Source organism: Streptomyces sp. LHD-70, assembly GCF_031157275.1.
Lineage (GTDB): Bacteria > Actinomycetota > Actinomycetes > Streptomycetales > Streptomycetaceae > Streptomyces.
Window position 1 is genome coordinate 1 of the sequence record NZ_JAVIFW010000001.1, and the last position, 57,671, is coordinate 57,671.

Consider the following 57,671-nt stretch of genomic DNA (forward strand, 5'->3'; position numbering starts at 1 on the left):
AGAGGAGGGGGCGGCGGGCAGGGGGGGCGGAGCGGAGGGGGCGGAGGGCAGGGGGCGAAGAGGAGGGCGCGGAGGGCAGGGGGGCGGGGCTGGTGCCCGCCGCTTTCGCGCGGCTCGGGGGTACCGCCGCTTGCGCGGGACCGGTCCGGCGCGACAGCGGCGGACGCCGCCGTTCAGCTGTGGCTGCCGCGACTGCGGCGGACGCCGTTCAGCTGTGGCCGCCACGACTGCGGCGCCGGCGGATCAGCCACGCGCCACCGAGTCCCGCGGTCAGTGCGAGCGCCGCACCTCCGGCGATCCGCACCGCGGTGTCCTGCGGTGCGCCACCGCCGAGACCGCCTCTGACCTGGCCGGTCGGAGAGGTGGGGCGGGTGGTCGGGCTGCTGGTGGCGGTCGGGGAACTGACGGTGACCCGCTGGGCTCCGGCGGACGCGCCGCCCGTGCAGATCACGGCCACGGTGTAGCTGCCGGGGCTGACGCCCTGCCACGAGGCGCTCTTGGAGGTGCCTCCGCCCGCGAGGTCCACCTGCTCGCCGCCGGTGAAGCTGGCGCTCCCGTTGCCCATCAGCGAGGCCCTGCCGCCGCTGGGGCAGGAAGTGGTGGTGACCTGGACCGTCGTACCGGTCGCGGTGACATTGATCTGGGTGGGTACGACCAGAGGGCCGGACGCCGCGAGGGCGGGACTCGCGACGAGGGCGAGCGGGGCGGCAACGGCGGCGACGAACAGACCGGAACGCGGGAAGCGCGGTGAGCGCGGTGAGCGCGGGGAGCGTCGTGAGCGGGGGGAGCGCGGGGATATTCGACTCGTACGCATACGCATGTCCTCCACCGAAGCCCGGGAGGCGGCACCCCCAAGGTGCCACCGGATCAGGGAGGTCCCGTGCTCCGTGTCACCGAGCCAAAGCGCTCGGCGCCCCTCGCGCACGCGGGGGACGCCGAGCGGTGGCTGTGCGGGTGACGAGCGTCAGCCGGATGGCGGCACGGAGGGACTGGGGGACTGGGGGACTGGGGGCCTAGGCCGGCTCACCCTCCGTGTCGAGGGTGTACGGCGCGGAGATGACCTCCATGCCGTGGCCCGCGGGGTCCATGAAGTAGACGCCGCGGCCGCCGTGGTTGTGGTTGATCTCGCCCGGCTGCTGGCCGTGCGGATCGGCCCAGAACTCGATCCCGGCCTCCTTGATCCGCTCGAAGACACCGTCGAACTCCTCCTCGGTGACGAGGAAGGCGTAGTGCTGGAGCGTGATCGACTCGGCGGGGATGGACGCGAAGTCCAGGGTGACGCCGTTGCTCGTGGCGACGGGGACGAACGGTCCCCACTCCGTCCCGATCCCCAGACCGAGGATGTGGGCCAGGAACTCGGCGGAAGCCCGGTTGTCACGGGCGTGAATGATGGTGTGGTTGAACTCGACCGACATGGTGGGAATGCCTCCAGAGGCACTCTCGGGCACCTCCACGCTCACCCAGCCGGTGACCAACGCGCGATGCCGTGCCGGGGATGCTAGGCCGACGGCCTCCGGCCGTCCACCGGTTTTCGCCGTGCACCGGTCTCCGGCCGTGCACCGGTTTTCGCCGCGCACTGGTCTCCGGCCGTGCACCGGTTTCGCCGTGCACGGTCTTTTCCGCCGCCCACCGGTTCTCGCCGTGCACCGGTCTTTTCCGCCGTTCACCGGTTTTCGGGCGTACGCGCCTCGGTCGCAGTTCGGGGTGCGCGGCCCGGGCGTGCCGCTCACACCCGCGTGTACGTCAGCACCGCTCCGTCCGTGAACTCCCGCACCAGACGGCCGTTCTCCTCCCGCAGGATCGACGAGTCCCCGGTGACGCACGCGCCCGAGGAGGCGGCGCGGTCGACGGCGGGCGGGGCGAGCCGGACGGCCTCGTCGGCGTCCCGGCCGCCGGTGGAGACCAGGTCCATGCCCGCCTCGCAGTGCTCACCGCCGCCTTCGGAGACCAGCCTGGCCGCAGAGCTCCCGACCGCCTCCTGCGTGACGGTCATCCGCTGCGTGCCGCCGTTCGCCAACTGCCGCTGCCAGGTGCCGAGCAGCTCGTCGGGCAGCCGCTCGGGGCCGGTGATCCGGTGCAGTACGGCGGTGCGCCCGGCGGCCTCCCAGCGCAGCGCGTCCTTGCCCTCGACGACCAGGGTGTGCGCGCCGAGCGCCGAGCAGCTGCCCTCCGGCACGCTGCGGACCACCTTCGTGTCGAGCCGCAGCGAACTGCCGCCCGAGGCGCGGCCCGCGAGCTTGCCGTCGCTCTTGCACTCGTAGTTGCGGCCGAGGCTGATGCTGTTCGCCACGACCTCGCCGTACTGGCCCTCGCTGATCTCGAACCGCCGGAACTGGCCGCTCGGCCGCCCGTCCCGCTCCACCTCGCCGGCCCAGGTGCCGACGAAGCCGCGCGGCACGTCGGAGGCCGCGCCCTTGCCGGGCCCGCCGGAAGGCTCACCTCCGCCGAGCGGCGGCCATCCGGCGGGGGACGCGGCGACCACGGCACCGGCCACGACGGCCGCCCCGGCGAGGGCCAGCACCAGCTTCCGGGCAGTGCGCTTCGGGGGCTGCTCCGCCTGCTTCAACTGCGGCGCGGGGCCGCTCTGTTCGGCCCACTCCGGCTGCTGCGGCGCCTTCGGCAACTGCACTGTTCCCGGCTCGACGTGAGCGGGAGTGGGAGCGTGAGCGAGGGTGAGGCCGGGGCCCGGGTCGGAAGAGGGCGTGGGGGCGGGGATGGGAGTGGGGGCGGATGTGGAGGTGGGAGTAGGAGTGGGCGCGTGCATCGGTGCCGAGATCGGGGTCGCCGTCGCGCGCGGCGGAGTGTCCGTGTCCAGCAACCGCACCGCGCGGCGCCCGAGTTCGGCGATGAGCTGGGCGGGCAGCCAGGGCGGCGCCGACGTGCCGGTCGCGACCGGCTGCACCTGATCGATGACGTCCTCGGACCGCGTCCGCGCCGCCGGGTCCTTGGCGAGGCAGCCCGCGATCAGCGACCGCAGCGGCTCCTGGATCCCCGTCAGGTCCGGCTCCTCCTGGGCGATCTTGAACATCACCGCATGCACCCCGCCGGCCCCGCCGCCACCGAACGGCGCACACCCGGTCACCGCGTACGCGAGCAGGGCGCCCATGCAGAACACATCGCTGGCCGGGGTCAGTTGCTCGCCCCTGATCTGCTCCGGCGACATGAAGCTGGGCGAGCCGACCACCATCCCGGCGCTGGTGAGCGTGGTCTCGGGCACGTAGTCCAGGGCACGCGCGATGCCGAAGTCGATCACCCGCGGGCCGTCGATCGTCACGAGCACGTTGGACGGCTTGAGGTCCCGGTGCACGAGCCCGGCGCCGTGGATGTCGAGCAGCGCGCTGGACAGTCCGTACGCCAGGGTCCTCACGGAGTGTTCGGGCAGCGGTCCGTGGCCGCGCGGGGAGACGACGTGCTCCAGGGACGGCCCCGCGATGTATCCCGTCGCGACCCAGGGCGTGTCGGCCTCGGTGTCGGCGTCGAGCACGGGAGCCGTCCACCGGTCACCGACCCGGCGGGCCGCCTCGACCTCCAGGCGGAACCTCTCCCGGAACTCCGGCTCCGCGGCGAGCTCGGCCTTGATCAGCTTCACGGCGACGGTGCGGCCGCCCTCGGAACGCGCCAGGTAGACCCGGCCCATGCCGCCGGTACCGAGCACATCGAGCAGACGGTACGGCCCGATCCTGCCGTCCCCGTCGCCGTCCCCGTGATGCGCGGACGCGGCCCCGCCCGGTACTCCCGCCGCGTGCCCTGCCATGTGCTCTCCCTCGGATCGTCCTGCCACCCCACTCTGTGTCACTAAGGTCACGAGTCGGCCGCCGAGTGGCTTCTGTTTGATGGGCGTCTGGATGCGGCGTTTCGCTCGGACGGCCAGGCGGCTCAGGTCCGACTGCGCAGCGCCGCCCAGGTGTTGGGCCCCACCATGCCGTCGGCATCGAGCCCCTTGGAGCCCTGGAACTTCTTCACGGCGGCTCTCGTGTCCTCCCCGAACTGGCCGTCCACACCGGCGCCTCCGATGCCGTACCCGCGCTTGCTGAGCATGCACTGCACCTGCACGACACGCTGCCCCTTGTCGCCGAAGCGGGTGAGGGCATGGCCCGAGTAGTACGTGCACTGCGTGATCCACGGCGGCGTCGGTCTGGTCGGCTTCGGCGTGGTGGTGGGCGGTCTCGGCTTCTGGCTCTCCTGCCCACCCGGTCTCCCGGAGGCTGTACGGGTGGGGCTCGCGGGGCGCGTGCTCGACGCTCCGGAACTCGGCGCACCGTCCCGGCCGCCCCCGTCCGCGCTGGGCGAGCTGCCGCCCTGAGCGGTGTCGGAGGCGGACGGTGAGGTCAGCCCCGACTCGCCCGACTGCCCGGGGGAGTCGGAGGCGCTCACCGAACCGGCCGACGCGGGCCCGGCCTCGGCCTCCGGCTCGCCCGGCCGGGTCATGAGGAACGCGGTCAGGGCGACGGCGACCACGGCGAGCGAGGCGACCACAGCGAGATACACCCGCCGCTTGCGTCCCCTCCCGGACGGATCCTCGTGCACGCCGGTCTCCCGCGGCAGCGTGCCACCGGGCGCGGGGACGGGCCCGGGCGAGGCGGCGGGAGCGGCGGGAGCGGGCGACGGCGAGAAAGCGGCGGGCGCGGGCGCCTGACCGGGGGCGGCCGCCCCGATCCCCGCTCCCGGCAACCGCAGCTGCACGGTCCCGTCCACCGGCACCTGACTCAGGACGTCGTACGCCTCCCGCCGCGCCGCCACCTGCGCGTGCAGCGGCTCGTGCCACCGCCCCGGCCAGGGACGGGCCGCCGCGGCCTCGCTCAGCTGGCCCGGGGTGGGCCGCAGCCCGGGTTCCTTCGCGAGGCAGGCGGAGAGCAGATCCGCCAGGCCCGGGTCGACGGAGACGAGTTCCCCTATGACGTCCGCGTACGGCTCCTCGAACGCGACGCGGTGCATGACGTCCACCCCGGTGCCGTCGCCGAACGGGGCCCGGCCGGTCGCCGCGAAGACCAGGGTGCAGGCCAGCGAGAACACGTCCGAGACGACATCGGCCCGCCCGTCCCGCAGCCGCTCCGGCGACATGTACGCGGGCGTGCCGACCGCTTTGCCGGTGGTGGTGATCGAACTGGCGTCGGCGGCCTGCGAGATCCCGAAGTCGATGACGTACGCACCGTCCGTGCCCAGGATCACGTTGGACGGCTTGAGGTCCCGGTGCACGACCTGGGCGGCCGTCAACTCGTCGAGCGCCCGGCCCAGTTCACCGACGAGCCGCCATACCCCGCTCGCCGGAAGCGGCCCGAACTCCTGCACGGCCTCGGAAAGGTTCGGACCCGGCAGGTACTCGGTGGCCATCCACAGCAGGTCGGAGTCGAAGCCGGTGTCGAGCAGCCGCGGCGCATGCGGACTGCGCACCCGCGCGAGGACAGCGGCCTCCCGCTCGAACCGCCGCCGGAACTCCACGCTCTCCGCGTACTCGGGCCGGATCACCTTGACCGCGGCCAGCCGCTCCCCGCCGTGCGCCGTGGGCCGCGCGAGATAGACCCGCCCCATGCCGCCACTGCCGAGCAGGCCCAGCGGAACATACGGCCCGATCCGCACCGGATCCCCGCTCCGCAGCCGCCCGGCCCCGGCCATCCCCAGCGCCGCTTCCGCGTCCCGCCCCGCCATGACACCCCCGCGCCCTCGGCTCCTCCCACCGATTCGCGAGGCTATCGCAGCCGACTGACATCGCCCGCCGCCGATCCGAGGCGCTCGCGGCATCGCGTGCGGGCGGGGCTCCCGGGACCAGCAGAAAGCCCCTCCCGAAGGAGAGGCGACGAAAAGCGCCCCCGGCAGGACTCGAACCTGCGGCCAAGCGCTTAGAAGGCGCCTGCTCTATCCACTGAGCTACGGGGGCCGGGTTGCGGCCGTGGCCTGGAGCCCGGATGTGGGGGTGATCCGTGACCTCGCCGGGGACAAGGATAGGGCTCCGGTGTCCTTGTCCCGGTTGCTTCGCCTCCGCGGCGCGATGTGGAGGTTCGGTGAAGCGGTCCCGATAATCGCAGGCAGGTACGAATTCTGCAGCGGTTTTGGCGTCTCGCGCCCCGGGTGTTGTGCACTCGTTATGCCTGTGCCCCCTCTCGTCCCGTCTGTCTCAAGTGTCCGACCGGCGCGCAGGGGCCCATATCCTTCAGAAAAGCTCCAAAATTGGGCATTCTTCGCATGTGGTGACCTTGGACGTACGGCCTCAGCTGCTCGAAGCACTCTCTGCCCTGCGCGACCGTGTCGCCTCCGCACGCTTTCCGCTCCCCTTGACAGGCGCACCACGCGCGCGTGCCAACCGGGACGAACTTCTCGCGCAGCTCGACGACTATCTCGTGCCCCGCCTGCGCCAGCCCGAAGCGCCGCTCCTCGCCGTCATCGGCGGGTCGACGGGGGCCGGCAAGTCGACGCTCGTCAACTCCCTCGTGGGGCGACAGGTCAGCGAAGCGGGGGTCCTTCGGCCGACGACCCGCACGCCGGTACTGGTCTGCAATCCGGAGGATCACCACTGGTTCGCGGGCCTTCGCGTACTGCCCGAGCTCACCCGCGTATGGATGCCGGACCACCCCGAGCGGCGCGAGAAGCCCGCGCGGCCCGGGCAGCGCGGTGGCCGCGACGAGCCGCACCCCGGCGCCGAACCGGGCGAGCGCGTGCTCCGCATCGAGACCGCCGCCACCCTCCCGCGCGGACTCGCCCTCCTCGACGCCCCCGACATCGACTCCCTCATCACCGGCAACCGCCGGCTCGCCGCCGAGCTGATGTGCGCCGCCGACGTCTGGGTCATGGTCACGACCGCCGCCCGCTACGCCGACGCCGTGCCCTGGCACCTGCTGCGCACCGCCAAGGAGTACGACGCGACCCTCCTCTCCGTACTGGACCGCGTACCGCACCAGGTCCTCGCCGACGTCTCACGGCAGTACGGGGCGCTGCTCACCAAGGCCGGGCTCGGCGAGGTGCCGCGGTTCACGATCCCGGAGCTTCCGGAGTCCGCGGGCGGCGGCGGACTGCTGCCCGCCACCGCCGTGGCGCCGCTGCGGGCCTGGCTCACGCACCGCGCCCAGGACCCGGCCGCCCGCGCCCAGGTCATGAGCCGTACCGCCGCCGGACTGCTCTCCTCCCTCGACTCCCGGATGCCGGAACTCGCCGGTGCCGTCTCCGCCCAGTACGCGGCCGCGCTGCGTCTCACGGCCGCCGTCGACGAGGCGTACGACCGCGAGCACGCGCGCGTGCGGGGGCGGCTGCAGGCGGGCGGCGTCCTCGCCGGATCCGCGCTGAGCCGGTGGCGGAGCTACCCCCTGGACTGCAGCGCGGGTGAACTGCTCGACGCGATCGTGGACAGCCTGGCCGCGCTCCTGCTGTGCTCCGTCTCCGCGGCCGGACAGCGCATCGACGAGCAGTGGTCCCGTGAGCCCGCGGCGACCTCGCGCGAGCTTGCCGAGCGCGAGGGGGACCGGGAGGGCGCCGAGCACCGGATCGGCCTGGAAGCGCGCAGATGGCGCCGTGTCCTCGAGGAGTACGTCGAGGAGGAGGCGCGCGGCCAGGAGAACCCGCCCGACCCCGAAGTCGTCACGGCGCTCCTCGCTACTGCGCTGCTCGGCGGCCGCAGGGCCCGTACCGCGGGGGAGACGCTGGCCGAGCGGATCGGCGCGCACGGGGCGCTCAAGCTGCGCGACCGCGGTGGGCGCCTGCTCACGGAATGCGTCGCGAAGGTGCTGCGCGCCGAACGCGACCGCAGGCTCGCCCCGCTCGACGCCCTCGACATCCAACCGGAATCGCAGGCCGAACTGATCGCCGCGCTGTCCGTACTGAAGAAGGAGAGGTGACCGCGGTGACTGCTGTCACTGATCACACCAGCGGCCAGGAACCCGCCGAGCCGAGGGGAACGGGCGCCTCCCGTGAGCGTTCCGTCGCCGACTCGGGCCGGGCCGACTCGGCGCGGCGCGGCGGGAGTTCGAGCTCCGACACCGACACCGACACCGACACCGACACCCGCTCCTGGGCCGCCTCGCCGACACGTAAGGCGACGCACGACGACAGCGCCCCACCAGCCGGCGAGAAGCGCGCCCGCAGGTCACGAGCGGGACGACGCGCCTCGGCCGAAAAAGGCACACAGGGAGGGACGGGCAGCACCACCAGAACCGGCACTACAAAGAAGGCGTCGAACCGCCACCACGCGCGCGGGGAGAACGGGGAGAACTCAGGGAGCGAAGGCGCGGAAGGACGCGCCTGGGACGACGGCCTGATCGCCCGGCGCGCGGGCGACGCACCGGACAGCGCCGAGAGCCGCGACGGAAACGGCGGCCACGCGCGCGTGGAGCCCTTCGACCAGGACGGGCAGGACGCCTACAGGGGCGGCACCCCGCAGACCACCACGTACGAGCCGGAACTGCGGGCCCGCCTCGACGCGCTGCGGGAGCTGGTCGGGCTGTCCCGTACCCGACTCGACGGGCGCACCCTCGCCGAGGCGGGCCGGGTGCTCGACCAGGCCGCCGCGCGGCGCGGGCTCTCCGACCGGCACACCGTCGTCGCCGTCGCGGGCGCCACCGGCAGCGGAAAGTCGACCCTGTTCAACGCCCTTGCTGGAGTGGCCATTTCGGACACCGGGGTGCGACGCCCGACCACCGCCGCGCCCATCGCGTGCAGCTGGACGGACGGCGCCGCCGGCCTGCTCGACCGGCTCGCCATCCCGGGGCGGCTGCGCCGCAGGCCGCTGCAGCACACCTCTCAAGGGGCGGGTCTCGACGGCCTGGTCCTGGTCGACCTGCCGGACCACGACTCGGCCGCCGTCGAGCACCGTGAGCACGTGGACCGGATCCTCACCCTCGTGGACGCGGTGATCTGGGTCGTCGACCCGGAGAAGTACGCGGACGCCGTACTGCACGAGCGCTACCTGCGCCCGATGGCCGGCCACGCCGAAGTCAGCTTCGTCGTCCTCAACCAGACCGACCGGCTGCCCGGCGACGCCGCCGACCAGGTCCTTGACGACCTGCGCCGCCTGCTCGACGACGACGGCATCGCTCTCGGGGAGCACGGCGAACCGGGCGCCACTGTGCTGTCGCTCTCCGCGCTCACCGGTGACGGGGTCTCCGAACTCCGCGAAATCCTGGGCCAGTTCGTGGCCGAGCGGGGCGCGGCGGCCCGCCGTATCTCCGCCGACCTGGACGCCGCCGCGGCCCGGCTGCGGTCGGTCTACGCGGCAGGACGGCGCGTCGGGCTCAGCGAGCGGGCGCGCGAGGAGTTCTCCGACCGGCTCGCGGACGCGGTCGGCGCGGCAGCCGCGGGCCAGGCCGCGGAACGCGCGTGGCGCCGCAACGCGGGCAAGGCCTGCGGCACTCCATGGCTCCGCCTCTGGCGCTGGTACGAGGACCGGCGCTTCCCGCTGCTGCGCGCGAAGCCGGCCCCCGCCCCGCCCGCCGACGAGGAGGCGACCGCCCGCCAGCGCGTCGAGCAGGCGGTGCGCACCGTGGGCGACGAAGCGGCGGCCGGGCTTCCGGCGCCGTGGGCGCAGTCGGTAAAGGAGGCCGCGGCGCGCGGCGCTCACGGGCTGCCGGAGGCCCTCGACGAGCTGGCCCTGACCGCCGCGAGCCCGGCACGCCGACCTCCACGCCCGGGCTGGTGGCCGCTCGCGGTGCTCGCCCAGGCCTTGATGACGCTGCTCCAGATCGTCGGCGGAGTCTGGCTGTTGGGCCAGGTCATCGGCGTCTTCCCGCCCAACCTCGGCTCGCCCGTCCTGCTCATGATCGTCGGCATCGTGGGCGGCCCTGGGGTCGAGTGGGCCTGCCGGATGGCGGCACGCGGCCCGGCCCGGCGGTACGGGATCGAAGCGGAACGGAAGCTTCGAGAGGCCGCCGCGGCGTGCGGGCGCGCGCAGGTGCTCGACCCGGTCGCGGCGGAGCTGCTGCGCTACCGCGAGGTGCGTGAGCAGTACGTACGCGTCACCGGGGCCGTGGGCGCGGGGACGTCGGTGGCGATGGGCTCCCTCGGCGCGGTCGGCTCTGCCCGGCAGGCGGGCTCCGGCGGTTCGGGCGGGTCCGGGAAGCGGACGCTCACGGTCGGGTGACGGAGTTGTCCACAACCGGCCAGTAGTCCACAGGCCGGAGCGGGCTCGTCTCGCAGGTTGCAGTCTGAGGTCGTCGCGGCGGATCGCCGGTCGGTCTCCGCGGCACCTGCGGGACGGGCCCGCAGGCATGTGGCGAGGGGACGGGGCAAGATGAACGAGACGATGGTGACGGTCGTGGGGAACGTCGCGACGAAGCCGGTCTTCCGGGAGACGGCGAACGGCCCGGTGGTGCGCTTCCGCCTCGCCGTGACCTCCCGGTTCTTCGACCGTGCGGCGCAGGGCTGGAAGGACGGGCACACCAACTTCTTCACCGTGTGGGCCTGGCGCTCGCTCGCGGCGAACGTGGCCTCGTCGGTCTCCGTGGGTGAACCTCTCCTGGTGCGCGGCCGGCTGAAGGTGCGCAGCGAGGAGCGCGGCGGGCAGTCGTGGACGTCAGCGGACATCGAGGCGTACGCCGTCGGGCACGACCTGGCCCGCGGGACGTCCGCGTTCCGGCGTACGAGCAGGGCGTCGGCGGAACCGCTGATGGAACGTCAAGGCTCTCCCGAGCGCGGCGAATCGACGGCCCAACTCTCGGCGGACGAGCCGCAGTTCGAACTTCCCGCGCCCGTGGCGGTGCGGGAGCCGGAGCCCGCCACGTAGGGCGATCTGGGGGGTGATTTGTCGATTAGGGCAGGTCACAGTCGTATCCGGCGATAACGATTCCGAGTCGGAACGGTTATCTGATGGCATGACAGGGATATGCGGTGCGCGCGCCTTCATAGGATGCCGGGCGTAACTCACGGGGCAGTTGATGCTGCTGGCGGGACCGAACCCCCCATGTGAACGGGTCCCGCCCGGAGGGGAATTCAGTGTTTTCTTCGTTCTCAGTACGTCGTCGCGGTGCCGCTCGCCGCACCGTCGCGGCACTCGTGTCCGGTCTCGTCGTGGCCGGCGCGACCCTGGGCGCGAGCCCGGCTGTCGCCGACGACGCCCCGCAGCACCAGGGCGGTGCGACCGCGACCCTGGGCGGGCTGAAGACCTACGGCCAGGCCGTCATACGCGACGGCGGCGAGCAGCAGCGCATAGCCGCAGGGCTCTTCGAGATGGCCGTGGACGACGGCGGCATGCTCCAGACGTACTGCATCGACGTCCACAACCCGACGCAGAAGGACGCGAAATACCAGGAGACCCCCTGGAGCGCGACCTCGCTGAACGGCAACCCGCAGGCGGGCAAGATCCGTTGGATCCTGCAGAACTCCTACCCGCAGGTGAACGACCTGGCGGCGCTCGCCAAGAAGGCCGGTGCCCGTGGCCTGACCGAGCAGGCCGCGGCATCCGGCACCCAGGTCGCCATCTGGCGCTACTCCGACGAAGCCGACGTCGAGGCCCTCGACCCGCAGGCCGAGAAGCTCGCCGACTACCTGGAGAAGAACGCCCGGGACCTGCCCGAGCCCAAGGCGTCCCTGAGCCTGGACCCGCCGGCCGTGTCGGGCAGGTCCGGCGAGCGGATCGGTCCCGTCACCGTGCGGACCAACGCGCAGAGCGTCACCGTGGCCCCGCCCGCGGACGCCGCGGCCAGCGGTGTGCGCATCGTGGGCAAGGACGGCGAGCCCCGCACCACCGCCGCCAACGGGCACCAGCTCTACTTCGACGTGCCCGAGGACGCCGAGGCCGGGACGGCCGCGCTGACCCTGCAGGCCTCGACCACCGTGCCCGTCGGCCGGGCCTTCGCGTCCGAGACGAGGAGCCAGACGCAGATCCTCGCCGGGTCCAGCGAGTCCACCGTGTCGGCGACGGCCACGGCGCACTGGGCCGACAAGGGTGCGATACCCGCGCTGTCCGCACAGCGGAACTGCGCCAAGGGCGGCGTGGACATCACCGCGGCGAACAAGGGCGACGAGCCGTTCACGTTCGAGCTGATGGGCGCCAAGCACACCATCGCCGCCGGTGACGTGCAGACGGTCACGATCCCGCTGCAGGAGGACCAGGCCTACGACTTCACGATCACCGGCCCGAACGGCTACGAGAAGCGCTTCAAGGGCGTCCTCGACTGCCGGACCGCAGGCAGCTCCGGCGGCGACAGCGCCTCCCCGGCGCCGCAGCCCAGCCCGGCCTCCGCGGGCGGCACCGGCGCGAACGACGGCCCGGACCTGGCCGAGACCGGCAGCTCCAACGCCACCCCGATGATCGCGGGCATAGCCATCGTGCTGGTCGTCGTCGGCGGCGGAGCGGTCTTCCTGCTCCGCAAGAAGAAGGACGGGGCGGGCGAGAGCGAGTAGTGCCCATGTGACTCTCCGAGCACAGCGGCCCCGACGCACTCGCGTACGGGGCCGCCGTGTTTGGCGTGCACCGGGCTCGTGTACGTGCGACCGGCGGCCGAGACCCCACGGCCGCCCCTTTGCTCCCGGTTCGCCCGGAGGCCGGTCCGATACCGGTTTCCGCCTGGCGGTGGCCGTCAGGCAAGATGGGGTGTATCTGCCCACTTCCAGTTCTGCCGGACGGTTTCTCTTGGCTGAGTACATCTACACGATGCGCAAGACGCGCAAGGCGCACGGCGACAAGGTGATCCTTGACGACGTCACGCTGAGCTTCCTCCCCGGCGCGAAGATCGGTGTGGTCGGTCCGAACGGTGCCGGTAAGTCGACCGTTCTGAAGATCATGGCCGGTCTGGAGCAGCCGTCGAACGGTGACGCGTTCCTCTCGCCCGGTTACAGCGTCGGCATCCTCCTGCAGGAGCCCCCGCTGAACGAGGAGAAGACCGTCCTCGAGAACGTGCAGGAGGGCGTCTCCGAGACCAAGGGCAAGCTCGACCGGTTCAACGAGATCGCCGAGCAGATGGCGACCGAGTACACCGACGAGCTGATGGAGGAGATGGGCAAGCTCCAGGAGGACCTCGACCACGCCAACGCCTGGGACCTCGACGCCCAGCTCGAGCAGGCCATGGACGCCCTCGGCTGCCCGCCCGGCGACTGGCCGGTCACCAACCTCTCCGGTGGTGAGAAGCGCCGCGTCGCCCTGTGCAAGCTGCTGCTCGAAGCCCCCGACCTGCTCCTCCTCGACGAGCCCACCAACCACCTGGACGCCGAGTCCGTGCAGTGGCTGGAGGCGCACCTCGCCAAGTACGCCGGCACCGTCGTCGCCATCACCCACGACCGGTACTTCCTGGACAACGTCGCGGGCTGGATCCTGGAGCTCGACCGCGGCCGCGCCATCGGCTACGAGGGCAACTACTCCACGTACCTCGAGACCAAGCAGACCCGTCTCAAGGTCGAGGGCCAGAAGGACGCCAAGCGCGCCAAGCGGCTCAAGGAAGAGCTCGAGTGGGTGCGGTCCAACGCCAAGGGCCGGCAGGCCAAGTCCAAGGCGCGCCTTGCCCGTTACGAGGAGATGGCCGCCGAGGCGGACAAGATGCGGAAGCTGGACTTCGAGGAGATCCAGATCCCGCCGGGCCCGCGCCTGGGCAGTGTCGTCGTCGAGGTCAACAACCTCACCAAGGGCTTCGGCGACAAGCTCCTCATCGACAACCTGAGCTTCACGCTGCCCCGCAACGGCATCGTGGGCGTCATCGGTCCGAACGGCGCGGGCAAGACCACGCTGTTCAAGATGATCCAGGGGTTCGAGACGCCCGACTCCGGCGAGATCAAGGTCGGCGACACGGTCAAGATCTCCTACGTCGACCAGTCCCGCGGCAACATCGACCCGAAGAAGACGCTGTGGGCCGTCGTCTCGGACGAGCTGGACTACATCAACGTCGGCCAGGTCGAGATGCCGTCGCGTGCGTACGTCTCGGCCTTCGGCTTCAAGGGCCCGGACCAGCAGAAGCCGGCCGGTGTGCTCTCCGGCGGTGAGCGCAACCGCCTGAACCTCGCGCTCACCCTCAAGCAGGGCGGCAACCTGCTGCTCCTCGACGAGCCGACCAACGACCTGGACGTCGAGACCCTGTCCTCCCTGGAGAACGCGCTGCTCGAGTTCCCGGGTGCCGCGGTGGTCGTCTCCCACGACCGCTGGTTCCTGGACCGAGTCGCGACGCACATCCTGGCGTACGAGGGCGACTCCAGGTGGTTCTGGTTCGAGGGCAACTTCGAGTCGTACGAGAAGAACAAGATCGAGCGGCTCGGTCCGGACGCGGCGCGCCCGCACCGTGCCACGTACAAGAAGCTCACCCGGGGCTGAGCGCCAGTGGCTCGGCACATCTACAGCTGCCCCCTTCGCTGGTCGGACATGGACGCCTTCGGGCACGTCAACAACGTCGTCTTCCTGCGGTACTTGGAAGAGGCGCGGATCGACTTCATGTTCCGGCTCGCGCCGGGCGACGGATCGCCCTCGTTCTCCGGGGGCTCCGTCGTCGCGCGGCACGAGATCGACTACGTACGGCCGTTGGTGCACCGCCATGAGCCGGTGACCATCGAGTCGTGGGTGACGAAGATCAGCGCGGCCTCGCTCACGATCGCGTACGAGGTGAAGGACCCGGACCAGGTGTACGTCCGGGCCTCGACGATCGTCGTGCCCTTCGACCTGGAGGCGCAGCGGCCGCGGCGGATCACCGCGGAGGAGAAGTCCTACCTCCTGGAGTACATGGACGACTCGGCTCCGGGGGCGCTTGCCGCATGACGGCTCCGCCGTTGCGTTTCGCCGACGCCGGGGAGGCGGCCGACCTGGCCGCCTTCCTGGCCCGGCTCATCCACTACGACAAGGCCGCGGCCGTGCGGCTGCAGGCCGGCGGTGGGGCGCTCGCCGTGTTCGGGCGGCCGCCGTCCTTCGAGGTGCTCGCCATCCGCGCGGCCCGGCTCGCGGAGCCGACCGAGCTCGATGTGACCGTCTCGGCGGGTGAACTCCTCGAAGGGATCGACGAGTCGGCGGGTACGGCCACCGTGCCCGAGGCCGTCACCGGGCCGCCGTGGGCCGGTGTGCTGCCCCCGCGCGGCGGCTGGCAGCAGCTCCCCGGGCTGCCCGGACTCGACGCCGTGCGTCGGGCCGTGGGCGTCGCGGTCGGTGAATTCCGCGCGCGTACCGAGGAGTTGGACCCGGAGAAGCGCACCCGCGGCGAGCTGGACCGGATCGGCCGGGAGATCTGGTCGCGGCCGGTCGGCGACACCGAACTGCCGGTGCGGGCCGCGCACGCCGCGCAGGCGCTCGGCTTTCTGCGCCCCGGGGCCTTCGCGGCGGGACCGGAGAGCGGGCCCACGCTGCTCGCCTCGGGCGCGTGGCTGCGGCTGCGCACGCCGTACGGCTCGATCGCCGTGCGCAGGGCGGGAGTTGGGGCGTTGAGCGTTACGCCGACCTAGGTCTCACGTTGTCCGTACCGCGCTCTGGTACGGGGCTCGGGTCCTGGGGGCTCTGGTACGGGCTCGGGTCCTGGGGCTGCCGCCCCAGACCCCGCTTCATCGCCCTTCGGGCTCGTCCTCGAACTCCCCAGCCTTCGGCCGGGAGGTGCCCCCGGACGGGCTGAGATGCGCCGGGAGCGTCACCCCGCCGTGTTCACCATCGAGGCGGCTGCGTACGTCAGGTAGTTCCAGAGCGTGCGCTCGTGCTCCTCGGAGAGGTTCAGCGCCTCGACCGCCACTCGCATGTGCTTCAGCCACGCGTCGTGCGCGGCCTGGTTCACGGTGAACGGGGCGTGCCGCATGCGCAGACGGGGGTGGCCGCGGTTGTCGCTGTACGTGCGGGGGCCACCCCAGTACTGCATCAGGAAGAGCGCGAGCCGCTCCTCCGCCGGGCCCAGATCCTCCTCCGGGTACATCGGCCGAAGCAGCGGGTCCTCGGCGACGCCCTGGTAGAAGAGGTGCACCAGGCGCCGGAAGGTCTCCTCGCCGCCGACCTGCTCGTAAAACGTCTCGTCCTGAAGCGTGCCGCGCGGAATCTCCATCACCCGTCCATCGTCTCAGACACGGCGACCGAGGACCCCAGGCCTAGGACTTCCCCCGTCAGGTCCCTGCGTCGGGTCCCTGCGTCGGGTCCCTGCGTCGGGTCTCGCCTCCGGGGGGATATCGCAGGACAGTGGGGACATGGGAGCCGAGCTGCCGCAGGAGACGCCCGCCGTGCACGCCGTCGATGCCGTGCGGGCGGCCGCGGCGCGGGCCGGGCTTGTGCGGGAGATCGAGGCGAGCGGCGCCTTCGCGTCCGACCCGGCCTGGCGGGAGGCGTTCGAGGAGGTGCCGCGGCATCTGTTCGTGCCGTACTACTACGTCGGTACGGCGGAGGGGTACGAGCGGCTGTGGGGCGAGGACGCCGATCCGGGCCGCCGGGAGCGCTGGCTGCGCGGGGCGTACGCGGACGAGCCGCTGGCCACGCGCGTGCGCGACGGGGAGCTGATCTCGTCCAGCAGCCAGCCGTCCCTGATGGCGCAGATGCTCGCGGACCTCGCCGTACGGGACGGGGACGCGGTCCTGGAGATCGGCGCCGGGACCGGTTACAACGCGGCGCTGCTCGCCCATCGCCTCGGCGACGCGCTGGTCACGACGGTCGATCTGGACCCGGAGATCACCGAGTCCGCCCGCCGGCACCTCGCGGCGGCGGGCCGGCGCCCGAGGGTGGTCACCGGGGACGGGGCGCGCGGCTGCCCGGAGCACGCGCCGTACGACCGGATCATCGCGACCTGCACTCTGGAGACGGTGCCGCGGGCGTGGCTCGCGCAGTGCAGGCCGGGGGCGCGGATCCTGGCGCCGATGGCCACGGGCCTGATCCTGCTCGAGGTTGAGGACGGGGAGCACGCGGAGGGGCGGTTCCTGCACACGCCCGCGTACTTCGTGCCGCTGCGCGGCGGGGGCCGGGAGGAGCACCGGATGGGGCTCACCGGCGGGCTGCCGCGGCGGGCGCTGCACAGCGAGCTGTTCCGCTTCCTGCTGACGCTGACCCGGGACGTGCTCGACCCGCACGAGGCGCTCGCGCTCTGGCGGCGCGAGGGCAAACCGTCGCGGGAACGGTTCGGGGTCACGGTGAGCGGCTCCGACGTATGGGCCTGGCTGGATGATCCAACCGGCCCGTACGCCTGGCCGCTTCCGTGACCCCGGACGGTCCTGCTGTGCGCTCCGTCAGCCGCGCCGGACCGTGATCGTCGTCCAGGCGCCGACGTGCACGCGGTCGCCGTCCTGCAGCGGTACGGGGACGAACGGCTGGATCGGGTCCTCGCCGCCGTTGACCGTGGTGCCGTTGGTGGAGTTCTGGTCGACGACCGCCCAGCTGCCGTCCGGCTGCTGCACCAGGACCGCGTGCTGGTGCGAGACGCCCGGGTCCTCCGGCGGCACCGACAGATCGATGTCGGGGGTGTCACCGGTGGAGTGGCGGCGGCGGCCGATCGTGAGCTGGTTGCCGACCAGCTGACGCTGCTGCTCCGGGGAGTACGCGGGCAGGTTGAGGCTGGAGGCCTCGGGGCCGCTGCGGTGCATCATCGCCATGAAGTACTCGCGGTCGGGACCGATCGTGGCCGTCCAGCCCGCGGGCGCCTGGTTCTGCGGCGGGAAGCCGGGGCCCTGGCCGGGACCGGGCTGGCCGTGCAGACCGGGGCCGCCGGACTGACCCTGCGGACCCGGCTGGCCCAGACCCGGCTGGCCCGGACCCGGCTGACCCTGATCGGGGAAGCCCTGGCCCGGGAAGCCCTGGTCTGGGAAGCCCTGCTCTGGGAATCCCTGGCCAGGACCGCCGGGTCCGCCAGGACCCTGGTCCGGGAAGCCGGGCTGCGGCGGGGCCGGGGCGGGAGCCGGAGGTGCCGGCGGCGCCATGGACTCCTGCGGGGACGGCGGGGCCTGGCCTGACGGCGGCGGGATCATCCAGTCGTCGTTGCCACCGAGGTTCGGCGGAGGCGGCGGCGACTGCGGACCCCCCTGCGGGAAGCCGGGCGGCGGGCCCTGCTGCGGACCGGGACCGCCTTGGGGGCCGGGCCCACCCTGAGGGCCACCGTGCGGAGCGTCGGGGAAGCCGGGCGGCAGACCCTGCTGCGGACCGGGACCGCCCTGCGGGCCGGGCCCACCGAGCGCACCGGGACCGCCCTGCGAGGCATCCGGGAAGCCGGGCGGCGGACCCTGCTGAGGACCGCCCTGCGGGCCGGGCCCACCGAGCGAACCCTGAGGACCGGGACCGCCCTGAGACATGTCCGGGAAGCCGGGCGGCGGTGGACCCTGCATGCCCTGCGGAGCCTGGGGTGCCTGAGGTGCCTGCGGAGCCGGGGGCTGCTGCGGGCCGCCCTGCATCGGCGGAGGCGGAGGCGACGGCATCGACGGCATCGACGCGTCCGGCTGCAGCGGCTCCGCCGGGCGGTTCATCTGCGAGGGCCGCGAGCTCGTGTACTCACCGCCGCCGGACGGCGGTCCTGCCTGCGCGAAGCCGGGCGGCAGGTTCAGGCCAGGCGCCGGCGGGGCCGGGGGCGCGGGTGCGAACGACGTCGCGGTGTTGGTGAGGAAGTTCCACCGGCACTCCTCGCAGAACGGGGCGTTCGCCTCGCGCGGGGTGTTGCACTGCGGGCAGCTCTCCTGCGGGCCTCCGGCACCCGGCTGCGGGTAGCCGTACCCACCGCCGGGGGCGGGCGGGCCGGCCTGCTGCTGCGGGTAGCCGTAACCACCGGCCGCCGGGGGCGGCGGGGGCGGCGGAGGCATCGCACCGGCCGGCGCGCCTGCTCCTGCCATGCGTTGGCCGCAGACCTCGCACCAGTCGTCGGAACCCGACTGGTGTCCGTTCGGGCAGGTCGGCATGTCGGCGCTCCCCCTCTCCTTCACTCCTGCAGGTTCTTACTTCTGCACGTTCTTGACGCGAACCGTTTTGGTCGACCTGGTCTCGAGAGTCATCTCGTCGGCCTCTTCGACCTTCGCTTTCAGTCGCACAGTACCCGTCGCCGCGTCGACGACGTCGACCACCTTGGCAAGGAGCTTGGCCGTATCCGCGTTGCCCGAGCCCGCGGCCAGCTGAACGGCGCGGCCCAGCTTGGCCGTTGCGCTGTCCGTATCGCCGGACTTGCGGGCGTCGAGGCCCTGTTGGATGACTTGCGCCAGTTCGGCCTGCCCTGTGTAGTGCGCGACCTGGGGACTGATCGCCGTGGAGGCCACCAGGTCGTCCGTCCAGACCGCCCGTACCAGGCCCTGCGAGAGGCTCTGGGCGTTGCCGTCGCCGCGGTCGATCACCAGGGAGACGCGGGCCGCGAGCATCTCCTGGCCGATTCCGGCGTCCGGGACCTCGACGCATACGTGGTAGTCACGGGACTCGTCGCCCCAGGAGCCGGTGGGGTAGTCGCCCGCGCGGGGGCCGACGGGGGTGCGGCGGTCGGTCACGTCCTCGACGGTGGGCGCGACCTGCTTCACGAACTTGATCTCCGCGCCCATCGGCGTCCACAGCCGCAGCGCGACGTCGGCGATCTCCTTGCCCATCGCCGTCTCCATGAGCTGGGTGAAGTCGGCGGTCAGTCCGGCCGGGTCGGCCACGATGTCGGCCGAGCCGAGCAGTGCCGAGGCGATTCCCGTGACTTCTTTCACTTCCCAGTCCGTGCCGACGCCGCGTGCGTCACATGTGAAGCGGCCGGCGGCGGCGTCCAGGGCGGCCCGCAGGTCCTCGGGCGACTCGTGCTCGTTGCGCCCGTCGGTCAGCAGGATGCCGTGGCGTACGGCGGTGTCCGGGACGTCGTCGGAGTTCAGGAGCAGGTCGGCCAGGCGCAGCCAGGTGCCGATGGCGGTGCCGCCGCCCGCGGAGAGCCGGCGCAGCGCCTGCTTGGCCTGTTCGCGCGTACGGGGATCGGCGACGGCGAGTCCGCCGGAGCCCGGGTAGACCTCCTGGGCGACGTGGGTGCCCGCGATCACCGCGAAGCGGACGCCGTCGCGCAGCGCGTCGATCGCGGCGGCCGTGGCCTCGCGGGCGCCGCGCATCTTCGTCGGCGGGTAGTCCATCGAACCCGAGCAGTCCACCATGATCGCCACGGCGGTGTCCGGGCCCGTGGCGCCCGGTGCGCGGCCGCCGGTCGTGCCGCCGCCGGTCGTGCCGCCCCCCGTCGTGCCGCCGCCGGTCGACGTCACCGTCACGATGGCGTTGACCTCGCGGCCGCCCTCCGGCAGGTACTCGTTCGCATAGACCTCTACGGCGAACTGCGGACCCTTGAGTTTCGCGAAATTGGCCATGGAAAAGTGCCTCCCCCTTGATGCCCCTGATTCCCCCTGATTCCCCCGCCGCTTCCGCGGGACCCGTCAGGCCGAGCCTGCCCCCGGTGACGCGACGGGGAACGGCAGCACCGCCACTGTTACGTTGTCGTGCCCGCCGCCGTCCAGGGCGTGGCCGACGAGGACCTGGGCGCTGTGCAAAGGCCGGCTGCCGGCATCGGCGGGCACGGCGGCCGACATCTCCTCGACGCCCTCCGCGTAGTTCCACAGGCCGTCCGTGCAGACGACGACCACACCGGGCCGGTCGGGCTTGAACGACGCGGTGTGCGGCTCCAGTTCGTACGCGTCCGCGCCGAGCCAGCCCGTGATGGCGTGGGCCCGCTCGTCCGCGTACGCCTCCGCCTCGTTCATCAGGCCCGCGGCGACCATCTGCGCCGCCCAGGAGTCGTCCTCGGTGAGGCGGGCGGCGGGGATGGAACGGTCGGCCGGGATCCAGTACGCGCGGGAGTCGCCGACCCAGCCGACGACGAGCAGGCCGCCCGCGACGACCGAGGCGACGATCGTGCAGGCCGGGGCGTTCTGGTGGTGGTCGTGCTCCGCCGCCGGACCGCCTTGTTCCGCAAGGGAGTTGACCGCCTCGGACGCGGCGATGATCGCGTCGTGCATGGCCTGCTGCGGGTGGACCTCGCGGGGCAGCGCGGCGAGCAGCGACTCGTTGGCGGCCTGGGCGGCGGCGACCGAGGCCTCGTCGGGCCGTGTCGCGGAGGAGACTCCGTCGCAGACCACGGCGACGACCGCGGGGGAGCCGTCGGGCAGGGCGGTGGCGGAGACCGCGAACGCGTCCTCGTTGCGGTGGTGGCGCAGGCCGCGGTCGCTGACGGCGGCCACCGCGTCCAACTCCTGCTCCATGTGGTCGCGTTCGCGCGGCTGGGCGTGCCCGCAGCGCTCGCAGTAGCCGTCCCGGTCGACACGGCCCGCGCGGCAGGCCACGCAGAGCTTTGTGCCCGCCGGGGGAGTGGGTGTGGGCGTGGCCGTACGCGGATCGGGCGTGCCGCGGGACGGCGTGGACGGCTCGTCGAAGTCGCCGAGGCCGTTCGCGGCAGCGGCAGCGGCAGCGGCAGCGGCGGCGGCAGGGTCGGGGGCAGGGTCGGGGCCGGGGGCGGCCGGGGCCTGTGGCGCGGGCGGAACACCCGGCATGGGCGGTACGTCCGGCATGGGTGGCGCATCCGGCAGGGGCGGTACGGAGTGATCCGCGCCCGGCGGGCGTTCCGAGCCCGGGGTGTGTTCCGCGCCGAGTGGGCGTGCGGCGGCCGGGAGTTCGGCGTCGGCCGAGTCCGTGCCCGCGAGGTCGCTGGGCAGGTGCACGGGGGCCGGTACGTCCGCGCTGTCCACCTCCCGGGCCTCGGGCCACTCGACCGGAGCGCCCGGCGGGGCGGGAGAGGCCGGTGAGGCCGGAGAGGCCGGAGCCGGGTCGGCGGCCGGCGACGCCGCGCCGGGGCTGATGGCGACCGTGGGGTGGTCCTCCTGCTGTGCGTGCACGGCCGACAGGTCGTACCCGCACGCTCCGCAGAACAGGTCACCCGACTCCAGCGGTTCGGCACAGCTGGGGCACGTCGGCCAAGGAGACCCGGGGGTCACCTGGTGCATCTGCGACATCAATCACACCCACGTCCGGGGGCGGAAACGGTTGGCCCGCTCCACCAGTTCGATCCTTTCGGCGCCGCCTTTGGCCAGCCTGGCGAGCGTCCGGTACGAGCGTTCGAGCCCGAAGCGCAGGCCACGCTCGTCCAGACTGCTGCCGAGCAGCACGGTCTCCCCGGGGCCCTGCGGCGGCGCAGTAGTGCCCCGGCTCCCGGAGAGCACCCAGTCAAGGGCGGTCCCCAGGACCTCGGCCGACAGTTGTTCGCGGCGGACCGCGTCCAGACCGAAGTGCTGCAGCGCCTCGACCTGCCCGGCGGCGGCGGTCAGATCGTCGAGCAGCGGTTCGTGCACCGCCTGGTCCCGAAGTCGGGCGCGTACGGCGGCGATCCGGGCCGCCGTGAAGTGAATCGACGCCTCCGGAACGGCTTCCAGGGTACGCACCGCCGCCCGCCGGTCGCCCGCGGCCAGCTGGACCCGCGCGAGCCCGAACGCCGCGCTGACGTACCCCGGATCGGCGGTCCACACCAGGCGGTAGTACTCGGCGGCGTTGTCCAACTGCCCGAGCACCTCGGCACAGACGCCGAGGGCCAGCTTCGGCGCGGGCTCGCCGGGGAACGCGTCGTAGACGGCGTCGAAGGAGAGCGCGGCGGTCTCGAAGTCGCCGGTGGTCAGGGCCGTCAGGCCGCGGTACCAGATCACCCGCCAGTCGTCCGGGTGGCCGTGTTCGAGCTCGTCGAGACAGCGCACCGCGGCGTGCAGCTCGCCCGTCTCCAGGCGGGCCCGCAGCTCGCGCAGGCGCAGCTCGACCGAGGGCGCGGCGGCGGCGTCGAGCGCGGCGATCAGCTCGGCCGGCGCGGAGGCCATCAGGCCCGCCAGGAACCCGGCGTTGGGATCGCCCGCGTCGACCAGCGGCACGGGAAGGGCGAGCGCGGTCGCGGCGGTGTCGAGGGGGCGGACGAGCCGCCCAGCAGCGGGGTGGCCCTCGGAACCCGGAGTTCCGGGCACTCCCCGTGCGCCCAACCGCGATACCTCCCCGTCCTGCTCCACGAACAACTCCGTGTCCGTAACCCGCGCTTCGGGCCCGAACAGCGTGGACAGGGCCGGGCGCGGGCGGCCCGACTGGAGGGCGACGACCTCGCGCAGCACGCCCGTCAGCTGCTCGGCCATCTCCTGCGCGGAGGCGAACCGGCGGGCCGGGTCGGGGTCGGTGGCGCGGACCAGGAGGCGGTAGAACGACTCGTACCGCTGGAAGACCTCGATGTTGCCGGGGTCGGGCAGGGAGTCCACGAAGAAGTTCGTGTACCCCTGGAAGTCGAAGGTCAGGACCGCGAGCGTCCGCGCGACCGTGTAGAGGTCGGACGCGACGGACGGGCCGGCCTCCGCGACCTCGGGCGCCTGGTACCCGACCGTGCCGTAGATCGCCGACTCGTGGTCGTCGAGGCGGCGCACGGCACCCATGTCGATCAGCTTCAGCTGGTCCTGCTGCTGAATCGCGTTGTCGACCTTGAAGTCGCAGTACAGGAGGTTGCGGCTGTGCAGGTGGCCGAGCGCCTCCAGGGCCTCGATGCCGTACGCGCAGGCCTGCTCGACCGGGAGCGGGTCGCGTCGGCCCTCCGCCGTGCGGCGCTCGTTGGCGATCTCCTTGAGGGACTTGCCGCCGACGTACTCCATCACTATGTAGCCGTCGAGGGAGCCCGTGCGCTGGTCGAGGTGCTCGACGAAGTTGTAGATGCGGACGATGTTGGCGTGCTCGATCTCGGCGAGGAAGCGGCGCTCGGAGATGGCCGCGGCCATCGCGTCCTGGTCGCCGGTGTCGAGCAGGCCCTTGAGGACCACCCAACGGTCGGACACCGCACGGTCGATGGCGAGATAGACCCAGCCGAGCCCGCCGTGCGCGAGGCAGCCCACCACTTCGTACTGCCCGTGCACGATGTCGCCGGAGCTGAGCTTCGGCACGAACGAGTACGGGTGGCCGCACTTGGTGCAGAACCCTTCCGTCCGCCCCGGGCGGTCGCCGCGCGCGCGGCCCACCGGCGCACCGCAGTCCGAGCGGGAGCAGAACCGCTTCCTCTCGGGGACCTCCGGGTCCGCCTGGACCATCGCGCGCGGGTCGGGACGCGGCACCTGCGGCACCTCGACCAGGCCCACGCCGAGCCGCCCGCGCCCCGAGGCACCGGACGGCGAGCCGGAGCTGCGCACCGAGACGGAACGGGCGGAGGCCGGGCCCGACATGGAGCGGGTCAGCCGGCCGGAGACCGAGCGCCGGGACGTGGACGACCGCGAGGAGCGCGAGGACCGGGAGGAGCGGGCCGAGGTGCTGCCGCGGGCGGGCGCGGTGAGGCCCGTCGGCGCGGACGCGAGCAGGCCGTGCGGTGCCACGACCGGGGCCAGACCGCAGACGTCGCAGTACAGCTCGCCGCCGCCCATGTCCTCGTAACGGCCCTCGCAGTCCGGGCGTTGGCAGTCTCTGCGCTCCTCGGTCACGGGTGCCTTCTCACCTGCCGCCATCGGTCCCCCTGCCGTCGTCGGGCGTGTGCTGCTGCGGTACGCGGCCGGAGAGGAGCTCCGCCGCCGCGTACTGGTAGCGAAGGACGGCGTCCTCGGCGACCCGCAGGTCGCAGGGCGCGCTCCACAGCATGCGGCGGGCCGCGTCGTACCGCTCGATCAGCAGCGGGTCCTCGGCGGCGCCGTGCCGGGCGACCTTCGCCCGGTACGCGTCGAGGCGGCCGCGCAGCTCCGCGCGGACCGCGAGCGGGGCCGTGACGGCGGTCAACGACTCGCGGGCGCGCAGGAGTTCGTCCTCCGCCCGTCGCTCCAGGGACTCCAGGAGCGGGGAGAGCCGGTTCCACTGGCCGTGCCTGCGGTACTCGGCGGCGGCCGCGAGCTGTTCGTGCAGCGCGGTGGGCGGTCCGCTGACCGCGGGCACTTCCGTCGCGGCGATCTTGGCGAGCACCTCCCCGCGGGCCGTACGGGCTTCCGCCAGGGTGCGGTCGGCGCGGGAGAGCACGTCCCGCAGCCGGCCGAGGCGCGCCTCGGCGTCCTGGCGGACGGTGAGCACGGCGTCGATCTCCCGGCGCACGTCTTCGAGCGCGCGCGCCTCGTGGTCGTACCGCTCGGTGTCGGGGCGGCCGCCGCCAGGGGCCGAACTGCCGCTCCTGGCACGCCAGAAGGCCAGCGGGTCGGAGATCACCTGGGCGCGCAGCTCCGTCAACTCCCGGGTGATCCGCTCCAGATCGTCACCCGCGGGGTGCTCACCCGGTCGTACGCCCACGGAGGCGGCGAGCTTGCGGGTGCGGTGCAGCTCGGCGGCGAGGAGGTCGATCCGGGCGGGCAGCGCGGACCAGACGGCGTCGGCGGCCACGACCACGTCGAGGGACGAGGCGTACAACTCGTTCATCCGCTCGACCAGTTCGGGCAGCGTGAACTCCTCGCTGAGCCGGGCGGGGCCGGTCAGGGACTCCGGGGCGCCGGTCGGGGGCGGTCCCGCGGAGACCGTGACGGATCGGCCGCGAAGGAGTTCGGTGAGCTCGACGAGGTCCTCCCGGCTCGACCAGCGTCTGCGCGCGCGCAGTTCACGGGCGCCGGTCAGGGCCGCGGAGTACGCGTCGAAGTACGCCCACAGGCGGGTGACGGCCTGGTCGGCGGCGGCCCAGCGGTCCGCCGTGACGCCGGTCAGCTCGGCGCCCTCCAGGAGTCTGCGGCCCGCGTGGTCCTGCAGGGCCAGCAGGGACGTCTCCACGGCCTCGTGCTCGGCGCCGAGCCGGGCCAGGGCGCGGTCCACCTCGTCCCTGTCCATGACAGGTCCGGGGACGGGTCCGGGTCCTGCGGGTCCCGCGACGCCCATCGATCACCTCTCGCTGTGCCGGTCCGGCGGTTCGTTTTCGGTACTTCTTCGTTGGCCTGGCTCGTCCGGTCCGCCCCGTCCGGTCCGGCTCGCCTTGCCTCAGTCCTCGCGGTACTTCGGCTTCGGTGGTCCGTCGACGTTCTTCAGATCGTCCGCGAGCCAGTCCTCGTACGCCTTGTCCCAGTCGCTCTTGCGGTAGTCGACCAGGACCTGGTTGACCTGGCGGACCAGGTCGGGCGACTCCTTGCTCATCGCCACGCCGTAGTACTCGGTGGTGAAGGGGTCGCCGACCAGCTGCACCGTCGGGTCCTGCGCGGCCTGGCCCGCGGCGAGCGCGCTGTCGGTGACGACCGCGTCCACCTCGCCCAGCTGGAGCCTTACCAGACAGTCGAGTTGGTTGGGCACCGTGGTGGAGACATCGGCGCCGAACGACCTCTGCTTGAGCTCGGACTCAGCCGTCGAACCCGCGGCCGTACACAGCCGCTTGCCCTTCAGCGACGCGTCGTACCCGGTGATCTTCGAGTCCTTGGGGACGAGGAGCTGCTGCCCGGTCTCGAAGTACGCCGTCGAGAACGCGACGTCCTCGACGCGTTTGCAGGTGATCGTCATCGTCCGCACCACCATGTCGACCTGCCCGGACTGGACGGCCTGCACACGCTGGTTGGTGGGCACCGCGCGGTAGACCACCGCGTCCGGGTCGCCGAGCAGGGCGTCGGCTATGGCCCGCACCAGGTCGATGTCGAAGCCCTCCAGATCGCCGGTGGACGGGTTGCGGTACCCCCAGCGGTAGCTGTTCTGGTCTACGCCGACGATCAGTTTGTTCGGCTTGTCCTCGCGCTCCTTGATCTCCTTGACCGTGGGCCCCTCGTCCTTGCTCGGACGCAGGCTGCGCACCGCCGACTCGGGCGTGCAGTCGTCGGCCGCGGCGGGGCGGGTCACGCCGAGTCCCGGGCCGCCCGTGCCGATGGGGCCGTCGGGGCCCGTGCGGGACAGCGGGAGCAGGGTGAACAGGGCCGTCAGGACGCAGGCGAGGGCCATCGCGACCACCCCGCCCCAGCCGCGCAGCCGGCCGGGCAGGACGCGTGCCGGAAAGAAGCCGTCGCCGCGCTGCTTCCGCGTCATCCCGCCCCCTCGCGTCGCTCCCGACGGGTCCGTCGCTCTTGTCGCTCTCATCGGGCTCATCGGTACTCCGAAAGCCTGCGGCCGATGCCGAGCACGGCGCCCGTCGCGCCGAGCACCGCGACCACCGCCGCGCCGACGGGCAGCCCCGTCATCGCGCCGCGGCCGTCCTGGGCGGCTCCCCTGAAGTCCCGCTGTTCATGCGCCACGGCCTGCTCCAAGGCCTGATCGGCCCGGTCGAAGGACTCGCCGGTCGCCTCGTCGTCGCCTATGACGCGGTCGCGGGCCTTCTCGTAATCCCCCTGCATATCGGCGTCGCGGGCGGCCTTGTGGCGTTTCTGCCATTCCTTCACGGCCCCCATCGCCTTCTCGACGGGCACCCGGCCGTCGTCGTCGTCGGCGTGGTGCAGGGCCGCGCCGAGGGTGCCCATGCCGGCCCGGTCCGTGCCGCCGTCGCCGAGCTTCCGCATCAGGGCGCGGTAGTCCACGTCGTACTTGTCCTGCCCGGCGTTCGGGCCGACCGGGACCGTGACCGCGCCGCGCGCGACCAGGGTCAGGTTCTCGTTGCTGCGGGCCTGGAGGGTGCTGATCCGGGCGTCGTTGAGGACGTTGAGCGAGCGCACGCCGTTGTCGTACGAGTCGGACAGGGCGGCGAAGGCGACCGTGTGCCCGGCGAGCAGCCACAGCAGGACGGCGGCGGCCGTGCCGGTCGCGGTGACCAGGCCGAGGTTGAACACCCGGTTCGTCCTGCGGTAGTTGCGGCGCTGGGCCCACGCCAGGGCGGCCAGGGCGAGCAGGCCGAGGGCTATCGCGGCCCACGGGTACGACTTCGCCGCGTCGTAGTCGGCGCCCAGGCGGGCCTTCTCCGCGTCGTAGAGCTCCTTGGCGGCGGGGAGCATCTCCGTCTGCATCAGGTCGTTGGCGTTGCGCAGGTACGCACCGCCGAGGGGGAGGCCCTGGCGGTTGTACGTACGGGCTGTCTCGATGCGTTCCGCGTACTCCGGGAGGAGGGCGTTGAGCTTCGCTATCCCGTCGCTCGCGGTGCCGGAGCCCTTGCTGTTGGCGGCGGCGGTGGTGAGTTTGCGGGCGGCCGTCGCGATGTCGTCCTCGTACCGCTCGCGGACCGCCGCGGGTTCCTGGCCCTCGGCGAGGAAGCCGCTCGCGGCGGCGGTGTTGGCGTCGGCCAGGGAGACGTAGATCGCGGCGGCGTCGGCGGTGAGGGGCTGGCTGCGCTCGATGACATCCTCCGCGGCGGCCGCGCGGCCGGAGGTCTGCCAGGCGGTGACGGCGCCGAACGCGATGACGAGCAGGGCGAGTACGGCGCCGATGATGCGCAGCCTGCCGGGCTCGGTCGTCGCCGCGGCGCGCAGGTGCTCCGCGCCCTCGGCGAAGGCGGTGCGCCGCCGTGGCACGGCGCTGCCGCTGTGCGGGTCTGTCACCTCTCGACCTCCCCCGTGGTCATCCGACGGTCACCGCTCCCCAGGCCGTCCAGTATGACCGCAGGGACTGACAACGGCGCCGCGCTTTCCTGGATCTTGTTCGTAGCGCAACGGGAACTTGGGCGCCAGCCCCTGTCCTTGTACACGTGTTAGGGGGGTGATCGGTTCCCTGGGCGCCAACCTGGGCGCCAACCTGGGCGGTGTGCGGGCGAGTTCAGTTTCCGGCGAGGAGGGGAAAGGATCAGCCCCCGCTCGGCGCGTAGTACGCCCGCAGTCGTGCGTGAGCCGACTCGTCCGCCCCCGTCCGGTCCAGCCCCAGCAGACCCGCGCCCAGGACCGGGCGGGCCGTCACCACCAGAGGGGCCGCCTTCGGGGTGCGGGCCGTGAGGCGGGTGCGGATGGCCGTGTCCAGGTCGGCGTGGCCGGCCGCGAGGATCGAGCCGCCGAGCAGCACCGGAACGTCCGCGTCCGACAGGTCGAGGCGGTCGAGGGCGACCGTGGCCATCGCGACCACCTCGGCCGCGAGCCGCTCGACCAGGGAGCGGGCCACCGGGTCCCCGGCCGCCGCCGTGGCGAACAGCACCGGGGACAGTTCGTGCCGCCGTGCCGCCTCGATGCGGCCCAGGTGCAGGGCCTCGATCAGCGCGGCCATGTCGGCCAGGCCGAAGTGCGCGGGCAGGGCGCGGGCCAGTTCCGTGGGCCCGCCCCGGCCGTCCGCCGCGCGGGCCGCGTGCCACAGGGCCTCCTCCGCCAGGCCCCAGCCCCCGCCCCAGTCCCCGGAGATGCGTCCGACCGCCGGGAAGCGCGCCGTGCGGCCGTCCGGGGTCATGCCCACGCAGTTGATGCCCGCCCCGCACACCACGGCGACCCCGAGCGGCAGCGCACCGGCGGGCAGTCCGGCGCGCAGGATCGCGAAGGTGTCATTGCGTACGTCGACCGTGCGCCCCCACCCCCGGGCCCGCAGCGCCTGGGTCAACTCCCGCTCCTCGACCGGCAGATCGGCATTGGCCAGGCACGCCGACACATGCGCGACCCGGTCGAGCCCGGCCTCGGCGAGCGCCCGTACGACCGTGTCCGCGAGCCCGTCGACGGCCCGCTGCACGCCCACGCGCGGCGGCTGGAACCCCGCGCCGCGCGCCGCCCCGACGACCCGCCCGTCGGGCGTCACCACGGCCACGTCGGTCTTGCTGTTGCCTGCGTCGACGGCGAGCACGGCCCCCCTGGGGTCCGCCGCTGTCACGCCCACGCGAGGTGCTCCCGGTTGTGGGCGATGAGCCGGTCGGTGAGCGTCTCGGCGTACTCGTACTGCCCGATCAGCGGGTGGGCGAGCAGCGCCTTGAAGACCCGGTCGCGGCCGCCGCGCAGGGCTGCTTCCAGGGCGAGTTCCTCGTACGCGGACACGTTGGCGATCAACCCCCTTTGCAGCGGGTCGAGTTCGGGCACCGGCAGCGGGGCGGCGCCCTGTGCGTCGACGCGGGCCTGCACTTCGATCACCGCGTCGTCCGGCAGGAACGGCAGCGTTCCGTCGTTGCGGGCGTTGACCACCTGGTACGGGCTGCCTCCGGTGCCGATGAGGGACGCGGTGAGGTCGACGGCGGCCTCCGAGTAGAAGGCGCCGCCCCGCTTGGCGAGCAGCGCGGGCTTCTCGTCGAGCGCCGGGTCGGCGTACAGCTTCAGCAACTCGCTCTCCATGGCGGCCACTTCGGCGGCCCGGGACGGTTTGGTGGCGAGTTCCCGTACGACCTCGTCGTGCGCGTAGTAGTAGCGCAGGTAGTACGAGGGGATGACGCCGAGGCGGTCCAGGGCGGGGCGGGGCAGGCGGAGGTTGTCGGCGATCTCGTCGCCGGACTCGGCGAGCAGCCGGGGCAGCAGGTCCTCGCCGTCGGGGCCGCCGAGGCGTACGCCGTTCTCCCAGGTCAGATGGTTGAGGCCGACGTGGTTCAGGAAGATCTGCGACGGGTCGACGCCGAGGGTCGCGGCGAAGCGGCGCTGGAAGCCGATCGCGACGTTGCACAGGCCGACCGCCCTGTGCCCGGCCTGGAGCAGCGCGCGGGTGACGATGCCGACGGGGTTGGTGAAGTCGACGATCCACGCGTCGGGGTTGGCGCGGCGGACCCGTTCGGCGATGTCGAGGACCACGGGCACGGTGCGCAGCGCCTTGGCGAGGCCTCCCGCGCCGGTGGTCTCCTGGCCGACGCAGCCGCAGTCCAGGGGCCAGGTCTCGTCCTGTTCGCGGGCGGCCTGGCCGCCGACGCGGAGCTGGAGGAGTACGGCGTCGGCGCCGTCGACGGCCGCGTCGAGGTCGGCGGTGGTGGTGACGCGGCCGTCGTGGTCCTGCCTGGCGAAGATCCGGCGGGCGAGGCCTCCGACCAGGTCGAGGCGGTCGGCGGCCGGGTCGACGAGGACGAGTTCCTCGACGGGCAGGACGTCCCTGAGCCGGGCGAAGCCGTCGACGAGTTCGGGTGTGTAGGTGGATCCGCCGCCGACTACTGCGAGTTTCATGGGAGTTGAACCTTTCTCAGGCGTACGAGGACGGCTCTCAGCCTTTGACGCCGGTCAGGGTGATGCCCTCGACGAATGCCTTCTGGGCGAAGAAGAACAGGACGATGACGGGGGCCATGACGAGGACGGTCGCGGCCATGGTGAGATTCCAGTCGGTGTGGTGGGCGCCCTTGAATGACTCCAGGCCGTAACTCAGTGTCCAGGCCGCGGGGTTCTCGGAGGCGTAGATCTGCGGTCCGAAGTAGTCGTTCCAGCAGTAGAAGAACTGGAACAGGGCCACGGCCGCGACGCCCGGCTTCGCCATCGGCAGGACGACCTTCAGGAGGGTCCGGAATTCGCCGCAGCCGTCCACCCGTGCCGCGTCCAGGTATGCGTCGGGGATGGTCAGCAGGAACTGGCGCAGCAGGAAGATGGAGAACGCGTCACCGAAGGCCATCGGAATGATGAGCGGCCACAGGGTCCCGCCCAGGTCCCACTGCTTCACCCAGAACAGGTACATGGGAATGATGACGACCTGCGGCGGCAGCATCATCATCGAGACGACCAGCATCAGGGAGAGCCGTCGGCCGCGGAAGCGGAACCTGGCGAGGGCGTACGCGACGGGAATCGAGCTGAGCACGGTGAGCAGGGTGCCGAGCCCCGCGTACAGCAGGGAGTTCTTCCACCAGGTGAGGAATCCGGGGGTGTCGAAGACCTTGAGGTAATTGCCGAACTCCCAGGTGTTCGGGGTGAGATCGCGGGTCAGGGCCTGCTGGTCGCTCATCAGCGAGGTGAGCAGCACGAAGACGAACGGCAGCAGGAAGAACAGGGCGGCTGCGACCCCGAGCGCATGCACGCCGACCCAGCGGAGCAGAGCGGTCCGGTTCATCGCTCACCTGCCCCGACGAGTCCGCTCCGGCGCCGCATGAGCAGGGCGGTACAGGCCATGGCGAGGGCGAAGAGGACCAGGGCGACGACGCAGGCGGAGCCGTAGTCGAAGCGCTGGAAGCCGAGGTTGTAGACGACCTGGGGCAGCGTGAGCGTGGATTTCTCCGGATAGCCGGGCTCGAACTGCTGGCCGCTGCCGCCGATGATCCCGGAGGCGACCTTGGAGGCGACGATCGGCTGCGTGTAGTACTGCATCGTCTGGATCACTCCGGTGACGACGGCGAAGAGCACGATCGGCGAGATGTTCGGCAGCGTCACGAAGCGGAACCGCTGCCAGGAATTCGCCCCGTCCAGTTCGGCGGCCTCGTACTGCTCCTTCGGTACGTCAAGGAGTGCGGCCATGAAGATGACCATCAGGTCGCCGACGCCCCACACCGCGAGCATGGTCAGGGCGGGTTTGGACCAGTCCGGATCCGTGAACCAGCCGGGTGCCGTGAGGCCGATTCCCTCCAAGGCGCTGTTGACCGGCCCGGTGCCGGGATTGAGCAGGAAGACGAAGGCCAGGGTCGCGGCCACCGGCGGCGCGAGATACGGCAGATAGAAAAGGGTGCGGAACACCCCGGCCCCGGTCTTGATCTTCGTGATGAGCAGTCCGATGCCGAGCCCGAACGCCACCCGGCACGTCACCATCACCAGAACCAGCCACAGGGTGTTGCGCAGGGCCGGCCAGAACATGGTGTAACTGCCGAAGACATACGACCAGTTGGCGGTCGAGTTCCAGGTGGGCGCGCCGAAACCGTCGTACTTCATGAACGAGAAATAGACGGTCGAAAGCAGCGGATAGGCGAAGAAGACGGCGAAGCCGATCAGCCAGGGGGAGAGGAACGCCGCCGTGCGCAGCGCCGACCTTCTGCGCTTCGCGCGCAGCGTGTACGTGGTCATGTGCCGTGATCCCCGGGCTACTTGGCCTGCGCGATATCGGTGTCGATCTCCCGGGCGGTCTTCTCCAGGCCCGCCTGAATGTCCCGCACGGCGCCCTTCTCGACCTGGTATCCGAAGTTCTGCAGCGACATCTGGTACGTAATGCCGTTGATCGCGCCGTCACTGGTGTTGGAGTCCGGGTGCCGCGCGATGTCGAGGAACGTCTTGAAGCGCGGGTCGAACGTCAGCTTCGGGGACTTGAGGGCGGCCTTGGTGGACGGCACGTTCTTGATGGCGTTGGCGAACTGCACGACCGCTTCGGTGTCCGTGGTCATGTATTTCACGAGTTCCCAGGCGGCGTTCTGCTTCGTGCTCGACGGGGCGATCCCCATGATCGTGCCGGACAGATAACCCTTGCCGTAGCTGTCGATCTGGTCCTTCGGCACGGGGAGCGGGGCCACACCGATCTCGAATCCGGGGTCGGTCGCCTCGGCCATGCCGAGCCGCCACTCGCCGTCCAGCTGCATCGCCACCTGGCCGGTGTGGAAGGGGTGTTCGGCACCCCATTCGTCACCGAAGGTCTTCTGGTACTTTTCCAGTTTCGCGTACCCGCCGAGCCTCTTCACCAGGTTCCGCTGCCAGGTGTACATCTCCTTGAACGACGGGTCCTTGGCGATGTTGGACTTGCCGTCCTTCGTGAAGTACGTGGGGCTCCACTGCGAGATGTAGTGCGAGGGGACGGTCTCGTAGCCGTGGTAGTTCGGCATGAACCCGAGCTGTTCGTAGCTGCCGCCCTTGTGCTTGGTGAGCTTTTCGGCGACCTTGTCGAACTCTTCCCAGGTCTTCGGCGGCGCCTTGACACCGGCCTCTTCGAAGGCGTCCTTGTTGTAGTAGAGCCCGTACGCATCGCTGAGCAGCGGCAGGGCGCAGCGCTTGCCCTCGAACTGGGAGTATTCGAGCAGCGGTTTCGAGAAGGTCTTCTCCAGGTCGAGCCCGGACTTCTCGATGAACGGGCCGAGGTCGGCGAAGGCGCCGGACGAGCAGAATTTCCCGACGTTGGCGGTGGTGAACGAGGACACCACGTCCGGGCCCTTCGAACCGCCCGCGCGCAGCGCCTGGTTGAGCTTCTCGTCGTTGATCCCGCCGACCACCCTCACGGTGATGTTCGGGTGCTTCTTCTCGAACCGCGCGATGTTCTCGTCGATGGCCTTCACCTCGGACGGCGCGGTCCAGCCGTGCCAGAAGGTGATCGTGGCCTTGGCCTTCGGATCGTCGCTCGGACCGGTTTCGGTGGAGCCCACGCAGCCGGTCGCGAGGACCGATATGGCTGCGGTGGGGACGGCGACGCGGAGGAACCTGTTTCTGCGCATGACGGTGTCTCCCTCGGCGGGGCAGGGGCAGGGGCAGGAGCGTGCGGGTGCCGTGCGGGTGCCGTGCGTGTCGTGCGGGTGGAGCAGGTCAGTGGGCGGAGGTGTCGAAGACCTCGGCGCGGGTGACGGCGAGCGCGCTCTCCAACGCGCCGCGCAGCACCGGCTGTTCGGTCACCTCGCCGAGGACGAGCCGGGGCCGGGAGGCGGCCAGCTCGGCGAGTTCGGACTGGATCAGGGAGCGCAGCGGTTCGCCGCCCGCGCAGGTCACGCCGCCGGACAGGACGACGAGCCCGGGGTCGAGCACCGCGACGACGGCGGCGAGACCGGTCGCGATCCGCTGCGCGGTCTGCCGCAGCAGCTCCCGCAGGGCCTCGGCGTCGCCGCCCTCCTCCCCCTCGGCCTCGGCGGCCCGTCTCAGGAGGGCGGCGGCCATCTCGGCGTACGGCTGCTCGGCGGTGTCGATGCCCAGGGACTTGGCGATCCCGGGCACCGCCTGGGCGCCGGCCAGCTCCTGGAAGCCGCCGCTGTTGGCCTTGGCGACCTGCCGTACGAGCGGGGTGCCCGGCACCGGCAGGAAGCCGATCTCGCCCGCGCCGCCGGTCCAGCCCCGGTGCAGCCGGCCGCCGATCACGAGGGCGGCGCCGATGCCCTCCTGGTTCCACAGCAGGACGAAGTCCTGGTCCTCGCGGGCGGCGCCGAGGCGCTGCTCGGCGACGGCGGCGAGGTTCACGTCGTTCTCGTAGTCGACCGGCATCGGCAGGGCGGCGGCCAGCTCGTCGAGGAGCGCGGGGGAGTGCCAGCCCGGCAGGTGGCTGGCGTACCGGAGGCGTCCGGTGTTCGGGTCGAAGGCGCCGGGTGTGCCGATCACCACCCGGTGCAGCTCGGCGCGGGTGAGCCCGGCGTCCTTCGCGGCACCGTCGACCGAGGCGAGCACCTGACGTACGACGTCCTGGCCGCCGCGGCCGGGGGTGCGCAGCTCGAAGCGGCCGGCCTCGGCGCCGGTGATGTCGGCGACGGCGGCGACGATGCGCTCGGGCGTGACGTCGAGGGCGGCGACGTGTGCGGCGGAGGCGTTCACCGCGTACAGCTGGGCGCTGGGGCCCGGGCGGCCCTCGCTCGTGCCGGTCGCCACGACCAGGCCGGCCGCTTCGAGGCGGGCGAGCAGCTGGGACGCGGTGGGCTTGGAGAGGCCGGTCAGCTTGCCGATCCGGGTGCGGGAGAGCGGGCCGTGGGCGAGCAGCAGGTCGAGCGCGGCCCGGTCGTTCATCGCCCGCAGCACCCGCGGTGTACCCGGCGTCCCGGGTGACGTCCCGGGTGTCGTCCTGGGTGTCGTGGGGGGAGTCCCCGCCATGCCGTGCTCCTCCGTACGCCGGACTCGTACTGTCCCCTCCGTACGCAGGACTCGCACTGAGCCGAATCTGTTAGGAAGGTTTCCTATTGGGTGAGGAACGTAGCAGCGGGCTTCCGGGTGCCGTCAAGAGGGCGAACGCGGCGCACCCCCGCCGGTTGTCGACGGGGGTGCGGAGGGAAGAGCGGCTACTTGCTCATGCTGGGCGGCGGGATCGGGGACGCCGCGATCGACTGAGGGGAGGTCGCCGAGGCGTACGCGGACGGGGCCGCGACCGCCGGGGCCGGGTTGCCGTCCTCGTCCTGCTCGGCGGCGAGCATCATGCGGCCCACGATGCGGATGCCCGCGGCGTCGAAGGCCTCCTTGATCCGCCAGCGCAGCTCCCGCTCCACGCCGAGCGCCTTGCCCGGCATCGTCTTGGCGCTGACCCTGATGATCATCTGGTCCAGGTAGACGGCGTCCAGGCCGAGCACCTCGACCGGGCCCCAGAGCCGCTCGTTCCACGGCTCTTCCTTGCTCATCACGGCGCCCACCTCGGTGAGCGTCTCGCGCACCTTCGCCAGGTCCTCGTCCGAGCGCACTGCGACGTCCACGCCGGCGGTGGCCCAGCCCTGGGAGAGGTTGCCGATGCGCTTGACCTCGCCGTTGCGCACGTACCAGATCTCGCCGTTGTCGCCGCGCAGCTTGGTGACGCGCAGGCCCACCTCGATGACCTCGCCGGAGGCGACGCCCGCGTCGATTGCGTCACCGACGCCGTACTGGTCCTCAAGGATCATGAAGACGCCGGAGAGGAAGTCCGTGACGAGGTTGCGGGCGCCGAAGCCCAGCGCCACACCGGCCACACCGGCACTCGCGAGCAGCGGCGCCAGGTTGATCTCGAAGATGCCGAGGATCATCAGCGCGGCCGTGCCCATGATCAGGAACGAGGCCACCGAGCGCAGCACCGAGCCGATCGCCTCGGAACGCTGCCTGCGCCGCTCCGCGTTGACCAGGAGACCGCCGAGCGCCGTGCCGTCGACGGCCTGGGCGCCGCGGTTCATGCGCTCGATGAGCTTGGTGATCGTGCGCCGGATCACCGAGCGCAGCACCGTGGCGATCACGATGATCAGCACCACGCGCAGCCCGATGCCGAGCCAGGCGGACCAGTTCTGCTCGATCCAGCCGGCGGCGTTGGTCGCCTTCTGCTGGGCCTCGTCGAGCTGGTTCGCGGGGTCCTTGGCGGACCCGGCGGCCGACAGCGTCGACACGACGGACAGAAACACGGCGGGCACCTCCGGGCGTAGCGGCTGCCCACAAATGAGGAGAGGAGCGGGCAGACCAACCACACTAACGGGGCATCGTGTGTGGATCGTTGTGATGTTCGAAGGAGAGACCGTGCTCACTTGCGGAGGTGCGGTGGCCACCCGGTGCCTGCCCGGTGCCCGGCTGGTGCCTGCCTGGAGGTCTTCCCGGTACGCGCCGGGGGACGGCCGGAGGGAGCGCCGGGCGCCCCCGGGGCCGTGACGGGTGTGGTCGAAAACACTGCAAGCCCGTTACCGGCGCATGGTGGCGCTTCGACCAGGCATGAGGGGAGACTGAGAGCAGATCGTCCCGGCGCGAGCCACGCGCCGCCGGCGTACAAGGAGGCATCCGTGCCGCATGTCCTGGTCCTCAACGCGTCGTACGAGCCCCTCGGCGTCGTACCGCTCCGCCGCGCGCTCGTTCTGGTCCTCGAGAACAAGGCTCAGTGCCTCGAGGAGTCCGGCGCCTTTATGCACAGCGCGACCTGCACCATCCCCGCACCCAGCGTGGTCCGGCTCAAGCGCTTCGTGCGGGTCCCCTACCGGGGGCCCGTTCCGCTGACCCGGCGAGCCCTCTTCGCCCGCGACGGGGGCCGCTGCATGTACTGCGGTGGCGTCGCAACCAGCGTCGACCACGTCATCCCCAAGAGCCGGGGAGGTCAGCACGCCTGGGAGAACGTGGTGGCGTCATGCCGCCGCTGCAACCACGTGAAGGCCGATCGTCATCTGCTCGAACTGGGCTGGCGGCTGCGTCACAAACCCGCCCCGCCCACCGGACTCGCCTGGCGCATCATCGGCACCGGGCATAGGGATCCGCGCTGGCTGCCCTACCTGCAGCCGTTCGGCGCGGACGACGCGATGGCCCGGATCGACGGCATCTCCGCCTGAGCGATCCGGGTCTCTGTGTGACCGGGCCGGTCGCCCACCAGCTCCGCGGGCGACCGGGCCCGAAGCGGTCTGCCCGGACCCCTGCTCCTCTGCTCCTCAATCGCCGGAGGGGCTGGATTTCACCTCGTACGCCTCCACACCCCACAGCGAGTACCCGAACCGCGTCCCCCGCTTCTCGCCCTCCACGCGGACGAAGCGGACATCGCGCTCGTCCATGCGGACCGTCTCCCGGCCGCCGCGCCCGCCCCGGACCTCGGCCGCCGTGCGCCAGCGCTCGCCGTCCTCCGAGACCCGCACGCGGTACGCGGAGGCGTACGCGTCCTGCCAGTGCAGCGCGACCTTGCCGAGCCGCACCGGGCGGTCGAACTCCGCCTGCCACCACGCGTCGTCCTCGGCCGGTGAGGACCAACGGGTCTCCGGGTCCCCGTCGTTGGCCGCCGCCGCCGGGAAGTCGCGGGTCTCGTCGCCCGACGAGGTGGCCTTCGCGCCGCGCGCCAGATCGGGCCCGCCGGTGCGCGGGTACGCACGGACGGTGAGCGTGCGGGTCTCGCCGCCGTACGAGACGGGCACCGCGTAGCTGCCCGCCGGGGTGCCCTCGGACACCGTGATCTCGACCGGGACCGTGACGTCCGTGCCGCGCGGCACCTTCGCCTCGCCCGGCACCCGCACCTCTACGCCCTTAGGGGCCCGCGCCGTGAGCTTCCCCCGGACGTCGGCGGGCCGCCGGGCGGTGAGCTTCGCCGTGACGCGCTGCGCCGGGCCGCCGATCTCCGCGTCCGCCTCGTCGCGGCTCAGCTCGAACGCGGCGTCGGCGCCGTCGGCGAACCAGGGCACGACGTGCTGCGCGGGCACCGTCGTCCGTACCGCGTCCGCCCTCAGGCCCTTCGCGGCGGTCTCCGTCCAGCCCTTGCCGGTGAGGCGGCCCAGGGTGCGCCAGCCCTCGCCGGGGACGTGGGCCTGCACCACACCGCGCTCGCCGGGCTCCGTCACCGCCGTCACGGCCTCGATGGGCCGCGGGCGCGGCAGCCGCACGGTGTACGAGGCGTCGTCCTCGGCGACCTCGCCGCGCTCCTCGGCCGTGCCGGACCAGCGCTCCGACTCCTTCTCGGCCTTGTCGAGGAACGGCCCGAGCACGCCCTTGCCGACGGTGGCGCGGCCCGACCGCACCTCTTCGCGGGCCGCGTCGAGGTCCTCGCGGTGCCGCCAGGCCCGCGCGCCGTCGCCGCGGCTCTGGGCGAGCAGCATCTCGACGGCGGCCTCACCCGCGGTGCCGTACCGCCCCAACTGCTCGGTCCAGGGCGCCACTTCGGCGCCGAGGTCGGTGTCGCGCAGCCGCTGCGGGGTCTCGCGGAGCACCGTGAACGCGTCCTTCAGGCGCTGCCCGGCGGCCTCGGTGCGCCGCAGGTCGCCGCCCGCGCGCTCCCGCCAGAAGGCGTCCATCAGCGGCCGCAGATACGCGGACTCGTCGGCGCCGAGCACCGAGGACGCCGTGTTGCCCGCGAGGGCCCGTACCGCCGCACGGCGCTTCGCGTCGCCGTCCGCGAGCTCGGCCGCGGTGGCGTCGACGGCGGCGCGCCAGGACTCCTGGGGGCGGTACGCCTTCGGGTTCCAGGCGTAGTCGGCGGCCGTGAACAGCGGGATGCGGGAGGCCACCGGCTGCTCCATGGCGTTGGCGAGCAGCGCGGCCGAGCCGCTGGCGACGGCCGGTTCGCGGCCCATGTAGGGGCCGAGGAAGATGCGGTCCTGCGCGTAGTCGTTGACCGGGTAGTTGTCCATCGTGACCAGCGGATGCCCGAACGCCTCGCGCGCACCGGCCAGTTCACGCCCGGTGATGGTCTTCGGTACGACACCGACGCCGGTCCACGCCACCTGCACCTGGTCGTCCAGCTTCGCGGAGAGCGCCTCGCGGTACTCGGTCGCGCCGTCCTGGAAGTACTCGGTGGGCATCAGGGTCAGCGGCTCCGCGCCCCGGTGCCGCTCCCGCAGATGCGCCGCGAGCGCGCCCGCCACCTTCGCCTGCGCGGTCGCTGCCGCCTTCGGTCCGGAGCCGAACGTCTCGGCGTCCGCGTCGCAGTGCCACTCGCTGTACGACACGTCCTGGAACTGGAGCTGGAACGCCCGCACACCGAGCGCCCACATCGCGTCGACCTTGCGAAGCAGCGCCTTCAGGTCGTCGTCGGACGACAGGCACATGGCCTGGCCGGGCGAGACCGCCCAGGTGAGCGTCACGTGGTTGCGGGCCGCCCGCTCGGCCAGGGAGCGGAACCCGGCGCGCTGCTCGGCGGGGTACGGCTCACGCCAGCGCGCCTGGCGGTACGGGTCGTCGCCGGGGGCGTAGACGTACCGGTTGAGCTTGCTGCGGCCCATGAAGTCCAGCTGTTCCAGGCGCTGTTCACGGGTCCAGGGCGTGCCGTAGAAGCTCTCGGCGAGGCCGCGCACTCCGGTGCCGGGCCAGTCGCGGACGCGGACGCCGGGCACGGAGCCGGAGTCGCCGATCAGCTGGCGCAGCGTCTGCACGCCGTGGAACAGGCCGTCCTCGCCGACGCCTTCGAGGGCGACGGTGGGCCGGCCCGCGACCTCGCCGACCGCGAGGCGGTAGCCGCCCCGCGGCAGGTCGGCGCGGTCGGCGGAGCGCAGGGCGCGCAGTGCGGCGGCCGCGCCGGAGCGTCCGCCCCCGCCCGCCTCGCCCGCGCGCACGACGAGGGCGCCCGCGGGCGGCTTCGCGCTGTCCCCGACCTCGGTGACGCGGCGGGCGCCCGCGTTCCGCAGAAGGGTGCGCAGCGCGTCCACGGCGTACGGGTCGGCGCCCGCGTCCGTCGCGACGTACACCTGCTCGCCGATGCGTACGGTCTGGCCGCCCGCCTTGGCCTGCTGCGGGCGTGGCCACACCTGCGGCAGGGAGTCGTCGCTCGCGCGGTCGGTGCCCGCGGGGGCGTCGGGTTCGGTGACGGCGGGCTGCGGTGGCGCCGCGAGGGCTCCCGGTGCGCCGCCGATGAGGCCCCCGATCACCGCGGCCGCGATGGCTGCCGCCCGCTTCCTGCGCCGCACCTGCACGGCTGCCCCGCCCTTCTTCCGCACTTCCCGCACACAGCGTCGGACGTCAGCTTAGGGCGCCGCTGCGGGGGCCCCGATAGGGCGCGGGGCTGTGACATCGGCGGCTCCGCCCCTGGGCGCGACCAGCCACGACGGCGCGGCAGTCGAAAGGCGGCCGAGAAGCGGGGCCCGGGGGCGCAGCCCCCAGGAGCCGTCCGCCAGGACTTTCGGGAAGAGGCGGGGAGGGGAAGAAAACCGCCCGTCCCGGCGGCGGCACGGCGCACAATCGGCGGCGAAACCCCCGCACTCGGCGTGATGTGCGTCACGTCACGTGCCCGCCCGGCAGCACCCCGCAAGCCCTCCCCGCCCAGACGCCCCAAGGGAAAGCCCCAACTCCCGCCGCCGGAACAAAAGGTGGGCGGGAACGCGTTGGTCGAATGTGATCGGTTCCCCTGGGTAGGGAGCCCATCCGACCATGCCGCCCACCGAAGGAGGCCCTCGTGGCCGCATCGGCTCAGCTTCTGCTCGACGCTCTCTCCAAACGGTCGGAGCTGCGCGACCTGCCGGACATCTCGCTGGTGTCCGACCCCGGCTCCGGGTTGCTCGGCTCCTGTGCCTGCTGCGTCGAAGCGCCCCTGACGAGCGAGCCCCCGCTCGCCGACGCGGCCCCCCTCACCAGCGAACCCCCACTCGCCGCCGCCCCCCTGACGAGCGAGCCCACCGCCACCGGAACCGCCGCCGGAACGGACCCCTCCCTCTACTGACGGCCGAGACTGACGGGCGAGCCCGTACGGGCACCCCGGGCGCGCGCCCCGTCAGGGCACCCGCTAGTTTGGCACCGTGGACAAGAAGAACGCCCTGCGCACCGGCGCCGTAGCAGCCGGTACGACGCTGATGATGCTGCTCATGTCGTCCCCCGCGCTCGCGCTGACCCGCGACGACGGCGACGACCCCGGTCCCGGCCTGAACGTGATGGAGACCCTCGGCCTGTACGTCGTGGCGCCGATCGTTCTCTTCCTGGTCATCACCGGCCTGGTGATGGTCGGGGACAAGTCCCGCAAGGGCCCGAAGCAGGGCTGACGCCCGCAACTCTTCGCGAGGGCGCGCCCCACCACTGAGGTGGGGCGCGCCCTCGTCGTCTGCGCGAAACCCCCGACCTTTCACTTCTGCTGAACGGATCTGTCGAAAGTTTTCGATGGACCTAAGTAAGCGCGGAGTGCGACGGTAGCTCCGCAACGTGATCGAGGAGCCCGCGAGGGCAGAGGGGCAAGGGGTATCGATGGCGGTCCTGGACCGAGTCCACGGCAGCGCGACGGCGGACGCGGCAGATCCGGCCGATCGGGGAGGCGCGGGGAAGGCCCGACGGGCCGCCACTCTCGGCCTGCTGCTCGCCGCACTCGCCACCGTGGTCTGGTCGGGCAGCTTCGTCACCTCGCGGGCGCTCGCCGACTCCGTACCGCCCGTCCAGCACGCGTTCTGGCGCTGGATCGTCGCGCTCGTCGCCGTCGCGCCGTTCGCCGCCCGCGCCGCCTGGCGGCAGCGGGCCCTGCTGCGGGAGCACATCCGCTTTCTGCTGCTCGCGTCCCTGCTCGGCGTGACCGTCTACAACACCCTCGTCAACCAGGCCGGGATCTCCACCACCGCCGGGAACATGGGCATGATCATGGCCGCCTCGCCGGTCGTCATGGCGCTCTACGAACGCCTCGGCGGCACCCGGCTCGGCGCCCGCAGGGTCGTCGGGCTGCTCATCGCCTGCGCCGGGGTGCTGCTGCTCGTCAGCAAGGGCTCGCTCGCCATGGACTTCGCCGTCGGCGACCTGTGGATGCTCGCGGCGGCGCTCTCCTTCGCCTCGTACAGCGCGCTCCTGCGCCGCAAGCCCGCCGCGATCGAGGGGCTGTCGTTCCTGTTCACCACGTTCCTGCTCGGTGCGCTGATGCTGGCACCGGTGTTCGTCGCGAGCCTCGTGATCCAGGGCGGCTTCGAGCCGACGCCCGCGACCGTCTCGCCGCTGCTCTACGTCGGTGTGATCTCCTCGGCCCTCGCCTTCTTCGCCTGGAACAAGGCGATCTCGCTGATCGGCGCCGCCCGCGCCGGAGTCGTCTACTACCTGCAGCCCGTGTGCGTGGCGCTGCTCTCCTTCGTGGTCCTCGGCGAGCCGACCGGGCCCATGCAGGTCCTCTGCATGGGGCTGATCCTCGGCGGGGTGATCCTCGGGGCGGCGCGCGGCGGCGCCAAGTGAGCGCGGCGCGGGGCGGGTCGGCCGGCCCGGATAGATTGCCGGGTATGACCGAGTGGGACATCAAGAAGCTGCAGATCCTGCGCACCCTGAGCGAGCGCGGCACCGTCACGGCCACCGCCGCCGCGCTGCTCATGACCCCCTCGGCGGTCTCCCAGCAACTCTCCAACCTCGCCAAGCAGTTGGGCGTACCGCTCCTGGAGGCGCAGGGCCGCCGGGTGCGGCTCACCGACGCGGCCCACCTCGTACTGCGGCACGCGGAGGCCGTCTTCGCGCAACTGGAGCGCGCCGACGCCGAGTTGGCCGGGTACGTGCGCGGCGAGGCCGGCGAGGTGCGGGTCGGCGCGTTCTCCACGGCGGTGCCCGCGCTCGTCGTCCCGGCCGTACGGCACCTGCGCGCGGCGGCGCCCGGGATCGAGGTGCGGGTGCGGGAGGCGGAGGCGGCGGAGGCGTACGAGCTGCTCGCCGGGGGAGACGTGGACCTCGCCCTGTCCCTCGCCGCGCACGCGCCGACGCCGCGCGACCCCAAGTTCACGCGCGTGCCGCTGCTCGCCGACCCGCTGGACGTCGCCCTGCCCGTCGGGCACCCGCTGGCCGGGCGGGCGCGGCTGCGGCTCGCCGAACTCTCCGCGGAGGCCTGGATCTTCGGCGGCAGCGGGCCCTGGTCGGAGATCACCCTCGCGGCCTGCGAGGCGGCGGGCTTCGTCCCGGAGCAGGCGCACAGCGCGGCCGGCTGGACCGCGATCATGGCGATGGTCGAGGCGGGCATGGGGGTCGCCCTGGTTCCGCGGATGACCGCCGTACGCCGGGCGGGCGTCGCGATGTGCACCCTCGGCCCCGACCAGCCGCGCCGCCACGTGGTGGCCGCGATGCGCCGGGGAGCGGAGGACGGCCCGGCCCTGGCCCGGGTCGTGGAGGCGCTGCGGGAGGCGGCGAACGCGCTGGGGCGCGACTCAAACCCGGGCTGAGGAGATGTCAGTCACGCTTGGTACGGGCTTACTTGGGGTAGCCCGCGAGCCGCGCAACCCACTCAGCCAATTCTTCACAACTTGATCATATTCCGCTTTCGATCAGTGGCTACGATGCGAGGCGCCTTGATCAACATGGGGTGTGGGTCATGCCCCGCGACGAGAGTGAGTGCTCAGTGGGGACCGACCTGGCTGTTCCGCCCATCTATTCGCCGTTCCGCGAAGCGATACATCCGCTGTACCAGGACATAGATCAACAGACCGCGCTCTGGGCGGAGAAGTTCCGCATCGGCTCCGACGAGCTGCGCGGCCGACTGGTCCGGCACGACATCGGCGGCTTCTCGGCCCGCATCCTGCCCGAGGGCCGCGAGGAAGTCGTCTCGCTGCTCTCCGACTTCGTCCTGTGGCTGTTCGGCGTCGACGACGGGCACTGCGAGGAGGGCGAACTCGGCCGCAAACCGGGTGAGTTGTCCGGCTACCTCTCCCGGCTGCTGCGCGTCGCGCAGAACCCCGAGGCGCCGATGCTCCTCGACGACCCGCTCGCCGACGGCCTGCGCGACCTGCGCCGCCGCGTCGACCGCTACGGCACCGCCGGCCAGGCCGCGCGCTGGGTGGACGCCCTGCGCGAGTACTTCTTCTCCGTCGTCTGGGAGGCCTCGCACCGCACCGCGGGCACCGTCCCCGACCTCGACGACTACACCCTGATGCGGCTGTACGACGGCGCCACCTCCGTCGTCCTGCCCCTCCTGGAGATGGGCCACGGCTACGAACTGCAGCCCCACGAGCGGGACAACACCCGCGTACGGGCCGCCGCCGAGCTGGCGTCGTTCATCATCACCTGGGACAACGACATCTTCTCGTACCACAAGGAAGCGGGCGGGAAGGACGAGTTCTGGCTCAACGCGCTGCGCGTGCTCGAACGTGAGCGGGGCATCACGCCCGAGGCCGCGCTCGACCTCGCGATCTCCCAGCGGGACCGGGCCACGAACCTGTTCCTGCTCCTGGGCGAGCGGCTGCGCGCCGATGCGAGCCCGCAGCTGCGGCAGTACCTGGACTCGCTCGCCTGCTTCATCCGCGGTGCCCAGGACTGGGGGATCACCTCGGTGCGCTACACCACGCCGCACGATCCTGCCCGGTTCCCGGACGCGTTCCGGCGGACGCCGGTCGACGCGAGTCTGGAGCCGTTGGGGATCGCGGCGGTGGACTGGTGGTTCGGGTTGGTGTCGTAGGGGGGCGTGCCTCTGCGGGTGGGCGCGGGTTGACCGGGCGCGGGTTCTGCGCCGTTCCCCGCGCCCCTATCCTGCGCAGTTCCCCGCGCCCCTTAAAAGCATTGCGCCGTTCCCCGCGCCCCTATCGGGCGCGGCGGGGCCTTCCCATGAAGCCCCGGCGTTCTTGCGGGACTTGAGGTGTCGTGGGCGTCGCGACCGTCGGCTCCGGCATCGGGCCCGGCATGGTCGCCGGGCGGGACGGAGTGGCGGTGACCGCGGCCGTCGGGCGGACCGGGGTGAAGCGGACCGGGAGCGACTCCAGGCGGCGCGAGATCCAGGCCGAGACCACCCGCAGCTCGGCCTCGGAGACCGCGAGCCGGATGTCGATCAGGCGGCCCAGCAGCGTCTCCACGCCCGTGTCCGCGATCGCGCGCCCGATGTCCTGGCCCGGGCAGCCGTGCGGGCCCGCGCTGAACGCGAGGTGCGAGCGGTTGCCGTGCATCGACGCCGTCAGGTCGGGGCGGATCGCCGGGTCCACGTTGCCCGCCTCCAGGCCGAGCAGCAGCATGTCACCGGCCCCGATCGCACGACCGCCGAGCTCCGTGTCGCCGATCGCCCAGCGGGTGGGGAGCAGCGCGATCGGCGGATGGTCCCAGAGCACCTGCTCCAGGGCGTCCGGCAGGGTCATCTGACCGCCGGACAGGCTGCCGCGGAAGCGGGAGTCGGTGAGCACCATCCGCAGGGTGTTGGCGATCAGGTTCACCGTCGGCTCGTACCCGGCGACCAGCGTGAGCCGCAGGTGCTCGCGGATCTCGTCGTCGCTCAGGCCCGACTCGTGGGCGATCAGCCAGCTGGTGAAGTCGCTGCCCGGCTGCACCCGCTTGCGGGCCACGAGCTCGCTCATCGCGTCCACCACGAACCGGTTGCTCGCCACCGACGTGGCGCTGCCCCGGGTCATGTCGCGGACCGCCTCGACCAGCTTCGGGCCGTACTCCTCCGTCATGCCGAAGTGGTGGGTGAGCACCATCATCGGCAGCTGCTCCGCGAACTCCTCGACCAGGTCGGCGCGGCCCCGCCCGGCCAGCTGGTCGACGAGCTGGTTCGCGTACCGCGTCACATAGCGGCGCAGGCTCTGCCGGTTGAACAGGTCCAGGCTGTCGGTGACCGCGAGGCGGAGGCGTGCGTGCTCCTCGCCGTCCGCGAAGGCGAGCAGCGGCTGCCAGGCGGTGAGCGGCAACAGCGGTGAATCGGCGGCCAGTTGACGGTTCCATACGCGGGAGTCGCAGGTGAACCGGGACGGCGTGCGCATCACGTCCAGGTTCTCCCGGTGCCCGAGCACCAGCCAGGCCGGGATGTCGCCGTGCACCAGGACCGGGGCGACCGGGCCGTGCTCCGCGCGCAACTGCTCGTACAGGTGCTGTCGGCCGCTCTCCGCCTCGGGGCCGTAGATCCGCCGCGGCGCGCCCGCGCCACCGGCGTGCGCGGGGCAGCCGGGCGGCGGCTGCGGCGAGGTGGAGCCGGCGGATTCCGGGGCGGTGGTCATGGGGACGGCCTCCAAGGCAAGGGCGTACGGGAGCGGCGGCGGGAAGCGCCCAGAGGTGTGCGGGTCAGCGGGGCTGCACGGTCATCGGGATGCGGTCGGCGTGCGGGACGGCCGAGACGACCTCCTTGGGGACGTGCCCCGAGGACGGCACCAGGCGCCAGCGCGGCAGCAGCGTCGCCAGGGCGATCGTCGCCTCCGTCCAGGCGAACTGGTCGCCGATGCACTTCCGGTTGCCCGCGCCGAACGGGATGTACGACTCCCGGCGCATCCCCGCCTCGGCCTGCCGCTCGGGCAGCCAGCGGTCCGGGTCGAAGGCGTCCGGGTCCGGGAAGAAGCGCGGGTCGCGGTGGAGGGCGTACAGGCTGAAGCCGACCTCCGCGCCCACCGGCAGCCGGTGGCCGCCCAGTTCGACCTCCGTCGTGGTGCGGCGCATCAGCATCGTCACGCCGTGCAGCCGGATGACCTCGTCCAGGACGCGGCGCAGCGCCACCAGCTTCGGCACGTCCTCGACGGTCACCGGGCGGTCGCCGACGACCTCGCGGATCTCCGCCACCACCTGTGCGTCGAACTCCGGGTGCAGCGCGAGGTGGTGGAACGTCCAGGCGAGCGTGGCCGCCGTGGTCTCCGCGCCGGCGAACAGGATGGTGCTCAGCTCGTCCCGCACCTCCACGTCGGACAGGTCGCGCTCGGCGAGCAGCAGCGAGAGCAGATCGCCCGCGTCGGTGTGGCCGGTCCTGCGCCCGGTGGCGATCACCTCGTCGATGACCTGGCGCAGGTTGGCCGCGGCCAGGTCGAATTCCCGGTTCGGGCGGATCGGCACCCGGTCGAGGAACTTCGGCGAAGCCGCCCGTACGAGGAGATTGCGCAGGGCGATCGGCAGGTTGGTGCGGATCGCCTCCACCGCGGGCAGGCCGATGTCGGTGGAGAACAGCGTGGAGGCGAGCGTCTCGATGGCGAACTGCGCCATCTCGTGCTCCAGCTCGATCTCCTGGCCCGCCGACCAGGAGTCCGCGAGGGTCTGGGCGTTGCGGCTCATCACCGTCGTGTACTGCGCGATGCGGTCCTTGGAGAACATCGGCTGGATCAGCCGGCGGTGCGCCCGGTGCACCTCGCCGTTGGCGTTGGCCAGGCCGTTGCCCGCGAGCGGTCGCAGCCGGTCGAAGAAGCGGCCCTTCTCGAAGCTGCGGGCCTGCCCGACCGTGACCTCGTGCACGAGCTCGGCCGTCGTCGCCACGTACAGCGGCATCCGGCCCAGGTCGATCCGGACCAGATCGCCGTGCCCGGCAAGGGACTTGAGGAAGCCGAAGGGGTCGCGAAGCAGCTTCAGGGCGTGCCCGGCGAGGGGTATCGCGCCCGGCACCCGGGGAACGGCCGATGCGCCGGCGGTCTCGGTCAGGGTCACGATGCCTCCGTAGCGACAGCAAGGGTCTGCAGATACCGCATCAACGCCATCAGCACGTCACGGCTCGACGTGCGCAGCCGGGCGTCGCACTCCACGATCGGGACCGACGCGGGCAGGTCGAGCGCGCCGCGCAGCTCCTCGACCGGGTAAGCCGGCGCGTCCGGGAAGGAGTTGACCGCGACCACGAACGGTACGGAGCGCTCCTCCAGGCGGCCGATCACGTCGAAGCTGACCTCCAGGCGGCGGGTGTCGACCAGGACGACCGCGCCGAGCGCGCCCTCGAACAGGCCGCGCCACAGGAACCAGAACCGCTCCTGGCCGGGGGTGCCGAACAGGTACAGGACCAGCTCGTCGTTGATGCTGATGCGGCCGAAGTCCATGGCGACCGTCGTCGTGGACTTGCGTTCCACGCCCGCCGTGTCGTCGACGCCGACCCCGGCCTGCGTCATCGTCTCCTCGGTGGTCAGCGGCCTGATCTCGCTGACCGAGCCCACCAGGGTGGTCTTGCCGACGCCGAAGCCGCCGACGATGACGACCTTGACCGCGGCCGCGGCGGTCTCGGGCAGTACGTCCTCGCTCCGTGGCCCGGCGGCCTCGACCGAGCCGGGGCTCTCAGAGCTTCTGAAGTCCATCGATCACTGCCTCAATCAACGCGATGTCGGGGAGTTTTGCGGGCGGTACGGGCGGTCGGGAGAACACCCGGTTGTCGGCGATGAGGTCGCTGAGCAGCACCGTGACGACGCTGACCGGCAGGCTCAGATGCGCGGAGATCTCCGCGACGGACAGCGGCCGCTGGCAGATCCGGACGATCGCCGCCTGCTCGGGCTGCATCCCCGGCCGCGGCGCCGACCTGGCCACGATCAGAGTGACCAGGTCGAGCGTCGTCTTCGCGGACGAACCACTGCGGCCACCGGTGATCACATAGAGCCGTTCGGGGCCGCCCCCGTCCCAGTGCGGTTCGGCCGAGTTCACCTCGCGGCCACGTCCTGCCGCGGCGGGGTGCTCAGGTGCTCGCCGATGCGCAGGACCAGGTCCCGCATGCGCTGGCCCATCAGGCCCGCGTCCACCCCCTCGTCGGCGAGCACGGCGAGGAACGCGCCCTGCCCGGCCGCCATCAGGTAGAAGAAGCCGCCGTCCATCTCGATCACGACGAGCCGCATCCGGCCCTCGCTGTACGGGAGTTCGGAGGCGACCGCACCGGCCAGGCTCTGCAGTCCCGCGCAGGCGGCGGCGAGCCGGTCGGCGGAGTCGGTGTCGGCGCCGTACTGCGCCATGCGCAGGCCGTCGGCGGAGAGGACCACGACCTGGCGGGTCTGCGGGACGCCTTCGGCGAGGTCCTTGAGCATCCAGTCCATGTTGGCGGCCTGGCCCGAGTGTCCCTGCTGCTGAATCACTGCTCGTTCCCCTTGCTAGCCGACGCCGAAGGGGCGTCGAGTTCCTGTGCGGCCCGGGGGCCGTTGCCGGTCGCCGCGGGGGCGGCGCCGCTGGTGTCGCCGGACAGGCCGCTCTGGAAGGCGGCCAGCCACATGCCCGGCTGGACCCCGTCCGAGGCTTCCTCGGCGGCGGGGCGGGGCTCGGGGGCCGGGTCGGCGGGGGCCCGGCGGCGCCGCTGCGGCAGGCCGTTCGCGGTGCGTTCGGTGACCACGGGTGCGTCGTCCTCCGCCGGGTTCACGGGTCCAGTCACCGGGCGCTCCGTTCGGGGTGCGGTAGGAGCCTGTGCGGACGCGGCGGCCGGTTCGGCGGCCCGCTGCTCGGCGGGGGGCGTGGGCATCGGGTGCTGCCCGGTACGGGACGCGGCGGGCTGCGGGGCCGCCGCGTGGGCCGGGGCCTGGGCCGCGGGAGCCTGCGAGGCCGAGGCCGAGGCCGAAGCCGAAGCCGAAACGGGAACCTGCTGGGCCGGAGCCTGCTGGGCCGGGGCCTGCTGGGCCGGAGCCTGCCGGACCGGTTCGTGTGCCCGCGCGTGGCTTTCGCCGCTCCGCTGCGCCGGCACGGCCCCGGTCGTACGAGGACCCGAAGCGGCGCCGATGCCGTGGGCGAGCCCGGTCGCCTGCGCCACCGTGGTGATCAGGTCCTGCGGCACGATCAGGACGGCACGGACACCGCCGTACGCGGACGGCCGCAGCGACACCTGGAAGCCGTACGCCTGCGAGAGCCGGCCGACCACGGCGAGGCCGAGGCGGGGGCTCTCGCCCAGGTCGTAGACGTCGATGCCCTGCTGCGCCTGCTTCAGCATCCGTTCGGCGCGGCCGCGGGCCTCCTCGCTCATCGAGACGCCGCCGTCCTCGATCTCCACGGCGATGCCCGACTGCACGTCGACGGCCGTGAGATGGACCTTGGTCTGCGGCGGCGAGTAGCGCGTGGCGTTGTCGAGCAGCTCGGCGAGCGCGTGGATCAGCGGTTCGACGGCGGTGCCGACGACGGCGATGTCGGACACCGAGTGCAGCTCGACGCGCTGGTAGTCGATGATCCGCGACATCGCGCCACGCATCACCGAGTACAGCGGCACGGCCCGCGACCACTGCCGGCCGGGCCGGGCGCCACCGAGCACCGCGATGGAGTCGGCGAGGCGGCCGATCAGGGCGGTGCCGTGGTCGATCCGCAGCAGGTCGCCGAAGACGTCGGGGGACTGGCCGTGCCGGTCCTCCATCTCCCGCAGTTCCTGGGCCTGTTGGTGCACGATCGCCTGCACGCGGCGGGCGATGTTCACGAACGCGCGCTGCGCCGAGTCGCGCAGGTCCTCCTCGGCGGTCACCGCGTCGATGACCGAACGCAGCACCTCCAGGTGGGCCTCCGGCACCTGCAGCGAGGCGAGCACGTCCTCGGGGAAGTCGCCGCGCCGCAGCCGGGCCACGACGTCCGGAAGCAGCGAGTCCGCGAGGTGCAGCGTCTCCGCCTCCTGCCGCCCCAACTGGGCCTGCCAGGCGGCGGATTCGGCGCTCAGGGCGGCGATCCGGCGTCCGCGCCGGGCGGCCTCACCGCAGGCGATCCCCACGACGACCGTGGCGACGGCACCGGCGATGACGACCGGAAGCAGAGCGGCCGAGGGGACCTGGAACGCGGCGACGGTGGTGCCGACGGCGAGGGCCAGCGGGGCCGACAGCCACACGGGGACGGGAGACTTGGAACTTCCTGGGGATGCCCCCGCGCGAACCCTCTGCACTGCGTTACTCCCGTACGTACGCGAAGATCATCAGACGGGTCGGTAGCGTAACGCCTTCGGGTGAACCCCTCATGACCAGGGGGCAAGTCCTTGGCCGGATCTGCGTGTCGGGGGACAAAGGGTGTGACGCAGGGTGTACGGAGGGCCCGGTTCCGGGGTGGTCGCGGTCACGACTCCCCGGAACCGGGCCCTCTGATCGGACGTCAGAAGACGTCCGGTGCAGCGGTGGTTCAGGCCGCCGCAGCGTCCGCGGCCTGCGCCTTCAGTGCCCGCTCGACGCCCGAGCGGGACTCCGAGACGAGCCTGCGCAGCGCGGCGCCCGGGTCCTCGATCGCGAGCCAGGCGTCCGTCGTGTCGAGCGTGGCCTGGGAGATCTGCAGCGACGGATAGAGGCCGACAGCGATCTGCTGCGCCATCTCGTGCGAACGAGATGCCCACACATCCTTCACCGCAGCGAAGAACTTCTCCGTGTACGGAGCCAGGAGTTCACGCTGGTCGACCTGAACGAAGCCCGCGATCACCGCCTCCTGCACGGCGTTCGGCAACTTGTCCGACTCCACGACCGAGGCCCACGCCTCCGCCTTCGCCTCGGCGGTGGGCCGCGCCGCACGCGCGGTGGCCGCGTGCCGCTCACCGGCCGCCGTCTTGTCCCGCTCGTACTCGGCGGCGATCTCCTCCTCGTCCGCGCGGCCGGTCGCCGCGAGCCGCTCCACGAACGCCCAGCGCAGCTCGGTGTCGACGGCCAGGCCCTCGATGGTCTGGGTGCCGTCGAGGAGCGCGTCGAGCAGGTCGAGCTGTTCCGGCGTGCGGGCGGCGGCGGCGAAGGCGCGGGCCCAGGCCAGCTGGTGGTCGCTGCCCGCCTCCGCGGCCCTGAGGTGCGCGAGCGCCGCGTCGGTCCACCGGGTCAGTCCGGCGTCCCGCCAGTCCGGGGCCGCGTACAGCTCCAGGGCCAGCTTGACCTGGCGGTGCAGGGACTGCACGACGCCGATGTCCGACTCCTTGCCGATGCCGGACAGCACGAGCGACAGGTAGTCGCGCGTGGCCAGCTCGCCGTCGCGGGTCATGTCCCAGGCCGAGGCCCAGGACAGGGCGCGCGGCAGCGACTCGGTGAAGTCGCCGAGGTGCTCGGTGACGGCCTTCAGGGACTCCTCGTCGAGCCGGACCTTCGCGTACGACAGGTCGTCGTCGTTGAGCAGGATCACCGCGGGCCGCTGCTTGCCCACGAGGGCCGGTACGTCGGTGACTTCACCGTCGATGTCCAGCTCGACCCGGTCGGTGCGGACGAGCTTGCCGTCCTGCAGCTCGTACAGGCCGATCGCGATGCGGTGCGGCCGCAATGTGGGCTCGCCCTTGGCGCCGGCGGGCAGCGCGGGCGCCTCCTGCCGGACGGCGAACGAGCTGATGACACCGGAGGCATCCGTCTGGATCTCCGGCCGCAGCACATTGATCCCCGCCGTCTCCAGCCACAGCTTCGACCAGGTCTTCAGGTCGCGCCCGCTGGTCTCCTCCAGGGCGCCGAGCAGGTCGGTGAGGCGGGTGTTCCCGTACGCGTGCCGCTTGAAGTAGGCCTGCACGCCGCGGAAGAACTCGTCCATGCCGACGTACGCCACGAGCTGCTTCAGGACGCTCGCGCCCTTGGCGTACGTGATCCCGTCGAAGTTCACGAGCACGTCATCGAGGTCGTTGATCTCGGCCATGATCGGGTGCGTGGACGGCAGTTGGTCCTGCCGGTACGCCCAGGTCTTCATGGAGTTGGCGAACGTGGTCCACGAGTGCGGCCACTTCGACCCCGGCGCGTAGGCCTGGCAGGCGGCCTCGGCGTAGGTGGCGAACGACTCGTTCAGCCAGAGGTCGTTCCACCACTCCATGGTGACGAGGTCGCCGAACCACATGTGCGCCAGCTCGTGCAGGATCGTCGCCGCCCGCACCTCGTACGCGGCGTCGGTCACCTTGGACCGGAACACGTACTGGTCCCGGATGGTGACGGCGCCCGCGTTCTCCATCGCGCCCGCGTTGAACTCCGGCACGAACAGCTGGTCGTACTTGGCGAAGGGGTACGCGTAGTCGAACTTCTCCTGGAACCACTCGAAGCCCTGCCGGGTCACGTCGAAGATCGCGTCGGCGTCCAGGTACTCGGCGAGCGAGGGCCGGCAGTAGATGCCGAGCGGCACGCTCTGCCCGTCCTTCTCGTACGTCGAGTGCACCGAGTGGTACGGGCCGACGATCAGCGCGGTGATGTACGTGGAGATCCGCGGCGTCGGCTCGAAGACCCAGAGGTCGTCCTTCGGCTCGGGCGTCGCGGAGTTGGAGATCACGGTCCAGCCGCTCGGCGCCTTCACGGTGAACTGGAAGGTCGCCTTCAGGTCCGGCTGCTCGAAGCTGGCGAAGACCCGACGGGCGTCCGGCACCTCGAACTGCGTGTAGAGATAAGCCTGATCGTCGACCGGGTCCACGAACCGGTGCAGACCCTCACCGGTGTTCGTGTACGCGCAGTCGGCGACGACCTTCAGCTCGTTGCGCCCGGAGAGCAGACCCGGCAGCGCGATCCGGGAGTCGGCGAAGGCGGTGGCGGGGTCCAGGGAGGCGCCGTTCAGGGTGATCTCGTGCACGGCCGGCGCGACCAGGTCGATGAAGGTCTCGGCGCCCGCCTCGGCACTGTCGAAGCGCACCGTGGTCACGGAGCGGTACGTGCCGCCCTCCTGCGCGCCGCTGAGATCGAGGTCGATCTCGTACGCGTCCACGGTGAGCAGGCGCGCCCGCTCCTGTGCCTCTACGCGGGTCAGATTTGTGCCAGGCACGCGGTCATCTCCTCGGGGTTCCTCGGATGGGACTTTTCGGCAATCCTTGCACGTCCTTCGGGCATGCTGGGGTGGATAGCGGACGCTGCGCCGTGGGGGCGGGAACAGGTGCTGGAGATCAAGGGCTTGGGGCACACGTACGCCGACGGACACCGCGCCATCGACTCCGTCGACCTGTCGGTGGCGCGCGGCGAGCTGGTCTCGCTCGTCGGCCCGTCCGGCTGCGGCAAGTCGACGCTGCTGCGGTGCGTCGCGGGTCTGGTCCGGCCGACCGAGGGCGCGGTGGTGGTGAACGGCGAGCCGGTCTCGGACATCCCCTCCGACCTGCGGTGGTCTTCCAGGACTACACGCGCTCCCTCTTCCCCTGGCTGACAGTCCGGGACAACGTGGCCCTCCCGCTGCGCCGCCGTGGCCTGGGTCGGGCGGAGCGGCGGGAGGCGGCGAGCGCTGCCCTCGACGAGGTGGGGCTCGGCTCCGCGGCCCGCAAGCACCCGTGGCAGCTCAGCGGCGGAATGCAGCAACGGGCGGCGATCGCGCGGGCGTTGGCGTACGGCCCGTCGTTCCTGCTCATGGACGAACCGTTCGGCTCGGTGGACGCCCAGACCAGAGAGGACCTGGAGGACCTGGCCCTACGGGTCCGCGCGGGCACGGGCATGACGATCCTGCTCGTCACGCACGACATCGACGAGAGCGTGTACGTCGGGGACCGGGTGGTCGTCCTCATGGGCACCCCGGGTCGGGTGCACTCCGACCTGCGGGTGAACCTGCCCGCGCCCCGGGACCAGATCGCTACGCGGGAGTCGGCGGAGTTCGTGTCCCTTCGGGCTGCGGTGGGGCGTGCGGTTCGGCGAGAATGACCGTAATTGTCTTACGGAGTCGGGGAGTTGAGGCAGTGGGTACTACGTACGGGGACTGGGTCAGGGAGCGACGAGAGACTGCCGGCATGACCCAGAAAGAGCTGGCCGACGCTGCGGTGATGACTCGGTCGCACATTGCGCATATCGAGGCGGGGAGGAGGATTCCGTCCCGGGAGGATGCGCAGAGGCTGGACCGGGCGTTGGGGACGGGCGATGTGCTGCAGAGGTTTCGGCCTGGGGATGACGAGCGTCCCGTAAAGGAGTATTTCGAGTCAGCCCGTCAGTTGGAGCAACAGGCTGTGGTGCTCAGGGAGTTCGGGCTGTCCTACATTCCCGGAATTCTCCAGACGGAGGCCTATGTTCATGCGTTGCTCCGCCATACCTTCCCGCCGCTGAGCGAGGCAGAGCGGGAAAAGTCCGTCGCCACCCGGCTGAAGCGGGGCCAGATCCTCAAGGATCCGGTCAAGCCTGTGGTGTGGACGCTTCTCGATGAGGCGGTGATCCGGCGCCCCATCGGCGGGCCGCGCGTAATGGCGGAACAACTCACGCACGTTGCCGACCTGGCGGACAGCGGGCGCATCCGTCTCCACGTGCTGCCGCTGTCCGTGGAAGGTCATGTCCTCATGGCGAGCATGCTGAAGCTCATGTGGTTCGAGGACCAGCCACCGGCGGCGTACACGGAAGCGACGTTCAGCGGCGTGCTCCACGATGAGCCTGCCCAGGTCGAACGCCTGCAGAGCGCCTATCAGCAGGCGCTGGGTGATGCGCTGCCCATGAAGGAGTCGGTAGCCGCCTTGAGGGCTACTGCGAAAGACTATGCGAACCATGACAGTTGACGATCAGAACTGGCGTAAGTCCAGCTACAGCAATGGTGACGAGGGCGACTGCCTCGAAGTCCTCGACACGCACCCGACCACCATCCCCGTCCGCGACTCCAAGAACCCCCACGGCCCCGCACTCCTCATCCCCAGGGACAGCTGGGCCTCATTCCTCACGGCGCTCAACGAAGACCGCGTCTGAATCCCGCCAGCCCGGTCGGCCCGGCAAAGGCAATGTGGCCGTATGACGACATACGCACCCCGCCCCATCGCCCCCGCGGCCCTCAAGGAGCTGCGCGAGACCGACGATGCGGGCCGGGCCTGCGTCCCCTTCACCGAGCCGTCGGGCGGTGATCCGCTGCGTTGCTGTCTGCGGCCCGTCGAGAAGGGCGAGCGCGTCGCCCTCGTCTCGTATGCGCCGCTGCGCCGCTGGGCGGCCGAGACGGGAGCGGAGCCCGGGGCGTACGACGAACAGGGCCCGGTGTTCATCCACGCCGAGGAGTGCGCGGGCCCGGTCGCGCAGGACGGCTACCCCTTCACCCGGCCCGGCGCCCTGAGGACCGTACGGCGTTACGACTCGCAGGGCCGGATCGTGGGCGGCCGACTCGTCGAGCTGACGAACGCCCCGGACGCGGGCTTGGACACCGCGTTCACGGACGCCTTCGCGGACCCAGAGGTGGCCCTGGTCCACGTACGGGCCGTCGAGTTCGGGTGCCTGCACTTCGCGGTGCGCCGGGGTTGACCGGGCTGTCGGCGGACCACGGGCCGCAGGGGCGATTCTGCCGGCTGTTAGGGTTTGCCGATTGCTCAATGCGACTCGGGGGGAGGCGTGGATGGCCGGGGAATTGAAGGTCAGTCCATCAGAACTGCGGGCATCCGCACACGCGCAAGACGGTATCGCCGACCGGGTCAGTGGCCCGAGTGACAAGGCGATCAAAGACACCGGAACCGCTGCCGAGGCGATGGACGGCTGGTCCGTCAGCATCGGTCTCAAAGGCATCGCGGAGAGCTGGGAGGCGGCCCTGAGAGGTGTGCACTCCAGGCTCGCGGTCGGCTCGCGCAATCTCTCCGAGACGGCCAAGACCCACCAGTGGAACGAGAAAGCGGTAGCTAAGGACTTCGAGGGATTCGACGGCAGTTACGTCGACGGCGAGATCATGTCGGCTCCCGCTTCCTCTACTCCAGGTGTCTCCGCGATCTCCGCACCGGTCGACTCGGGCAACGCTGCTGGACGAGGGCGGTGGGCTCCCGGTCTCGATGACTTCCAGGACTCGCGGCCGGTGATGCCGACGTACACCCCGCCGGTAGAAAACGTGACGCGGGACCCAAGGGCGTCCTACAGCGTGGACGACATGCGGAACGCCAAACCGGCCCCTGGCTCTACCTATGATCCGGACGAGATCCGGGGTGCCCCCGCCCCCTATGAAGGCCCGCGCATCGACCGCCCCACGGACTTTGGATAGACGACTGTGTCCGACTTCTTCAATCGACTGCTGAAGCAGGACTTTTCCGACCTGAAGGCAGCCGGTCGTTCCTGGCAGAAGGTGTCCGAGGAGATGGGCACGGCCTTTGACGACCACCGCACCAGGGTCACGGGACCATTGCATGCCGAGTGGAACGGCGACGACGCCGAGACTGCCCTGCGATACCTCGAAGACATCGAAACCAGAATGCAGGTCGCCCAGACCGAGACCATGGCGATCGCCAAGGTGATCGAGACGACCGTGCAGCGCATGGAGCAGGCCCAGAAGGATCTACGCGCTGCGGTCACCGATGCAGAGGCGGCTAACCTTCAGATCGGTGACGACGGCGCGGTTCAATTTCGCGACAAGTGGGCCGGCACTGACCAGGATTCCGTTTGGGGTGACGACGCGTACTGGGACAGGGCCAATGCGGAGGCAGAGGTCAATGCGTTCCAGAGGCGGATCGACCAAGCGATAAACGACGCGGCGGCCGCCAGCGACGAGGCCCGCAAGGCGCTGGCGGAGCTGGACGGCGAGATCCTGGACCGGAAGAACTCGAACATGGCCGGGGAGTCCGCCAAGGACGTCGACTCGGTGATGGACCGGCTTGGTGTCAGGGACCCTCAAGTACCCAAGGACCCCAAAGACGCAGCCAAGTGGTGGCGGGACCTCAGTCCGGAGCAGCAGCAGGAGTACGTCACGCTGTACCCGGAGCGCATTGGCACCACTGCCGGACTGCCTTCCGACGTACGCAACGATGCCAATCGGCTTCGTTTGGAGCAGGACCTCGACAGGCTTCAGCAAGGCGACGCCAGTACCGTGCCCGGCAACGACGAGCGTCGGCGAAACCT

The 57,671-nt window shown here is 71.9% G+C and carries 48 protein-coding genes and 1 tRNA gene (1 of these 49 running past the window's edge); 21 read left to right on the forward strand and 28 right to left on the reverse strand.

Going from position 1 to position 57,671, the window contains the following annotated elements:
• Window positions 1-208: 208 nt before the first annotated feature.
• From RCO28_RS00005 to RCO28_RS00025, 5 genes are all read right to left on the reverse strand, one after another.
• Window positions 209-820: a hypothetical protein gene (locus tag RCO28_RS00005; RefSeq protein WP_308938790.1), complete on the reverse strand. Its 612-nt coding sequence runs from the start codon at window positions 818-820 to the stop codon at window positions 209-211.
• A 193-nt stretch (window positions 821-1,013) separates the two neighbouring features.
• Window positions 1,014-1,415, reverse strand: coding sequence for a VOC family protein (locus RCO28_RS00010; RefSeq protein WP_308938791.1), 402 nt, complete (start codon window positions 1,413-1,415; stop codon window positions 1,014-1,016).
• 311 nt (window positions 1,416-1,726) lie between these two features.
• Window positions 1,727-3,754 carry a serine/threonine-protein kinase gene (locus RCO28_RS00015; protein ID WP_308938792.1) on the reverse strand — a complete coding sequence of 676 codons (2,028 nt, stop codon included), beginning with the start codon at window positions 3,752-3,754 and terminating at the stop codon, window positions 1,727-1,729.
• Window positions 3,755-3,876: 122 nt separating this feature from the next.
• Window positions 3,877-5,646 (reverse strand): serine/threonine-protein kinase, encoded by a 1,770-nt coding sequence (locus RCO28_RS00020; RefSeq protein WP_308938793.1) that lies wholly within the window; start codon window positions 5,644-5,646, stop codon window positions 3,877-3,879.
• A 156-nt stretch (window positions 5,647-5,802) separates the two neighbouring features.
• Window positions 5,803-5,875, reverse strand: a tRNA-Arg gene (locus RCO28_RS00025).
• Between the two features lie 307 nt (window positions 5,876-6,182).
• Between RCO28_RS00025 and RCO28_RS00030 the strand changes: the two genes are divergently transcribed.
• The 7 genes from RCO28_RS00030 to RCO28_RS00060 all read left to right on the forward strand — a co-directional run bounded on the left by RCO28_RS00030 (window position 6,183) and on the right by RCO28_RS00060 (window position 15,327).
• Complete coding sequence (locus RCO28_RS00030; protein WP_308938794.1) at window positions 6,183-7,823, forward strand: dynamin family protein; 1,641 nt, start codon at window positions 6,183-6,185, stop codon at window positions 7,821-7,823.
• Between the two features lie 5 nt (window positions 7,824-7,828).
• On the forward strand, window positions 7,829-10,060 hold the full coding sequence (locus RCO28_RS00035; protein WP_308938795.1) for a GTPase: 2,232 nt from the start codon (window positions 7,829-7,831) through the stop codon (window positions 10,058-10,060).
• 150 nt (window positions 10,061-10,210) lie between these two features.
• Window positions 10,211-10,702 carry a single-stranded DNA-binding protein gene (locus RCO28_RS00040; RefSeq protein WP_308938796.1) on the forward strand — a complete coding sequence of 164 codons (492 nt, stop codon included), beginning with the start codon at window positions 10,211-10,213 and terminating at the stop codon, window positions 10,700-10,702.
• Window positions 10,703-10,911: 209 nt separating this feature from the next.
• A complete protein-coding gene (locus tag RCO28_RS00045; protein ID WP_308938797.1) occupies window positions 10,912-12,321 on the forward strand; it encodes an LAETG motif-containing sortase-dependent surface protein in 1,410 nt (469 codons plus the stop codon).
• Between the two features lie 229 nt (window positions 12,322-12,550).
• A complete protein-coding gene (gene ettA, locus RCO28_RS00050; RefSeq protein ID WP_308938798.1) occupies window positions 12,551-14,215 on the forward strand; it encodes an energy-dependent translational throttle protein EttA in 1,665 nt (554 codons plus the stop codon).
• 6 nt (window positions 14,216-14,221) lie between these two features.
• Window positions 14,222-14,653 carry a thioesterase family protein gene (locus tag RCO28_RS00055; RefSeq protein WP_308938799.1) on the forward strand — a complete coding sequence of 144 codons (432 nt, stop codon included), beginning with the start codon at window positions 14,222-14,224 and terminating at the stop codon, window positions 14,651-14,653.
• A complete protein-coding gene (locus tag RCO28_RS00060; protein WP_308938800.1) occupies window positions 14,650-15,327 on the forward strand; it encodes a hypothetical protein in 678 nt (225 codons plus the stop codon). Before RCO28_RS00055 ends, RCO28_RS00060 begins: the two co-directional genes overlap by 4 nt.
• Before the next feature lie 179 nt (window positions 15,328-15,506).
• On the opposite strand, the gene RCO28_RS00065 is transcribed toward RCO28_RS00060, so the two are convergent.
• On the reverse strand, window positions 15,507-15,911 hold the full coding sequence (locus tag RCO28_RS00065) for a globin (protein WP_308938801.1): 405 nt from the start codon (window positions 15,909-15,911) through the stop codon (window positions 15,507-15,509).
• Window positions 15,912-16,047: 136 nt separating this feature from the next.
• Here RCO28_RS00065 and RCO28_RS00070 point away from each other — a divergent pair, with 136 nt between their 5' ends.
• Window positions 16,048-17,046 (forward strand): methyltransferase domain-containing protein, encoded by a 999-nt coding sequence (locus RCO28_RS00070; protein WP_308938802.1) that lies wholly within the window; start codon window positions 16,048-16,050, stop codon window positions 17,044-17,046.
• A 27-nt stretch (window positions 17,047-17,073) separates the two neighbouring features.
• Here RCO28_RS00070 and RCO28_RS00075 read toward each other — a convergent pair whose 3' ends face one another.
• The 14 genes from RCO28_RS00075 to RCO28_RS00140 all read right to left on the reverse strand — a co-directional run bounded on the left by RCO28_RS00075 (window position 17,074) and on the right by RCO28_RS00140 (window position 36,422).
• Window positions 17,074-18,726, reverse strand: coding sequence for an FHA domain-containing protein (locus RCO28_RS00075; protein ID WP_308938803.1), 1,653 nt, complete (start codon window positions 18,724-18,726; stop codon window positions 17,074-17,076).
• 36 nt (window positions 18,727-18,762) lie between these two features.
• Window positions 18,763-20,136: a VWA domain-containing protein gene (locus RCO28_RS00080; RefSeq protein WP_308938804.1), complete on the reverse strand. Its 1,374-nt coding sequence runs from the start codon at window positions 20,134-20,136 to the stop codon at window positions 18,763-18,765.
• Between the two features lie 66 nt (window positions 20,137-20,202).
• On the reverse strand, window positions 20,203-21,771 hold the full coding sequence (locus RCO28_RS00085; protein ID WP_308938805.1) for a protein phosphatase 2C domain-containing protein: 1,569 nt from the start codon (window positions 21,769-21,771) through the stop codon (window positions 20,203-20,205).
• A 3-nt stretch (window positions 21,772-21,774) separates the two neighbouring features.
• On the reverse strand, window positions 21,775-24,264 hold the full coding sequence (locus RCO28_RS00090; protein WP_308938806.1) for a tetratricopeptide repeat protein: 2,490 nt from the start codon (window positions 24,262-24,264) through the stop codon (window positions 21,775-21,777).
• On the reverse strand, window positions 24,251-25,600 hold the full coding sequence (locus tag RCO28_RS00095; RefSeq protein ID WP_308938807.1) for a hypothetical protein: 1,350 nt from the start codon (window positions 25,598-25,600) through the stop codon (window positions 24,251-24,253). The genes RCO28_RS00090 and RCO28_RS00095 overlap by 14 nt, the downstream gene beginning before the upstream one ends.
• Before the next feature lie 99 nt (window positions 25,601-25,699).
• A complete protein-coding gene (locus tag RCO28_RS00100) occupies window positions 25,700-26,722 on the reverse strand; it encodes a glutamate ABC transporter substrate-binding protein (RefSeq protein WP_308938808.1) in 1,023 nt (340 codons plus the stop codon).
• A gap of 56 nt (window positions 26,723-26,778) precedes the next feature.
• Entirely contained in the window at window positions 26,779-28,158 is a 1,380-nt protein-coding gene (locus tag RCO28_RS00105) for a hypothetical protein (protein WP_308938809.1), read from the reverse strand.
• 241 nt (window positions 28,159-28,399) lie between these two features.
• Complete coding sequence (locus RCO28_RS00110) at window positions 28,400-29,404, reverse strand: BadF/BadG/BcrA/BcrD ATPase family protein (protein WP_308938810.1); 1,005 nt, start codon at window positions 29,402-29,404, stop codon at window positions 28,400-28,402.
• Window positions 29,395-30,660, reverse strand: a complete 1,266-nt coding sequence (locus tag RCO28_RS00115; protein WP_308938811.1) for a 6-phospho-beta-glucosidase — start codon at window positions 30,658-30,660, stop codon at window positions 29,395-29,397. The genes RCO28_RS00110 and RCO28_RS00115 overlap by 10 nt, the downstream gene beginning before the upstream one ends.
• A 37-nt stretch (window positions 30,661-30,697) precedes the next feature.
• Window positions 30,698-31,528, reverse strand: coding sequence for a carbohydrate ABC transporter permease (locus tag RCO28_RS00120; RefSeq protein WP_308938812.1), 831 nt, complete (start codon window positions 31,526-31,528; stop codon window positions 30,698-30,700).
• The gene (locus tag RCO28_RS00125) at window positions 31,525-32,469 is read right to left on the reverse strand and encodes a sugar ABC transporter permease (protein ID WP_308938813.1); all 945 of its coding nucleotides are present in this window, start codon (window positions 32,467-32,469) and stop codon (window positions 31,525-31,527) included. Before RCO28_RS00125 ends, RCO28_RS00120 begins: the two co-directional genes overlap by 4 nt.
• A gap of 17 nt (window positions 32,470-32,486) precedes the next feature.
• Complete coding sequence (locus RCO28_RS00130; RefSeq protein ID WP_308938814.1) at window positions 32,487-33,818, reverse strand: ABC transporter substrate-binding protein; 1,332 nt, start codon at window positions 33,816-33,818, stop codon at window positions 32,487-32,489.
• An 88-nt stretch (window positions 33,819-33,906) separates the two neighbouring features.
• A complete protein-coding gene (locus RCO28_RS00135; protein WP_308938815.1) occupies window positions 33,907-35,085 on the reverse strand; it encodes an ROK family transcriptional regulator in 1,179 nt (392 codons plus the stop codon).
• Window positions 35,086-35,354: 269 nt separating this feature from the next.
• A complete protein-coding gene (locus tag RCO28_RS00140; protein WP_308939641.1) occupies window positions 35,355-36,422 on the reverse strand; it encodes a mechanosensitive ion channel family protein in 1,068 nt (355 codons plus the stop codon).
• Between the two features lie 375 nt (window positions 36,423-36,797).
• On the opposite strand from RCO28_RS00140, the gene RCO28_RS00145 reads away from it, so the two are divergent.
• Window positions 36,798-37,334, forward strand: a complete 537-nt coding sequence (locus RCO28_RS00145) for an HNH endonuclease (RefSeq protein ID WP_308938816.1) — start codon at window positions 36,798-36,800, stop codon at window positions 37,332-37,334.
• Between the two features lie 96 nt (window positions 37,335-37,430).
• On the opposite strand, the gene RCO28_RS00150 is transcribed toward RCO28_RS00145, so the two are convergent.
• The gene (locus RCO28_RS00150; protein ID WP_308939642.1) at window positions 37,431-40,388 is read right to left on the reverse strand and encodes a beta-N-acetylglucosaminidase domain-containing protein; all 2,958 of its coding nucleotides are present in this window, start codon (window positions 40,386-40,388) and stop codon (window positions 37,431-37,433) included.
• 479 nt (window positions 40,389-40,867) lie between these two features.
• Here RCO28_RS00150 and RCO28_RS00155 point away from each other — a divergent pair, with 479 nt between their 5' ends.
• The 5 genes from RCO28_RS00155 (at window position 40,868) to RCO28_RS00175 (ending at window position 44,800) form a co-directional block, all read left to right on the forward strand.
• A complete protein-coding gene (locus RCO28_RS00155; RefSeq protein ID WP_308938817.1) occupies window positions 40,868-41,131 on the forward strand; it encodes a hypothetical protein in 264 nt (87 codons plus the stop codon).
• A gap of 76 nt (window positions 41,132-41,207) precedes the next feature.
• Window positions 41,208-41,447, forward strand: a complete 240-nt coding sequence (locus RCO28_RS00160; protein WP_308938818.1) for a hypothetical protein — start codon at window positions 41,208-41,210, stop codon at window positions 41,445-41,447.
• A 199-nt stretch (window positions 41,448-41,646) separates the two neighbouring features.
• Window positions 41,647-42,606: a DMT family transporter gene (locus RCO28_RS00165; RefSeq protein WP_308938819.1), complete on the forward strand. Its 960-nt coding sequence runs from the start codon at window positions 41,647-41,649 to the stop codon at window positions 42,604-42,606.
• A 44-nt stretch (window positions 42,607-42,650) separates the two neighbouring features.
• Entirely contained in the window at window positions 42,651-43,571 is a 921-nt protein-coding gene (locus tag RCO28_RS00170; protein ID WP_308938820.1) for a LysR family transcriptional regulator, read from the forward strand.
• A 176-nt stretch (window positions 43,572-43,747) separates the two neighbouring features.
• Window positions 43,748-44,800: a selina-4(15),7(11)-diene synthase gene (locus RCO28_RS00175; RefSeq protein ID WP_308938821.1), complete on the forward strand. Its 1,053-nt coding sequence runs from the start codon at window positions 43,748-43,750 to the stop codon at window positions 44,798-44,800.
• A 121-nt stretch (window positions 44,801-44,921) separates the two neighbouring features.
• On the opposite strand, the gene RCO28_RS00180 is transcribed toward RCO28_RS00175, so the two are convergent.
• From RCO28_RS00180 to pepN, 7 genes are all read right to left on the reverse strand, one after another.
• Window positions 44,922-46,322: a cytochrome P450 gene (locus RCO28_RS00180; protein ID WP_308938822.1), complete on the reverse strand. Its 1,401-nt coding sequence runs from the start codon at window positions 46,320-46,322 to the stop codon at window positions 44,922-44,924.
• A 64-nt stretch (window positions 46,323-46,386) separates the two neighbouring features.
• Window positions 46,387-47,724, reverse strand: coding sequence for a cytochrome P450 (locus tag RCO28_RS00185; RefSeq protein WP_308938823.1), 1,338 nt, complete (start codon window positions 47,722-47,724; stop codon window positions 46,387-46,389).
• Window positions 47,721-48,356, reverse strand: coding sequence for an ATP/GTP-binding protein (locus RCO28_RS00190; RefSeq protein ID WP_308938824.1), 636 nt, complete (start codon window positions 48,354-48,356; stop codon window positions 47,721-47,723). Before RCO28_RS00190 ends, RCO28_RS00185 begins: the two co-directional genes overlap by 4 nt.
• Window positions 48,337-48,696: a DUF742 domain-containing protein gene (locus RCO28_RS00195; RefSeq protein WP_308938825.1), complete on the reverse strand. Its 360-nt coding sequence runs from the start codon at window positions 48,694-48,696 to the stop codon at window positions 48,337-48,339. Before RCO28_RS00195 ends, RCO28_RS00190 begins: the two co-directional genes overlap by 20 nt.
• Window positions 48,693-49,079, reverse strand: coding sequence for a roadblock/LC7 domain-containing protein (locus RCO28_RS00200; RefSeq protein ID WP_282537771.1), 387 nt, complete (start codon window positions 49,077-49,079; stop codon window positions 48,693-48,695). Before RCO28_RS00200 ends, RCO28_RS00195 begins: the two co-directional genes overlap by 4 nt.
• Window positions 49,080-49,114: 35 nt before the next feature.
• Entirely contained in the window at window positions 49,115-50,830 is a 1,716-nt protein-coding gene (locus RCO28_RS00205; RefSeq protein WP_374991062.1) for a sensor histidine kinase, read from the reverse strand.
• A gap of 284 nt (window positions 50,831-51,114) precedes the next feature.
• Window positions 51,115-53,682: an aminopeptidase N gene (gene pepN, locus RCO28_RS00210; RefSeq protein WP_308938827.1), complete on the reverse strand. Its 2,568-nt coding sequence runs from the start codon at window positions 53,680-53,682 to the stop codon at window positions 51,115-51,117.
• 63 nt (window positions 53,683-53,745) lie between these two features.
• Here pepN and RCO28_RS00215 point away from each other — a divergent pair, with 63 nt between their 5' ends.
• The 7 genes from RCO28_RS00215 to RCO28_RS00245 form a co-directional block, all read left to right on the forward strand.
• Window positions 53,746-54,054 (forward strand): ATP-binding cassette domain-containing protein, encoded by a 309-nt coding sequence (locus tag RCO28_RS00215; protein ID WP_308938828.1) that lies wholly within the window; start codon window positions 53,746-53,748, stop codon window positions 54,052-54,054.
• A complete protein-coding gene (locus RCO28_RS00220; RefSeq protein WP_308938829.1) occupies window positions 54,012-54,539 on the forward strand; it encodes an ABC transporter ATP-binding protein in 528 nt (175 codons plus the stop codon). Before RCO28_RS00215 ends, RCO28_RS00220 begins: the two co-directional genes overlap by 43 nt.
• A 35-nt stretch (window positions 54,540-54,574) precedes the next feature.
• Window positions 54,575-55,375: a helix-turn-helix transcriptional regulator gene (locus RCO28_RS00225; protein WP_308938830.1), complete on the forward strand. Its 801-nt coding sequence runs from the start codon at window positions 54,575-54,577 to the stop codon at window positions 55,373-55,375.
• The gene (locus RCO28_RS00230; protein ID WP_374991063.1) at window positions 55,356-55,559 is read left to right on the forward strand and encodes a DUF397 domain-containing protein; all 204 of its coding nucleotides are present in this window, start codon (window positions 55,356-55,358) and stop codon (window positions 55,557-55,559) included. The genes RCO28_RS00225 and RCO28_RS00230 overlap by 20 nt, the downstream gene beginning before the upstream one ends.
• 42 nt (window positions 55,560-55,601) lie before the next feature.
• Entirely contained in the window at window positions 55,602-56,099 is a 498-nt protein-coding gene (locus tag RCO28_RS00235; protein ID WP_308938832.1) for a DUF1203 domain-containing protein, read from the forward strand.
• A 91-nt stretch (window positions 56,100-56,190) separates the two neighbouring features.
• Window positions 56,191-56,820 carry a hypothetical protein gene (locus RCO28_RS00240; RefSeq protein WP_308938833.1) on the forward strand — a complete coding sequence of 210 codons (630 nt, stop codon included), beginning with the start codon at window positions 56,191-56,193 and terminating at the stop codon, window positions 56,818-56,820.
• Between the two features lie 6 nt (window positions 56,821-56,826).
• Window positions 56,827-57,671, forward strand: partial view of an alpha/beta hydrolase gene (locus RCO28_RS00245; RefSeq protein WP_308938834.1) — the 5' portion only. It continues 787 nt past the right edge of the window; the window shows 845 of its 1,632 coding nt (coding positions 1-845); the start codon lies at window positions 56,827-56,829; its stop codon lies beyond the right edge, outside the window.

Excerpts from the sequence above, each read along its gene's own strand:
- RCO28_RS00010 (WP_308938791.1), bottom strand. The coding sequence starts at position 1,415 with ATGTCGGTCGAGTTCAACCACACCATCATTCACGCCCGTGACAACCGG.
- RCO28_RS00215 (WP_308938828.1), top strand. The coding sequence starts at position 53,746 with ATGCTGGGGTGGATAGCGGACGCTGCGCCGTGGGGGCGGGAACAGGTG.
- RCO28_RS00090 (WP_308938806.1), bottom strand. The coding sequence starts at position 24,264 with ATGGCGGCAGGTGAGAAGGCACCCGTGACCGAGGAGCGCAGAGACTGC.
- RCO28_RS00075 (WP_308938803.1), bottom strand. The coding sequence starts at position 18,726 with ATGCCGACCTGCCCGAACGGACACCAGTCGGGTTCCGACGACTGGTGC.
- RCO28_RS00130 (WP_308938814.1), bottom strand. The coding sequence starts at position 33,818 with ATGCGCAGAAACAGGTTCCTCCGCGTCGCCGTCCCCACCGCAGCCATA.
- RCO28_RS00190 (WP_308938824.1), bottom strand. The coding sequence starts at position 48,356 with ATGGACTTCAGAAGCTCTGAGAGCCCCGGCTCGGTCGAGGCCGCCGGG.
- RCO28_RS00200 (WP_282537771.1), bottom strand. The coding sequence starts at position 49,079 with ATGGACTGGATGCTCAAGGACCTCGCCGAAGGCGTCCCGCAGACCCGC.
- RCO28_RS00135 (WP_308938815.1), bottom strand. The coding sequence starts at position 35,085 with ATGAACGACCGGGCCGCGCTCGACCTGCTGCTCGCCCACGGCCCGCTC.
- RCO28_RS00005 (WP_308938790.1), bottom strand. The coding sequence starts at position 820 with ATGCGTATGCGTACGAGTCGAATATCCCCGCGCTCCCCCCGCTCACGA.
- RCO28_RS00100 (WP_308938808.1), bottom strand. The coding sequence starts at position 26,722 with ATGACGCGGAAGCAGCGCGGCGACGGCTTCTTTCCGGCACGCGTCCTG.
- RCO28_RS00060 (WP_308938800.1), top strand. The coding sequence starts at position 14,650 with ATGACGGCTCCGCCGTTGCGTTTCGCCGACGCCGGGGAGGCGGCCGAC.
- RCO28_RS00085 (WP_308938805.1), bottom strand. The coding sequence starts at position 21,771 with ATGTCGCAGATGCACCAGGTGACCCCCGGGTCTCCTTGGCCGACGTGC.
- RCO28_RS00125 (WP_308938813.1), bottom strand. The coding sequence starts at position 32,469 with ATGACCACGTACACGCTGCGCGCGAAGCGCAGAAGGTCGGCGCTGCGC.
- RCO28_RS00015 (WP_308938792.1), bottom strand. The coding sequence starts at position 3,754 with ATGGCAGGGCACGCGGCGGGAGTACCGGGCGGGGCCGCGTCCGCGCAT.
- RCO28_RS00235 (WP_308938832.1), top strand. The coding sequence starts at position 55,602 with ATGACGACATACGCACCCCGCCCCATCGCCCCCGCGGCCCTCAAGGAG.
- RCO28_RS00040 (WP_308938796.1), top strand. The coding sequence starts at position 10,211 with ATGAACGAGACGATGGTGACGGTCGTGGGGAACGTCGCGACGAAGCCG.
- RCO28_RS00095 (WP_308938807.1), bottom strand. The coding sequence starts at position 25,600 with ATGGGCGTCGCGGGACCCGCAGGACCCGGACCCGTCCCCGGACCTGTC.
- RCO28_RS00170 (WP_308938820.1), top strand. The coding sequence starts at position 42,651 with ATGACCGAGTGGGACATCAAGAAGCTGCAGATCCTGCGCACCCTGAGC.
- RCO28_RS00080 (WP_308938804.1), bottom strand. The coding sequence starts at position 20,136 with ATGGCCAATTTCGCGAAACTCAAGGGTCCGCAGTTCGCCGTAGAGGTC.
- RCO28_RS00240 (WP_308938833.1), top strand. The coding sequence starts at position 56,191 with ATGGCCGGGGAATTGAAGGTCAGTCCATCAGAACTGCGGGCATCCGCA.
- RCO28_RS00115 (WP_308938811.1), bottom strand. The coding sequence starts at position 30,660 with ATGAAACTCGCAGTAGTCGGCGGCGGATCCACCTACACACCCGAACTC.
- RCO28_RS00165 (WP_308938819.1), top strand. The coding sequence starts at position 41,647 with ATGGCGGTCCTGGACCGAGTCCACGGCAGCGCGACGGCGGACGCGGCA.
- RCO28_RS00230 (WP_374991063.1), top strand. The coding sequence starts at position 55,356 with ATGCGAACCATGACAGTTGACGATCAGAACTGGCGTAAGTCCAGCTAC.
- RCO28_RS00120 (WP_308938812.1), bottom strand. The coding sequence starts at position 31,528 with ATGAACCGGACCGCTCTGCTCCGCTGGGTCGGCGTGCATGCGCTCGGG.
- RCO28_RS00070 (WP_308938802.1), top strand. The coding sequence starts at position 16,048 with ATGGGAGCCGAGCTGCCGCAGGAGACGCCCGCCGTGCACGCCGTCGAT.
- RCO28_RS00020 (WP_308938793.1), bottom strand. The coding sequence starts at position 5,646 with ATGGCGGGGCGGGACGCGGAAGCGGCGCTGGGGATGGCCGGGGCCGGG.
- RCO28_RS00180 (WP_308938822.1), bottom strand. The coding sequence starts at position 46,322 with ATGACCACCGCCCCGGAATCCGCCGGCTCCACCTCGCCGCAGCCGCCG.